Here is a 57,671-nt window from a genome sequence, read left to right on the forward strand (position 1 = left end):
GAGCAACAGGAGCAACAGGAGCAACAGGACCAGCCGGAGCAACAGGAGCAACAGGACCTGCCGGAGCAACAGGAGCAACGGGACCTGCTGGAGCAACAGGAGCGACTGGAACTCCTGGAGCTGGTGCTATAATTCCATTTGCATCAGGTACTCCAGTTGAACTGACTAGTGTTTTAGGTGGAGCACTTAATACTGGAGCTCTCATTGGGTTTGGAAGTTCTTTTGAAGGTGTTTCTTTAGGTGGAGGAACAATTACTCTAAGTCCTGGTATCGGGGGCGTTCTTGACTTCGCATTTGTGGCTCCTCGTGCCGGTACTGTATCATCAATATCTGCATTCTTTAGTACGACAGTGGCAGCAATTATAGGTACACCTGTTACTGTTATGGCAGAATTATATACGGCACCTGCAGCTAGCAATACCTTTTCCCCATCAGGCGCTTTTGTACTTTTATCCCCAGCTTTAGGACCAATAATTAACCTTTTAGATGTTTCTACTGGTACTGCTGCAACGGCACTCCCGGTTGCTACAGGGGATAAATTATTAATGGTTTTCTCTATAAATACAGCAGTTTCTGTTCTCACTGCTCTTGTAGGTTTTGCAAGCGCGGGTATTGTAATCGATTAATCTTATTTTGTTAAGAATCTTCGAATTCAAGACATCGGTTACCTTTTAACAAAATCGAATATAAAATTATCATCTCCCATAACAATTTATTAAAAAAACGGGAAGGATTATTTAAGTAAATCCTTTTTTATTATCACTGGCTTGTCTTCTTTTCCATTAATATTTTAGTAAGAATTTTTATTCTTTCTAATAGGTTTTGTATTGTTACAAAACTAAATTATATAATATGAAGAACCATTAGTTGGCTGAAAAAACAATTATTAATAATAGTCCAGCCAATCTACAGATCTCACTCTTTATTCGGCAAAGAGATAATCCAGTGAATCAGGATGGGACAAGCTCATTTACTCTTAATCCTGATAAACTCAAACGATTACCCATGGGGATACTGAAATCATCTTCCTAAATGGTATATTATTGTTTACTATTTTCGAAGGGGACCTCTATAGCAGTTTGTAACCGTAAGCGGAAGTGAGCCGGATGATCTACTCAATACTAACAATGTTATAACTATCTCGAAAGAACTAACCGACTACGTCATATCTGGCAGCGACACCTCGCTTTAAGTGCAGCTAATAATGGAGCAACTATTTCAGATCACAGATTATTATGATTTAGAGGGATTACAAGAAGCAGGATCCATTTAAGGGATTCCTGCTTTTTTGTCGTTATTAGATGAAGTTAATCTTAATTATTATAGATCCGAGCTAAAAAAGAAAGAAACTAATCAAAAGCTTGAATAGTAGGGGGCAAAGCCATGGATTAAATGGAGTTTCCATGTTCTGTTGTACAAATTTGAAACATGGAAATTTTTTCTCTTTCAATATAACTTTAAAGGACGATTATGGTTGGCATAATCGTCCTCTTTTATGCTTTCCTTATTTAAGCGCCTTGCTAACCTTTAGCTTCTTTCCTTTAATCGTTGCATTCTCCATCGCCTGTAAGACGAGTGAGCCCTTGCCATTAAGAATATCTACATAGGTCATTTGATCCTGGATGGTGATAATGCCAATATCATCGGCTGTGACTCCTGGGATTTTTGCGATCGTTCCAACAAAGTCAACCGCGCGCATCTTCTTCTTTTTTCCACCGTTGAAATGGAGTTTCGTGATGCCTTGGTTAATCCGGGCCGTTTTATTATTTCTCACGACACGTCTGCCGCTGATTTTTTCCTCGAAGGCTTCTTTTGCTCTAGCCACTTCAGCCGGTTTTGGAGCCTCCATTTTAGGAATCTCAAAGCCAATATATCTTTCAATTGCTCGGACAAATTTTCCTTCATACGGTGTGGCGAACGTAATCGCTTTTCCTTCATTACCCGCACGACCGGTTCTTCCTGTTCGGTGGACATAGCTTTCTTTTTCCATAGGGACGTCATAATTGATGACCAGTGTTACATTATCAATATCAATTCCTCGTGCGGCAACATCCGTTGCGATGAGGTAGCGAAAATTCCCCATTTTGAAGCCATCCATAACCGCAAATCGATCTTGCTGTTCCAAGCCACCATGGAGTCGTTCACAAGAATAATTGGAGCTTTCCAATTCCGAATACACGGTATCGACATGTTCTTTTGTTCGGCAAAAAATAAGACAGCTGTCTGGATTTTCAACGACCGTCACATCTTTGAGAAGCGATAGCTTGTCTTCTTCTTTTCCTTCAATTAACAGATGCTCAATCGTATCTGTCGTGACTCCAGTAGAGGCAATCTCGACATTCACAGGATTGTTCATATATTTATGGCATAGGTTTTCAACATCCTTTGGTAAGGTAGCCGAGAATACCATCGTGACTCTGTCTGAAGGAAGTTCTTTTATAATGGCTTCCACTTCGTCGATAAAACCCATATTCAGCATCTCATCCGCTTCATCAATAATAAGATACTTTATTTCGTCTAGAACGAGGGTTTCTCTGTCGATATGGTCCATAACACGTCCCGGAGTACCTACCACGACATGCGTTTTTTGCTGCAATTCTTCTTTTTGTTTCGAAAAGGGTTCTTTTCCATAAACGGCCATCGCCTTAATCCGCTTAAATCGGCCGATATTCGTTACATCTTCGCGAACCTGAACAGCAAGCTCTCTTGTTGGAGTAAGAATTAAGGCCTGAGGCTTTCTTTCTTCCCACTCCATCATGTCACAAATAGGAATCGCAAAGGAGGCAGTCTTGCCGCTGCCTGTTTGCGACTTCACGACCAAGTCCTGATTATTCAACGCTAATGGAATGACTTCCGTTTGAACGTCGGTAGGAGTGTCGTATTTTAAAATAGCAAGTGCTCTTGTGATTTCTTCACTTAAATTATAATCCGTAAAACTTTTTTCGCTCATGTATTAACCTCGTTTATTTGTATTATCCGGCTTATCTATAGGATTTCTCGCAAAGAAATATCGTATGCATAATCTGAATATGCTCCATTATACTTGATATATTGTAAAAAACGAACAGTGACTAGCACTGTTCGCACCATTAATTCAAAAAGAAGAAGCAGAAACCATGAAAATGATTTCTGCTTCTTCTGTAAAAGTGGCGTAATGGGGGAGACGTTAGTGACAATATATAGTAACTTCTAATATTAGGTTATTAATGGCAGTTGAAAGGCTATCGACTAATCTACTTAATACTAGAAGCTCCTACTAATGATTCTGGTGTCATACCGGATACTAAAAGGCTGATTTTTGCGTAACCGATATTTTTGATTTCAGAAAAAGTTTGTTTCAATACTTGGGAATTTTGGTCATCTTTTAATTTTTGTAATTCCTTTTTATACAAGCGCAGAACAGATCCGTACACAAAATTAGGGGTATTTTGACCAGGATCCTCATCCATAATTAAACATCCCATGTATTGATATTTAAATTGGAATGCTCGGGTAAGATTCACAACATCCAATAGTTTTTTAAAAAGATTTGGATAGTCTTTTTGAAATTTCTCAAGGGCTTCGTTGGCTGCTTTTAATTCATCAATACTAGATAATGTTATCATCATAAATTCTTCCTCCTCTTAATTGTCCCAAGGTTTTTCTAGTGAAATAAACTCAGCTAATTCTTTACTTTTTTGTCTTTTTAATTTACGAATTTCTGCTCTTTCTTTGCCTGTTGTGTAGAGGAATTCTTCTTCCTCGGTTTCAGGGATAATACTTGGAACTTCAACAGGCCGCTTATTTTCATCTAAAGCTACAAAAGTCAAAAATGCCGTAGCTGCAATGCGGCGCTCGCCATTCATCATATCTTCAGCGATAACTTTACAAAAAACTTCCATAGAAGTTCTACCTGTATATGTTACAAATGATTCGACACAGACTGAATCAGTTTGATGGATAGGGCATAAGAAGTCGATATGGTCAGTAGATGCAGTTACGCATTCTTTAACTCGGGAATGCCTGCGGGCTGATAACGTTGCTGCATCATCCAGTTTTTTCATCAAAACGCCGCCAAACAATGTATTGTAATTATTTAAATCACATGATAATACTTGAGCTGTATTAATAATGCGGCTTTCTTTCGCTTTTTTTGCTTTCATTAAGTTGCGCTTCCTTTCATGATTGGATTCTAGCTATTTAATACTATATCCACGTGTTAAAAGGTGTTTTCTTGCCTGAAACAAGTGTACGCCGCATTGTGGAGTTAGTAAAATGGTTATATTTTATCTATAGCATAGCTTTTATCTATGTAAATGCTTTCAATTATGCATTATATAAATAGTGGATTTTTAGATAATAAAAGACGGTTCCATTAATATGAACCGTCTGACTAGTATAGGGCATATAATATTAATCTAGAAATCCCTTTGTGAGCTGTTCTTTAGTGAACTTCAGCCATTCTTTTGCAGCATAGGAGAAGTATTGATCTTTGCTCCAAATAATGGCTAGGTTCCAACTGATGGACGGGTTTACTACTTTAACTGACTTTATATTTTTATTTAGATTATTGCAAATACTCTCCGGCAAAAGGGAAATTCCAAGTTTGAACGAAACCATTTCTTCAATAAAAGACTGCTGTGAACTTTCAGATATAATGTGTGGATTAAAGCCCACATTGTTACAAGAATGAATAATTCGATCGTTTAAGACAAAGTCCTTATTAAACAAAATAAAGGATTCGTTAGCCAATTCAGCTAACTGGACTTCCTCTCTTTCTGCTAGTGGGTGTGATGGGTGAAGGATGAGCTTTAGGTCTTCTTCCATAAAAGAGAAATGGTTGAAGAGTTCGTTCTTAGTCGGAAGAACAATGATTCCAACATCCAGAAGATTTTTGCCCACATCTTCTTCTATTTTCTTTGAACCATCTTCTACTAATTGAAAAGTAATCCCAGGGTACTTTTCGTGGAAGCTGCCAACAATTTTGAGGAAATCGTGCGCATTAAATATGGGAGGTAATCCAATACGAATATGCCCCTTTTTTAATCCTGTAAGGTTGTCCAATTCCGTTTCTAAATTTTTAAATGCTTTGTCAATTAACTTTGCTTGTTCCAATATGATTAGACCTGCATCGGTCAAGGCTAATTGCTTACGGGAACGATCAAAAAGAGCAACGCCCAACTCCGACTCAAGGTTTTTAATCATTTTACTAATGGTTGGTTGGGTAATAAATAAATGATCAGCTGCTCGGGAAAAACTGTTGAAATTCGACACTTCAATAAAATATTGTAAATGTTTGATATCCAATATGTACACCTGCTTGTAATTGATTTTTAGGATGGATATATCTATAAAGTTTCTTGAAATAGATTATATTATCACAAAGCCACCATCTTTTATAACAGACAAAAATTAGTAACGCAAATTGCATTTTTGAAAAAAATATCATGAAATGTGACATTTGTCATACCCTGTACATGACACCTGCTACTAACATGGACAAATTCCTTCGTTTATACTTTGGTTAATAACGAAATGAAGGAAGGGAATTCAAATAAAATGACCTTACAAAATACGAAAACTTTAAAAAAACAAGTTGCTCCCTTTGAAAAATCAACGACAAAAGAAAGTGTATGGCAGATCATTAACACGGTCGTACCATTTATTGGCTTGTGGTACCTTGCCTATTTAAGCCTATCCGTTTCCTATTGGTTAGCATTAGTTCCAATTGTGGTAGCCGCAGGATTTTTAACGAGGATTTTCATCATCTTTCATGATTGTACCCATCATTCATTCTTTAAAAGCCGCCGGGCTAACAGAATCGTTGGAACTGCGATGGGTGTGTTAACGGTTTTCCCGTTTGATCAATGGGGACATGAGCATTCTGTCCATCATGCGACAAGTGGTAACTTGGATAAACGCGGAACAGGTGATATTTGGACACTTACAGTAGATGAATATTTAGCAGCACCACTTAGACTTCGTCTAGCCTACCGTTTTTACCGTAATCCATTGGTCATGCTTGGATTAGGTCCGATTTATGTGTTCCTTCTTAAAAATCGATTTAACCGCAAAGGTGCAAAACAGAAGGAACGTAACAACACTTATTTAACGAATGTTCTAATCGTTGCTTTGATTGCCTTGCTTTGTTGGGCAATCGGATGGCAGGCGTTTCTACTAGTACAAGGTTCAATTTTTATGATTTCCGGAGCTGCTGGTATTTGGTTGTTTTACGTACAGCACACTTTTGAAGATTCTTATTTTGAAGAGGACAAAGAGTGGGAATATGTAAAAGCGGCAGTAGAGGGTAGCTCTTTCTATAAGCTTCCAAAAGTTTTGCAATGGCTTACTGGGAATATTGGTTTCCACCATGTTCATCATTTAAGCCCACGGGTGCCTAACTATAAATTGGAGGAAGCACATAATAATACGCCTCCGTTACAAAACGTACCAACCATTTCTCTTGCTACAAGCTTAAAGTCAATACGTTTCCGTTTGTGGGATGAGGAAAGAAAGAATTTTGTGAGCTTTAGAGAAGTCAAAGCTTTAGCTAAAAAGAGGTTTTCCGTACAAGTTAAACCTGAAATCTAACTAGATCAATAAAGGCTTGCTCCCCTTAATTTAAGGGGAGTTGTTACTTACATAACACTGACAGATAAGGAGGGAACTTATATGATTCGAATTGTTATTGCTGAGGATCAGGAAATGCTGCTAGGGGCGATTGGTTCTCTCCTCAATTTGGAAGAGGATATGGAAGTAGTCGGGCAGGCGAGCAATGGGGAAGAGGCCCTTGCACTAGTGCACCGGTTGCAGCCGGATGTTTGTATCATGGATATTGAGATGCCTGAAATGAGCGGTCTTGAGGCAGCTGAGTCTTTAAAGGCATTTGGTTGTAAGGTTATAATCCTAACAACCTTTGCCAGGAGTGGGTATTATGGGAGGGCCTTACAAGCGGATGTAAGCGGCTATTTATTGAAGGATAGCCCGAGTGAGGAATTAGCAGGATCGATTCGCAGCATCATCAATGGACAGCGAATATACTGCCCCGAACTAATCGATGAAGACTCAAACCAAAACGAACAGAACATCGAAGAGTTCCAACCGCTAGCCGAGAGAAAGACAAAAATTAGCACAGTCAGAAATTACCTGACAACCATCCTAGATAGAATAAAATTACCAACAGGTTAAAAAATAAGGTGTCAGGCACCATGTGAAATCTTCACATGGTGCCTGACACCATTTTTTTGTTTTAAATTTCAATAATAATAGGGAGGATCATTGGCTTTCTCTTTGTTTGGGTGAATACATATTGTCCGACTGATTTTTTTATGTTTTGTTTGATTACATTCCATTGCCGGATATTCTCACTTTGCAGGTCATTTATGGTTTTCTTAGCAAGGCGGTTAATCTCTTTTAGAAGTTCATCCGAATTTCTTGCGTACACGAAACCACGTGTAATGGTATCAGGTCCGGATATAATCCTTCGGTCACCTTTATTAATGGTTATTACAATTACGAGCATGCCATCCTCAGAAAGCTGTTTACGGTCTCGTAGCACAATGTCCCCGACATCGCCAACGCCCATCCCGTCCACATAGGTATCTCCTGCTGGAATCGACCGAGTCTGACGGGCCACCTGGTTTTCAACATCGACGACATCACCATTTTTGATAATGAAGGTATTTCCCTTCTCAACTCCAACGGACTCGGCTAACAACCGGTGGTGATGCAGCATTCGATATTCACCGTGAATCGGAATGAAATAGGTCGGCTTCATTAAGGTAAGCATCAGTTTTAAATCTTCCTGATAGCCATGACCGGACACATGCATACCCGTTGAACTTCCGGATCCATAGATAACTTTGGCGCCCAGTTGAAATAAATTGTCAATGATCCGAGAAACGTCCTTTTCATTTCCCGGTATTGGAGATGCTGCTAAAATAACCGTGTCTCCAGGATAAACGGATACATCGCGGAAATTTCCGCTAGCGAGACGAGCAAGGGCAGCCATTTGCTCCCCTTGACTACCCGTACAAAGGATGACCACCTTTTCAGGAGAAAGTCGATCAACTTCGCGTGGTTCAATGATCATCCCATCAGGAATGGTTAAATAACCACGCTCAATCGCAACTGAGACCACATTTACCATACTCCGGCCAAGGAGCGCGATCTTTCGATTGGCCTTTATCGCCGCGGCAACCACTTGTTGAACACGATTCACATTCGATGCAAAAGTGGAGATAAAGATTTTCCCGTCAGCTTTCATAAAGGCCTCATCCAAATTGTCACCAATCATTTGCTCAGACGGTGTTAGTCCCTTACGCTCAGCATTGGTACTTTCAGATAATAAAACTAACACACCTTGCTGACCAATATCGGCCATTTTATGAATATCTGAATGTTGATTATTCACAGGTGTTAAGTCAAATTTGAAGTCACCGGTATGAACGACATTACCTTCAGGTGTATGAAAGACAATACCGAGACAATCAGGAATACTATGGCTTACCCTGAAAAAGGATACAGTGGTTTCTCCAAACTCAAGTTTTGAATTAGAATCAATCGTCATGAGCTTCGTGTTTCCGTGAAGTCGATGCTCGTCAATTTTTAATTCAATTAGCCCAAGTGTAAAATGGGTAGCGTAGATAGGGATATTCAATTTTCTTAAGATATAAGGAATACCGCCAATATGATCTTCGTGCCCATGGGTCACAATTAGAGCACGGATCTTCTCCTGATTTTCTTCCAAGTAAGTAATATCGGGGATAATCAAATCAATTCCTAACAAACTTTCATCTGGAAATTTACCGCCGCAGTCAACTATAAAGATATCTTCAGCGTATTGAACCACATACATATTTTTACCGATTTCATTTATGCCGCCTAAAGAGAAAATGGATAATGTACTATCATTCGTTCGCAAAGTAAAATCCTCCTTAACCCAAGTAAATAAGAATAGTATGCCCCTTTGGATTTACTTTATCGGAAGGAGAGAGGTAAAACTTTTGTCGACCACCAAAAAAAACTGCCACAAACCCTGTTTTATTGAGGTTTGTGGCAGCTTGTTTTTATCGGTGGATTAATTATATTAATACTTTAACATTGCTCGCTGGTAGAACACCTTGTAGTGCTCTTTGCTCTTCGGTGGTTAATGGGAGCAATGGCAGGCGAAGACCTCCAACGTTCACTCCATTCATATTCAATGCGGCTTTTACCGGTGCTGGGTTTGGTGCTGCAAATAATGCTTTCATAATCGGGAGAAGACGGCGATGGGCACTAGCTGCATTTTGGACATTCCCATTTTTAAAATGATTAATCATTTCTTGTATTTCATTACCAATGACATGGGAAGCAACGGAAACCACTCCAGCTCCACCAATGGCTAAAACCGGCAATGCTAAGCCATCATCACCACTATAAAGGGTAAAATCACTTGGTGCTTGGCTAATAATTTCAGCCATAGCATCTAAGTTACCGCTTGCTTCTTTTAAGGCGACAATATTTGGAATCTGTGAAAGTCGAACAATGGTCTCTACCGACAGGTTGACCACACTTCGGCCGGGGATATTATAAAGCATAATCGGTAATGGTGTAGATTCAGCAATCGCTTTGAAGTGCTGATACATGCCCTCTTGGGATGGTTTGTTGTAATAAGGAGCAACAAGCATAATCCCATCGACGCCTGTTTCTTCAGCCAGCTTTGTTAGGCTGATGGAAGCTCTCGTGTTATTGGAGCCAGTTCCAGCGATAACCGGAACTCTTCCATTGACAGCCTCGACAACAAATTTAAATAAAGCGACTTTTTCTTCCGTTGTTAATGTAGGAGATTCTCCGGTTGTACCAGCAACTACGATTCCATCGGTACCATTTTCAATTAAATAATCAACAAGTGTTCTAGTCGCGTTAAAATCTATTTCACCATTTTGATCAAATGGTGTAACCATAGCGGTTAAAACTTGGCCAAAATTCATCATTTCTCACCCTTTAATTAAAATTTTTTTTAAAATTTAGAGGTGGGTAAGGCCATTCATAATTTAACGCAAAAAAGCAACAACGAGGGTTCGCTGTTGCAGTAGAAACATAAAAAAAATAAGTTCCCGTGCGTAAGATAGCCCTCCATATAGTTTCCTATATGACAGTTCTGTATTTTTTCAATAGCAGAACCAGCTTCAAGACCAATGAGATTCATTGAAGCTTCGGCAAATTCCCCTTTTCACAATCATCATTGGACCTCATTATCCTCCTATTGTGTACTCATGGTCTTTGCGCCTCTATCCTCACTTCAAAAAACGTGAAGTAAGAAAATATTTAATTGATAGTAAATATATCAGAATATTCCCTTTGGTTCAAGGGCAATTGGAACTTTATTTTAAAATTCATACTATATTTCTGCCGTTTCTAAACTCAGTTTATCCTTTTCAACTTCTAAGGCAGATACAATATAAGCAAACCCGTTCATAACAAAATAAATAACATTAGATTGGACCCGTTCCTTTTCTCCCAAATAAGTATTTATGATAATACTGAAGGAAAAAAAGACAACAAATGATAATGCAATTTTATTAAAAATTATCATGTCTACCGACCCCTTTAATTAGGATTCTTATGCTTATCATATTTGCTATAAACCGGTTTTATGCGTGCCTTCGTTTGGCCGGTTACCTGAAGTCAATTAGGGTCGGGGGTTGGTCCAGTCATAATCGTCCTTCCTGAACGTTCTTTCTTGCCGTGTAAAAAATAGTAAAGAATTGAGGTTGCCAGAGCGACAATACCTAAGATGACATACAGGTTGCTAAAGCCGGTTAATGGAATAATAAATCCAAGGATATATGGACCGAATCCAAGTCCTGCATCAAGAAAGATAAAGAAAGTCGATGTCGCCAAACCCATCCGATGGGGAGGCGTTACTTTAACGGCCACTGCCTGGGTGCTTGACTGCATGTTACCGAAACCAAGGCCAATTAGAACACCTGCTAGCAATAAAGTAATGCTGATACTAGCTGAACTTAACAGAAACAAGCCGACTGCTAAGAGGACAAAGCCCGGATACATAATAAAGTTTGCACCCTTCAGGTCCATTAAGCGGCCTGTGATCGGGCGTGATATCAATACTGCGATAGAATAGACTAGGAAGAAGAAACTCGCCGTACTAACTAAGTCAATTTCGATCGCATAGAAGTTAATAAAAGATAGAACGCTGGAATAACAAAAAGCTACTACCAGTGTAATGACAGCGATGGGCAGTGCCTTTGGCTCAATATAGTTGGAAAGCTTAAACCCTTTTACTTCAGCTGTTTTTACAGATACAACTAACGGAGGCACATCAACAAAGAATGCTGTGATTAAACTAATTACCCCTAAAGCAAGGGAGAATATAAAAATCATTTGGAAATCTGTATGTTGGGTCATATAGAGTCCGATGAATGGCCCGATAGCAGTAGCGAGTGTCGCACTCATGCTGAAGTAGCCGATCCCTTCCGCTTTTCGAGCAGCCGGGATAATCTGGGCCACAATCGTACCTGTAGCAGTCCCCACCATTCCCCCTGCAATCCCGTGGAGTAAGCGGGTAATAAGCAGGAAGGTAATCCCGAAGTTCACAAAATACAAAAGAAGCGTCAAAATAAATAAAATTATACCAATGAATAACGTTTTCTTTCGGCCAATTGACTCAATAAACCGGCCAATCACCAACCGGCCAATTAAAGACCCGACAATAAATATTCCTGTTACAAGCCCTGCTTGACTTGTAGAAGCACCAAATTCATCGACTGCATAAACACCGATGATTACGATTAATAAATAAAAGACTAAAGTTACGAAAAAATTGACCGTGGAAACAATGGTGAAATCCTTTGTCCACAGTTTAGCTCTAGGTTGAGTCACTTATTAAAACCCCTTATTTAATAATATTTTTACGAATTTCCCCCATAATGCGGATGGCCTCGAGCTGTTCATGCTCTGAGATGCCTTTTAAAATGTCCGTTTCATACTGATCAATCGTCACACGGACTTCCGTATATACTTTTCTCCCAAGCTCTGTCAGCTGTGTTCTCTTTTCACGTTTATCATTGCTCGGAACCTGCTCGACATAGCCCAATTCTTCCAAGCGGTTCATGGTCCGGGTGACAGTGGGCTTCTCTACATATAAATAATGAGAGAGTTCCACTAGCGTTGCTGAGCCATTATTGAATAAGTAGTAAAAAATCGACCATTGCGCTCTATGGAGATGATGCTCGGCGAGATGGATATTAAGTTTATTCTCGAACGGCCGGTACAACATCAGTAATTGGTGGAAAAATTTTTGAGAAGTATTTATTTGAAACACCCCTTGTTAAATGGTTAGTTAGAGTAATAATTACCCTGGGTAACTATTATAGTATAACAGAAATGATAATAAAATGTCTAATGTTAGAGGTGGGGTGATACTAATCAAACGTTTGATTGGGACGGGATGAGGCATTGGTGTATATGGATTTTTGGGGTAAAGACTTTTTCTGGATAATATAATCAAACGATTGATTAAAAGGGCCTGAGTCCTTGGTGTATAAGGTTTTTATGAGGTGGGTAATTTTTTATGAAAAAAAACTAATCAAACGTTTAATTAAAAAGAGTAGAAAATTTACCTGAAAAAATTAATCAAACGTTTGATTAAATGTGGATGAAGCCTTGGTATTGCTCTATTTTTCCCTATTAGTTATTTCGATACAAATACAGACCAAATCCTAAGGTATCTCTGCCCCATGTCAAATAGGTCCGGCGCCATGTGCGAATTCGCTGCAGCATCGCTTCACAATCGGGGTCATCTGGATTTTCAAGACAATAATTCTCGACTGACATCGAATAAAGCCATTCGTAATCATCCCAGTCATCTTCATTAGCAACATAAGACCAAAGTGGGATTAAACCTAATTCTTCACCAGCCTTAACGGTATCCGCATGGCTTTTACATTCCGACTCGTCTGCACCGCCAAGCGCCTCTAAATATTCAGGACTGGGAGTCTGCTTCCAATAGCCTTCACCTATTAAAATGTGGCCATTTTTCTTTACAAGACGTTTTAGTGTTTTTAGTGTAGGCTCCAGTCCGCCCAAGGCATGGGTAGATCCGATACAAATCCCAAAATCATACCCGTCTGGATCACATCTCTCAACCGCCGTGCGAGCATCTTCCACGATAAACTCAATACTGCCTTCAGGAATTCTAGTGCTTGCATTCCGCTTCCCTTCCTCAATGGACCCGTCATACAATTCTATTGCAGTGGAGGTAACCTGGTAGTTTTCCACCAACCGAATTAACAATTCGCATTTACCAGCCCCTATATCAATCACCTTATCTGATGCTTTAGGCGATACAATTCCGAGCATCTTCATAATTTTTGCCTTGCTGATTGGATTACTAAATGCATGATTACGATGGGCAATAGCTGAAAATTTGTTTCTATCCATAGATAATGTCTCCTTTTCTACTACAAGTGGATGTGGATTCTACCTAACGCTTTCCTATTTCATTTATTATCTTTATCCCTTGAATGTCAACATATTAATGTAATCTTTTTGTTATTGAAGACATCGAACCCTTTGAAGTTTATTTTCAACTATATTAAACCAAGCACTCGATTGGGAAGTAATTGTGCCCTTGAGTGCGGAAAAATAAGGTCAGCGGTAACAATTAGGGAGTAATCGTGCCCTTGAGTGCGGAAAAATAAGGTCAGCGGTAACAATTAGGGAGTAATTGTGCCCTTGAGTTCGGAAAAATAGGGTCAGCGGTAACAATTAGGGAGTAATTGTGCTCCTGAGCGCGGAAAATTAGAAATAAGGTAACGATTATTTGCATTACCCTTCACTATCTTATTTAATAAAAGCGAGTCATAAAAATTTTAATAAGAATGAGGTAATTCATTTGAAAGCACTTATGTTTAAAACATTTGGCGGCCCGGAAGTCCTCGAATATGGTGATATTGCGGAACCTGTGATTGGTCCGGACGAAATACTGCTAAGCATGAAAGCAATTGGTCTGAATTTTGCCGATATATATAGAAGAAAAGGAAACTATCATCTAGCCGGAGAGCCACCCTATATCTTAGGGTATGAAGGGGCCGGAATCGTAGCAAAGACGGGATCCAATGTCCATGGTATCAGCATTGGTGACCGGATGGCATTTGCCGATGTACCTTATGCAAATGCCGAGCAAGTAGCCGTTCCAGTTGAAAAAGCTATACCAGTGCCAGACACCATTTCATTTGCAGATGCGGCATCCGTATTGCTTCAAGGATTAACGGCTCATTATTTAACGAAGGATAGCTATGCGGTGAAAAAGAATGATACCGTGTTGGTGCATGCTGCAGCAGGCGGTGTGGGGCAGCTTCTTGTTCAAATTGTAAAATTACTTGGAGGCACGGCAATTGGCTTAACTTCTTCCTTTGAAAAAAGAGCTGCTGCAGTAAAGGCGGGTGCGGACCAAGTCTTTTTATATAAGGATAATTGGAAGGAACAAGTGCTCGAGGAGACGAATGGCAAGGGCGTAGATGTGGTCTACGAATCAGTAGGTTCTACTCTTCAAGATAGCTTTGAGGTTACTCGCACCGGTGGAACGGTCGTATTTTACGGAATGGCAGGGGGCGACCCAGCATTGGTTGACCCGAGAATGTTAATGGATACATCAAAAACCCTCACAGGCGGGGACCTATGGAATGTGCTGACGTCCCGAGAAGAACGAATAGCTCGTTCAAATGAGCTGTTTCGGTGGATGGAGGCAGGAAAATTAGTAGTTTCAGAACCAACAGTCTTCCCGTTGCAGGATGGCCAAGAAGCACACCGCTATCTAGAAGGCCGTAAGAGCATGGGGAAAATTTTATTAATTCCATAAAGAGAAGGTGTTGTTCTTGTGCACCAAACTGGCTTTCGCAATCGGAACTGGCGTCAAAAGGAGCACTATGATGCCCGTCAACCGTGAAAAAGGACGGTAATGGTAACCATAAGGAGTACAATGATTTCCTTTACCTGCAATTTCTAATGTAATTTAATCAGAAGCACCTCAAACGAGAGCCTCTACAATTGTGGGAAAGCTGTAATCTTTTGAGGTACCCACATAGGAAAAGACGAATATAAAAACAACTATAAAAGCAGTGTGTTTCTCAGATGAATCACACTGTTTTTTGCGCGTTATATAGGAAGATTATGTTAAATTTTTAAGTTTTAAAATTCCTTTTCGGTCTTTCAAAGCTGTAAGAATCTAAGCCTTTCATGATTGAGGGATATCCTGCTTTATTGTTTTTTCTTTTTCCAATAAACAGTATTGTATGACTTGTGTGTGTCACATTTGGGCCTCCACTCATATACTAAGTTTGAAAAAAGATTAGTTGTATGACATATGTGCACTTTCAAAATATTGTTAAAAGGGGTAGAAAAAATGAATCACAAATGGATATTAGCGATTGATGCCGGCGCATACGAGGTGAAAGGAAGAACAAGGGACGATGTGTTTAAGTTTAGGTCAACCATTGGACCTTACCGCCATCTTCATTTGGTGAATGCAGATAGCAGCCAAATGGAAGCCGGCGACTACATCGTCGAGTACGGGGACGAGAAGCTGTTTGTGGGGAATATCGCATGGCGGGAATGTCATGCAATAAGAGAGCCGAGAGATATTTCAAAGGCGCACGAAGAAACAAAGATCAGGGTACTGGTGGCAGTTCATCAGTATGGTAAAACGGAAGGGAACTGTGTAGTGATTGGGCAGCCGATCCGTGGAATGGTGAATAAAGACAGGGAAAGTATGGAGACCATGCTGAAAGGGGAACACACGATCACGGTAAACAATGTTAGGAAGACGTTTAACATCGAGGAAGTAAAAGTCGCTCCTGAAGGGTCTGGGGCATACTTCAGCATGGAAGACAGGCCGGAGGACATTGCGAACATCATCGACGCTGGAAGTGGTACCTTCAACTATCTAAGAGTGGAAGATGGCTACTTTATTGACAGGAAAAGCGGGACCCTTGCTTTCGGTGCTGAAACAGACATGGAAATGACAGAAAAACAAATGGCAGTAGCCATCCTGGCGGAACTTCGGGGAAAGTGGAACTTATACGAACCGACCTATCTTTGCGGAGGAATTGCTGAATATCTTCTGCCATATATTAAGGAGCATTTTAGTAATATCAAGCTAATCAGACCCGTCCTCTACCGGACAAACGGACACAAAGCATACAGTCCGCAATATGCCAATGCTTTCGGATTTTATTCTATGGGGAAAGTGGTCTTTGTTGATGAATGAACTGAATCGAAAGATCAAGTCCGTCCCTTTCAACCTCGATGACCCTTATGAAAGAGAGCTTCTAGAACATTGTAACCAGTACATTCACTTTGCGACATATATCAAACGCCTGATCCAACGAGATATGGAACAGGGTGTCGGATACATTCGTAAAGAATATGAAAAGGTAGAAATGAAACTAGAAAAATCTATCGACAAGTCGAAGTTGAAAAGCTTCGGTCTCTAACTCCTATATGGGGTCTTTTTTTTTGGATGCTATACTTAGGGGTTCCATACCTTTTACCTTTTCTACATTTTCCTCAAAGTAATTTGAATCCATTTTAAGGTGTCAGGCACCAGAGTAGATTATCTATTTTTTAAGGTGTCAGGCACCACAATGGATTATCAATTTAAGAAAAAAAGTTTTTCTTGCAAAAGCGCTTTCACTGGGTTTATAATATGAATAAATCGATTTACTAAACCGATTTACTAAAACGGTTTATTGGAAATACTTTTTAAAAAGGAGTCTTCGTTATGCAAAATGTAATTGTCCCGATAAATGCTTTTGATAGATTTGAAGTGTTGAAGAAGGGGCAAACTTCATTCATTAGACTCATTGCCGAGTCCGGTGCTTTTGGAATTGAGATTCGCCGTGAATTATTGTCGGAGCAGGATCCGCCACTGGATAGTATGAGAAAAGAAATTGAACAATATCAACTTTTTACCGTGTACTCGGCTCCGATTGAGCTATGGAAAAGGGATCACGGTTTAAATGAAAAGGAATTAAACGAGATCTTTCATGAGGGAATAGCACTTGGAGCTAAATGGATAAAAGTATCACTAGGGCATTTTCATAAAGGTCAATCAAGTGTCAGGGAGCTCGATGCTTTTTTGAACCAGCACCAAGGAATTCAATTGCTAGTTGAAAATGACCAGACTCTTCATGGCGGAAATATCAATCAATTAACGTCCTTTTTTGAAAGCGCCTCCGAGCAGGACGCACCAGTAAAAATGACATTTGACGCAGGGAACTGGTATTATTCCGGTCAGGATGTGGACGAAGCATTAAGTAAGCTGTCACCCTATGTCCATTATCTGCATTTGAAACAGGTAGAAGATGATCATGGCGAGTTCATCACGGTGCCTCTTCAAAAAGATGGGAGTCAAAGTTGGGAGAAGGTTATGAAAAGTTTGCCATCTGAAATCGTAAAGGCGCTTGAGTTTCCTATCGAGCCAAAGGAGAAAACAAAAGAGTTTATTCAGATGATAACAGAAAGTGAGGCTTTATCATGCAACAGTTAGATGTGATTACATTTGGAGAAGCGATGGCAATGTTTATGGCTAATCATCCGGGTTCCTTACACGAAGTTGACCAATTTACCCGGGAGCTTGCCGGTGCAGAAACCAATGTGGCAATTGGGCTTGCCAGGCTGGGCCTTCGCTCGGGTTGGGCAAGTAAAGTCGGAAATGATGCCTTTGGAAAATTTATTATCGAAAGGCTCAAAAATGAAAACGTTGACATTGACCATGTGTTGATCGACAAAAATTATCCGACTGGATTTCAATTGAAGTCAATGGTAGTAGAAGGCGACCCAGAGGTCCAATATTTCCGCAAGGGTTCGGCAGCGAGCCATCTAACTAGCGAAGATTTTAATGAAGAGTATTTTCAAGCGGCAAGGCACTTGCATATGACAGGGATACCTTTAGCCCTCTCTGAAAGTGCAAGAGCCTTTGCAAGACACGCTCTATCATTTATGAAAAAGAATGGGAAAAAGATTTCCTTTGACCCGAATTTAAGGCCGACTCTTTGGAAATCACAAGAAGAAATGGTGAAGGAAATTAATGAAGCGGCGTTCCTAGCTGATTACGTGTTACCGGGAATCGCTGAGGGTGAAATCTTAACCGGTTTCAAGGAGCCGCGTGAAATCGCTTCCTTTTACTTGGAAAGGGGTGTAGAGCTTGTCGTCATTAAGCTTGGTGCAGAGGGAGCATTTTATAAAACAGCAACAGAAGAAGGAACCGTTCGCGGTTTCCATGTCGAAAAGGTTGTTGATACCGTTGGTGCGGGCGATGGCTTTGCAGTAGGGGTAATCAGTGGAATACTCGAAGGTCTCCACGTTCATGATGCGATTTCTAGGGGAAATGCAATTGGTTCGTTAGCAGTTCAATCACCCGGTGATAACGATGGCTATCCAACCAAAGAAGAGTTAGCAAAATATATAGAAAAAAACTTACAGGGAGTGAAATAACATGAAACAAACGATTGCCAAACAACGATGGTTACGTCTGATTCCGATTGCTTTTATCACTTACAGTCTTGCCTACCTTGACCGTGCTAACTATGGATTCGGTGCAGCTTCAGGATTAGCGGAGGACCTTCACATTACAGCAGGTACTTCTTCCTTACTTGGGTCGCTATTCTTCTTAGGTTATTTCTTTTTCCAAGTGCCTGGTGCTGCTTTTGCCGAGAAAAAGAGTGCAAAAGTCCTTATTTTCTGGTCATTGATAGCCTGGGGGTTATTAGCTTCTTTCACAGGTATGATCACCAATATTAAATTATTATTTGTGATTCGCTTTGCCCTTGGGGTAGTGGAAAGTGCGGTAATGCCGTCCATGCTAGTACTTTTAAGTAACTGGTTCACGAAAGCAGAGCGTTCTCGTGCGAATACGTTCTTAATTTTAGGAAATCCTGCAACCGTATTGTGGATGTCCATTGTTTCTGGTTATTTAGTTAACTCTGTGGGCTGGAGATGGATGTTTATTGCCGAAGGTCTTCCTGCCGTGATTTGGGCATTTATTTGGTGGAAAGTTGTCAATGACAAACCAAGAGAGGCAAAATGGTTAACCGAACAAGAAAAGAATGATTTTGAACAACAATTAGCAAAAGAACAAGAAGGCATTAAGCCGGTTAAAAATTACGGTGAAGCTTTTAAATCGAAACCAGTTATTTTGTTAAGTGCTCAATATTTCCTTTGGAGCATTGGTGTATATGGGTTTGTCATGTGGCTTCCTTCTATTATTAAAGCAGCGCCAAATATGGATATTGTAAAAACAGGCTGGTTGTCATCTGTCCCTTATATTTTAGCCATTATTCTTATGTTAGTAGCTTCTTATTTCTCTGATAAAACATTGAACCGAAACGCCTTTGTTTGGCCATTCCTATTAATTGGTTCAGTCGCATTTTATGCCTCTTATGCCATTGGAACGGACCATTTCTGGATTTCATTTGTCTTATTAGTCATTGCCGGTGGTGCGATGTATGCTCCCTATGGTCCATTCTTTGCGATCATTCCTGAAATCCTCCCTCGTAACGTAGCAGGCGGCGCGATGGCCCTTATTAACAGCATGGGTGCGTTAGGATCGTTTGTTGGCTCTTATATCGTAGGATACTTAAATGATTCTACAGGTGGATTCGGTGCTTCTTATATTTTCATGGCAGGATCGCTTTTCCTTTCCGCAATCTTAACTATTTGGGCGGTAAAAGCGGCAAAAAAGGAAAGTAAGAAACCAGCTGATGCAAAGATAAGTGCATAAAAAACTGTCAACAGCTTTGGGATTTCTCCAAGGCTGTTACTAATTTAAATAAAATAGAGAGAAGAGGAGTTTTTAAAATGGGAGTAGAAGAAATTAAAAAACGGGCGGTTGTTGCGGTCATTCGGGGGGCTAATATGGAAACCATCATTCCAATGGCTCATGCCCTTAAAGATGGCGGAGTCACAGCGCTTGAAATTACGATGGAAACCCCAAAAGCATTAGCGATTATTGAAAAAGCGGCCGATGTGTTTGGTGATGAGATTTTTGTAGGGGCCGGAACGGTTTTGGACGCTGAGACTGCCCGTGCAGCCATTTTGTCGGGAGCAAAGTTTGTTTTTTCACCGACTGTACGGAAGGAAACAATCGAGATGACGAAACGGTATGGGGTCATTAGTGTCCCAGGTGCATTTACCGCAACCGAAATTCTAACTGCCTATGAGTATGGTGCCGATGTAATTAAAGTATTCCCTGCAGGAAGTGTAGGGCCTGGTTATTTTAAAAATCTAGCGGGTCCGCTGCCGCATATTCCGTTAATGCCGACAGGCGGGATTGATATGGAAAATGCCAAGGATTATATCCGTGCTGGAGCGGTTGCTGTGGGTGTCGGAAGTTCGTTGGTTGATTCGAAAAAGGCATTAACCGATGAGTATCTAAGGTTGATAACCGAGAATGCAAGGAAGTTAATGGAAGAAGTCCAGTCAGCGCGGTAAGCAGAAGGAGGATGACCATAAGTGGCGAGTACTTGGTTATAAACAAGTGCTTTGTCATTTAGGGGGTCATCCTCCTTTCGTTTACATGTGGGCGACTTTGAATCGATCATTACTGGATAATTAGTAGATTTGCCGCTAAAATGAAGTCAGTGAACCAAGAGGAAAGAGGAAGATAGGCATGGAAAAAGTAACAATGGCCGATGTAGCAAAAGCGGCAGGCGTGTCAAAAAGTACCGTTTCTCAATACTTAAATAAGCGATTTGAATATATGGGGGAAAAAACCAAGCTTAAAATTGAAGCAGCGATTGAAGAACTTGGCTACCAACCCAATTTTATCGCAAGAAGTCTAAAGCAAAAGCGGACCTCTATGGTTGGAATCATTGTTGCCAATATTACGCATTTTTTTTCAACTGAAATCAGCCGTGCCATTGAGGATTTTTGTCATCAACATGATTTGCATGCCATCGTCTGTAACGCGGATGATGATCCCGAAAAAGAGAAGAAATATATTGAAATGTTGAGAGCAAAGCAGGTAGATGGTCTGATCATTTTTCCTACTGGACAAAATAATGATTTATATAAAACCATGGTGCGTCAAGGCTATCCTGTTGTGTTTGTAGATAGAAGAGTCGAGAATCTTGATGTGTTTTCAGTAATTACGGATAATACTCATTCCACTTCCATGGCCGTGAAAAGTTTCATTGAGAGGGGCCATCAAAATATAGCCTTTGCGGTACAGCCACTTACAGTTAGTCCCCGAATAGATAGACTGGAGGGCTATAATAGGGCATTAACGGATGCAGGTATAAAGGTTAATCCAGATTTCATTATAGAAGCTAGTATTACGGAGATGAAAAGCAAATTAGAAAAGCTTTTTTCATTAGAGGTTAAACCAACAGCAATCTTTGCAGCAAATGATCGTGTTTTTCTCGCGGTTGCAGAATTTATTAAGGAAAAGGGAATTAAGCTAGGGAAAGAGCTTGAGTTGATAGTATTTGATAATATTCCATTTGCTCATTTACTAGAGGACCCCATTTCCTTCATTAGTCAGCCGGCATCAGAAATGGGACACAAGGCTGCAGAGCTGTTATTTGAACAGATTAATAAAGAAAACACTTCTCCGGGAGTGTTTGTTTTTCCTAGCAAGTTGGTGTAGAAACGATTCATTAGTGCCTGACACCAAAACTGGTTCGGGCACACTTTGTTCATTGAAAAACGCTTACAAATGAAGTATAATTAATTCATAAACCGATTTAGTAAACCGATTTATCTAAACCCCATGTAAAGGAGTTTGATTATGAAAATACAACTTGCTTTGGATCGGATGGAAATAGCTGAAGCCATCGAATTAACAAGGAAAGTAGAGGATTCCATTGATTGGATTGAGGTGGGTACATCACTAATCAAAGAATTCGGTGTGGCCAGCATAAAAGAGATGAAACAAGCATTTCCAAATAAACAAATAGTAGCTGATATAAAAACGATTGATAATGCCCGTTATGAATTTGAACTGTGTTTTGATGCTGGGGCAGATGTTGCTACCGTCATGGGAGTCTCTCCCCTTGTAACAATTGATACCTGTCTGGAAGTAGCCCATCGTTATCAAAAAAAGGTCATGATTGATCTGTTAAATACGTCTGATCAACAAAAAAGAGAATTACGGAAATACAAGGACGCCATATTTTGCGAGCACGTGAGTAAGGACCAACAAGAAGAATTAGGCAGTCAAAATCATGGCACAAAGCAAAGTGATTTTTCAGAATTTCAGGTAGCGGCAGCTGGTGGGATTACCCTAGATTCGATGGAAGACCTCGTACGGTCTTTAAACCCATCGGTTGTGATTATTGGCTCAGCGATTACGAAAGCGGATAATCCGTCGGCGGCAGCAGCACAGTTTAAACAACTTATTTTACAAACGGAGGGGAAATAAAACATGTTAGTCATTCCTACTATATTAAAAGAGGTAGAAACGGTCCTTAGCCAAGTCGAAGAGGAGCAGCTTCAAGAGTTAGCGATTCAATTGCAAAAAGCAAAGCGGATTTTTGTCATTGGGGAAGGCCGGTCCGGGTTAATGGCAAAATCATTTGCGATGCGTTTAATGCATTTGGGAGCAACGGTCTTTGTTGTAGGAGAAACGATCACTCCGTCCATTGCTGAAGGTGACCTTTTAGTGGCGATTTCAGGTTCAGGTACAACGAAAAATGTGGTTTGGACGGCTGAAAAAACGCATTCACTTGGCTGTTCTGTAATGGCGTTAACCACAAACCCAGAGTCTCCATTAGCTATGGCGGCAACGCAGATTCTTCATGTACCCGCAGCGACAAAATATCGGCGCGAGAATGAGTTAAAAACGATCCAACCGCTTGGATCTTTATTCGATCAATGCGCTCATATACTATTTGATACCTTATGCCTGCTTTTCAGCAAGCTAAACGAAGTAGATCACACCCTAGCTTTCGGCCGACATAGCAATTTAGAATAGGAAAAATGGATGGTGCCTGACACCAATTCGGTCATCCCCGAATTGGTGTCAGGCACTCTTTTTTTGAAAGTGTTTTAAAACCTATTATAACCGCCTAGACTAGAAACCCACGTATGTATTAGAATAACAGGGATGAATGGAGGAAACAAACATATGTCTAATTTGCCAAATTGCCCTAAATGTAATTCCGGATACACGTACGAGGATGGAAGTCTTTTTGTTTGCCCGGAATGTGCTCATGAATGGAATGTAGAATCAGATACAGAGAATGAAGACCAAAATATTGTTAAAGATTCAAATGGAAATGTTTTAACCGATGGGGACTCTATCACAGTCATCAAGGACCTGAAAGTAAAAGGAAGTTCATCAGTCTTGAAAGCAGGTACAAAGGTAAAAAATATCCGTTTAGTTGATGGAGATCATAATATTGGTTGTAAAATTGATGGTTTTGGTGCGATGAGCTTAAAGTCTGAATTTGTTAAGAAGTTATAGTGGCTAATAATGAAAACAGCTAGGTATAAAGCCTAGCTGTTTTCATAGAGAAAAATACATACTGGTCTCGTTTAAAGGTGCAAACCAATCCAAAGGGGGAATTGTGATGGAAAAGGTACTTATATTTGGTGCAAGCGGACTTGTAGGAAGAGCTTTACTCGATGAATTTAAAGATCGATTTGACCTTTACGGAACATATTCTTCTTCGTTAACCAGTCTTCCTAATGAGAAGCAGTTCCAATTGGAAGTTCAGCAAATCGATAAGTTGAAGGAAATTATAAGATCAATTAAGCCAGACATTGTGATTTCTTGCCTAAGAGGAGATTTTGATCCGCAGTTGAAGTTTCATAAAGAATTGGCCCTAGAATTACAACATACTAGCAGCCGGGTGTATTACTTTTCTACGACAAATGTATTTGATGGGGACTTTTCAAGACCTCACACAGAAACAGATCTGCCTATTGCTGAATCAGATTATGGGAAATTCAAAATTGCATGTGAAAATATGCTAAAAGAAGTTTTGGATGATCGGGTGATGATGATCCGAATCCCAGCGATTTGGGGGAAGAATTCCCCAAGATTGAATTTAATTAAGGAAAGCATAAAAAATAATAAAGTGATAGATGTCTATAGCAATTTGGTATGTAACAATCTTTTGGATGTTCAGTTAGCAAAACAACTACAATACATTATTGAACATAAGCTAAAAGGGATCGTTCACTTAGGTACGAAGGATAGCATGGCGCAGGGACAATTTTTTGAACAGGTCATAAGTAAACTTGAAAGTGATCAGAGCATATTACGCTATCAATCATATCAGGATAAAGACGTCACTTATTATTTTCAATTAACTTCAAATCGCGAGGATCTCCCAGTTTCTTTGCAAGGTACGAACAAGGATATTATTGATTACTTGGTTTTATAAAAATGTTAAAGAGCTTGGGTTATTCCAAGCTCTGTTTCCTTACTTGATAGATGACTTTAGAAATTCCCCATTTCCACTTGATAGTTTTTATCGGTAAGAACTTTATGCAGCTGGTCAATATGATCGTGATTTTTTGTTTCGACTGAAATTTCAATTTGGGCATAGCCAGGATAAATATCCTTGCCAATCCGGTGGAGATTAACGGATTGAACGTTGGCGTCTAATTCGGTTATCGAGCTTAATACTCGTTGAAGTTCACCTGGTTTGTCTTTTAAGGTAATCGTAAAATTGGCATATCTTCCAGACTCAACCAAGCCCCGTTCAATTATTCTTGAAATAAAATTCATATCGACGTTTCCGCCGCTTAACACAGCAACCACTTTTTTCTCCTTAATATTCAATTTTTCATAAAGTAAGGAAGCAAGTGAGACGGCGCCCGACCCCTCAACTAAAAGCTTATTCCTCTCCAAAACCATTAGCATGGTCCTGGCAATTTCCATTTCATCGACGCAAAAAACATCATCCACGTATTTTTGAACGATTTCAAAGGGCCTCAACCCTGGTTTTTTAACGGCAATTCCATCAGCCATTGTAGGGGTGGAGTCAACCATTACAGGTTTATTTTCAAACAAGGACTGCTTCATACTTGGGCAGGCAAGGGCTTGAACGCCGTAAACAGAAATATGAGGATTTTTTTCCTTTACTGCCATAGCAACACCAGCAATGAGTCCGCCACCGCCAATTGGGCAAATAACCGCCTCAACATCTGGAAGCTGGTCGAGGATTTCTAATCCGACCGTACCTTGTCCTGTCATGATAGCCTCATCGTCAAAAGCATGAATAAAGGTCGCATCGAGTTCCTCTTTCAGTTTTAATGCATAGGAGAGAGCATCATCGAATGTAGCCCCCTCTAAAATTACTTCAGCCCCATATTGTTTTGTGGCTAGGATTTTACTAAGTGGAGCGCCTTTAGGCATCACAATTTTGCATGGTACACCTAGCATTTGACTCGAATACGCTACTCCTTGAGCATGGTTTCCAGCAGAGGCAGCGATTACTCCCTTTGTCAGTTCTTCCTTTGAGAGCGAATTGAGCTTATTGTAAGAGCCCCTTACTTTAAAGGAGCCTGTTTTTTGAAGATTTTCAAGCTTTAAATAAACTTCATTGTGAGCGAGATGACTAAATGTTTTGGAAAAATCAAGGGGTGTCATATGGACAATTTCCTTCATTTTATCCCGTGCAATGATGATATCATCGATGTTCAAAGTTACTCCTCCTACATACACATGGTCTTTTACTTAGGATGTACCGGGAAAAGTAAACTATGTCCAATTTCACAAAGTGCTTAACGACTACGGTTCATTCTGTTACATCTGTTGACATTGGTTGCATTTTTAATTATTATATGTTTAAATATTTAAACATTTAAACGTTTAAACATAAAAATTAGAAAACACTTAAATAGAAAAAAATATTGGAGGAACATAAGTGATGAAGACGGCATTGATTACAGGGGCAACAAGCGGTTTAGGATATGAGTTTGTAAAACTGTTCGCAAATGATGGTTACAATCTTGTCCTAGTTGCTAGGAACGGAAAAAAACTGGAGGAAATCAAGCGAACTTTTACGAATATAGAAGTTACTGTCATCCCTAAGGATTTGAGTGTCCTTGGTGCTCCTAAAGAGGTATTTGAAAAACTTGAAAATCTAGGAATTGACATAGATGTGCTGGTTAATAATGCCGGTTTCGGACTAATGGGTAAGTTTGATGAACTGGATATCCAAAAAGAATTAAATATGATTCAATTAAACATATCCGCACTGACTGAATTAACTTATTACTGTTTACAAAAAATGAAACAAAGGAACAGCGGCAAAATTTTAAATGTTGCTAGTACTGCGGCATTCCAACCTGGTCCACTAATGGCTGTGTATTATGCAACGAAGGCTTTTGTCCTCTCGTTTTCAGAAGCACTTGTTGAAGAGCTATCCGGCAGCTCCATTACTGTAACAACTCTTTGTCCAGGTGCAACGAAAACTAATTTTGGTTCTGTTGCGAGTGTCGAGGGCACGAAAATGTTCAGCAAGGCAATGGCTTCAGATCTAGTAGCAAAAAGCGGTTATGAAGCATTGATGAGGGGGAAACGTGTAATTATTACGGGAGGATTAAATAAGGCAGGTGCACTTGGAGCTAAATTTATGCCAAGAAACATTGCGGCTAAAATAGCCAAGTATGTCGCAGGGGATAAGTAATTACTAGGTTTTGAAAAAGGAGATAATCTTTTTATGGCACAGCAAGCTATTGATGTATTTAGAGCATGTATACCGTTATTTACCGCACTTAGTGATCCAGCAAGGCAGGATATTATCCTTTTGCTGGCAGAGCATGAGCGGTTAAGTGTTAATGAAATTGCCGAACAGTCTAACCTGTCGCGCCCGGCAATTTCCCATCATTTAAAAATTATGCGCGACAATCATCTTGTGGAAATTGAACAAAAAGGTACACAGCGCTATTATTCACTTTCTTTAAATCAAAGTGTAAAACAATTGAAGCAGCTGATAAATATCGTTGAGAGTGAGTGTATTCTTTAGCTCATTCTTTTCTTTATTTTATCCATGTTGGAGTCCCTACTAAAATTTTCTTTCTATGATAGGGTGAACCGTGCCATAAGTAAATGAGGTTTTTGGGTTGAAATTTTTGGTGATTGCAATTAGAGAATTTGATACCACACTCAGCACATGTGGAATGTGTCTCGCAACTCATTTTAAACCTAATCAGTAATATTGTCTAAGAGCTATTTCTCTAATATCTTTCCAATCGGCTTATAAATCGCATCAATTATTTGAGTCGGGCCGGGCATGTCGGGAAAATGAAGCAACAGGACGGCAATCACCCACCCTGTTACTGCAAGGGTGACAAAGGCCGCCCTTTCTTTTTTCTCCGTTGGTTTCATTTGGGGCCATTCATATAGTGCGATAAGAGTAAAGATAGTTGTTATTCCTAACAATGCTCCCCATTTCATTTTTTCTTCACCTCATCTTCCGGTAATCCTTGCGGGGTTGTAGACAGGCCGGGCCTGCGTACTGTAGCCTTCATATCAAAGGTCACTTCCACCGAAGGAAAGATCTCATCCCAATCCTTTTTGGCCTTTTTCCATTCTTGTGGGTATTTCCGGTGAAATTCCTCAGAGAAGCCCAAAATATCGACCTTCAGCTCTTTCTGTACTTTTTCTAATGTTTGGCTTATGCGATATTTAAGGTCTTTTTCCAAATCCTTTTGAAGCATTTGAGTGAATTTCGGAGTCGTTAGGTCTAAATCGGTTCCGTTAAGGATTATATCATCCTCCGTGATAACTTTTACCTTCATCTTCCATTTTCCGTACTTTATCTCTGGGATCAGCTCAGTGTTCGCACGAAGCAGCCTATAGGACACATTCCCCTTTCCCTCTTTCGACTTAATGGTGACAGTAGCCTGCTTTATCTCGTTTCTAGTCCACAGTACACCCCTTGTCAGCTTATCACTGATTTGGCCAATCATCTTATCCCTCTTAAAAATTGCGGTCTGATTAATATACGAAACCGTCTGCAGCGGTTCTAACCCTTTTGCGGCAGGATCGATAGTGACCATTGGAACGGCCGCTGCCTGCGCGTCCCCGCTTAACATTTGTAATACATCCTTCAAGGTGATGTCCATCAAAACTTTCGATGCCGCTATTTCCCTAAGCACTTCCGAAGAGCTGCTTTCCAAAGGAGGAAGTAAGGCCATTATATCCTTGGCTTTCCCCTTAGCGACAAACACATTGCTCCGCAGGCGAGTTTGGGGAGTTCGTGCCAGGAAATCAAGAGGCTCACGTATGCCTGCTTTGGCCAGTTTCTCCCCAATCACAATCACTTTTGTGTGCCCCCAGAAAACTTCGCGCGGAATTTTTTCCTGTAAGTTCGAGATGGCATCGGCAATTGTCTTTCCTTTTCCACTTCTTATTATGGTTTCGGGGGGACTACCACCGCTACCACCGCCACCACCGCCACCAGCACCCAAAGCTTTGGGAATATATATTTCTGCGGTAAGCTCAATCGTGTTTTCATTCTTTTTGTCAATCCCTACTCCGGTGATTAGCGTTACATCATTGACTTCGGTACGATCCCAGCAGCCGGCTAGAAGCAAGTTGTTCGCAAAAAAGAAGAAAAACAATAGCATCTTTTTCATCCCACGGTCTCCCCTTTTTCCAGCAGCTTTCCTTTGGTGTGAATATGATCATCGCACCAAGAATTTTTATTGGATGACCTTTTCCTTGGATAAAATAGATTCAGACGATCGATCATTACTCATCTCCTCGTATTGGATCAGGTTTCTGCTCTGGAGCTTGGCGGTACTTATTATAATCACCCGTTAAATGAGGGCGGGTATTCATCATCCACCAAGGGGCCCGTATCAGGACGTCTTTCATATCGCGGAATTTCATCGGGGCCAATGGTTCCAAATAAGGAACACCAAAAGACTTTAATGTGCTTAAGTGGATAAGGATGAAAATGATCCCCAGCATCACGCCCAGCAATCCCAACATACCTGCCAGAAAGATGATGGGAAAGCGTAGCATCCGCAGGGCAATTCCAGCGGTATAACGAGGAACCGTAAAGGAGGCGATCCCTGTTATGGCTACGACCATAACCATCGGGGCCGACACTATACCTGCTTGAACCGCCGCTTGGCCAATGACGAGTGCCCCGACAATGCTTACAGCCGCTCCCACCTGCTTAGGAAGCCTGATTCCTGCCTCCCGCAGTGCTTCGAACGTGAATTCCATGATCAGAGCCTCAACCAGTGCCGGAAAAGGAATTCGCTCGCGAGAGGAAGCAGCGTTCAATAGTAGCGTTGTAGGTACCATCTCATGATGAAAAGTCAGTAGGGCCACATAGAGCGACGGGAGCAGCAAGGAAAGCAGCACGAAAAAATAACGTAGCCAGCGGATCACAGTCCCAATTAAGAAGCGCTGATAATAGTCTTCGCTTGATTGGAGCAATGAAAAGAGCGTTGTCGGTGCGATCAGGGCAAACGGAGTCCCGTCTACCAAAATGACGACCTTTCCTTCCAAAAGGCTTGATGCAGCCACATCCGCCCGCTCGGTATTCAATACTTGTGGGAACGGAGAGAAAGGGTTGTCTTCGATCATTTCCTCGATATATCCGCTTTCCAATACACTGTCGATATTGATTCGCTGAATCCTTTGGGTCATTTCCTCGATCAGGGTTAAATCGGCGATCCCTTCGATATAGGCCAAGACGATTTCGGTCTGACTGTAGCGACCTACTTTCATTGATTTCATCTTTAATTGTGGACTTCTAAGCTTTCTACGTAAGAGCGAGGTATTTACTCCAATCGTTTCCGTAAACCCATCCCGCGGTCCGCGTACAACCGATTCTGCTGATGGTTCTTCAATGGACCGTTTCTCCCATTTTGCCAGTCCTAAAGAAATCCCAAGGGTTTCGTGCTCGAAAAGAAGAACCGGATTGCCGATGGATATGGATTCGATACAATCGGGAAAAGTTTTGATTTCTTTCACCTTCGAGACCGAAAGCTTTCTTTCCAGCAATTCATTTATGCTGCCCGTTTTTTCGGCGGTATCCCGCATAAGGGGGGATAGCACATTGTCATCGATCTCTTCAATATTGGATAGTCCTTCAATATAGACCAAAACCGCCTTTGTTGTTCCGTTAACCAAAAATGTTCGAAAATTGACATCGGAGCAATCGGCGTAAATGGAACGCAGTATTTGTACATTTTCTTGCAAATTTGAAGAAATAGGCTCTTTCTGTTGCTCGGGAACGTGAGAAATTGCTTTTGATATCCCGTCTTTCTTGACCCATTTTCGGGATTTTCGAATCAACATGATATACCTCTTTCCTTTCAAAACAACGACTCTTCATCAATGCATAGGCTGAAATTTTCTACTCTACCAATGATAACTTATCTTTGTCTATTTCTCAGACTTGAGGGTAAAGTTCACTATCTCTTTTATGATTCTGCTTTTTTTGCAAATATCTGATACCGCCAATCTTATAGATTACTTTGTAGGTAATCTAGCTTAGTGCCCAGGTAGATAGCGATGTTTCTGATCGAATACTTGTCCATACTGAATACATTTTTAGTATGGTCGTATGGACAAGTATTATTAATCAGGATTAAAAAATATCAAAGTATTGGAGGACAAGATCGGACTTAATAATGTGTGTTGGTCTTGTCGGAAGACACTTTCAGACGAAGAAAAAGTGTTCTTCTTATTCGATGAATGTTTTCCGGACTTTTGAACAACCTCTTATATATGAACTGTTGGGGAAGGACAAGTAAATGAGGTGAAAGAAGAGTGTTAGAGAAAGGGAAGATTTCACCGCTTCAAATGGCAATTATTATGTATCCAATGGTTGTAGCAACTGGAGATCTACTATTACCCAGGATAGTAGCCATACACGCAGGACGCGATTTGTGGATTTCAACGATGATCGGTTCAGTTACCGGTTTTATTCTCGTATATATTACATTTAAGTTACACGAGCGATACCTTGGGGAAACAATCATCCAATATAGTGAAAAAATTGTTGGCAGATTATGCGGGAAAATCTTCGGTTTCTTTTTTATCTTCATATGTATATATGGCGATGGTATTATAACAAGACAATACGCTGAATTTGTCGTAGGTAGCTTTATGCCAAAAACCCCACTGATGGTTGTGATAGCCAGTATGATTTTTGCTTGTGCTCTTGCCGTACGAGGCGGCATAGAAGGAATCGCAAGAATTGCACAGCTATTCATCCCTATCATATTAATACTTTGGGTGATAATAATTCTCCTACTTCTTCCCGATATGGAAATCAAGAATATTTTTCCCATAATGGAAAATGGAATGAAACCTGTCTTTAGAGGAGCAATTCCTCTATTTGGTTGGTTTGACAACGTTGTGATTCTCGCTATGCTTCTCCCGTTTTTATCTAATTCAGATAAAGGAATGAAATGGGGAGTCATTTCTTTATGTATTGTCTTACTGACCTTGTTAGCTCTCAATATCACTACCCTGTTCATATTTGGAGGGATCACAGCCACTTTTACTTATCCGGTCATGTCTGCTGTTCGGTACATTAGTATAGCCGATTTTTTAGAACATATAGAGTCCATTGTTATGGCTATATGGGTTGCCGGGGCATTTATTAAAATATCCATCTTTTATTATATAATCGTAATCGGTACTTCCCAATGGTTAGGTCTTAGTAACTATCGCCCAATTGTCTTTCCGATGGGCATTTACATTATAATATGTAGTATTTGGGTAGCTCCAAATCTTCAAGTATTTTCTCATTTTTTAGGGACAACATATATCCCCTTTAATATAACCATGGCATTTGTCTTTCCGTTATTATTATTCATCATTGCTTTTACTCGAAAAAGAGAGGTTTCAACATGATACAATCCCTGTTAGCAGGTAGCAGCAAATAAACTTTTAAATCTTATCCAAAAACGTTCGCTCACTTTCAGTGAATGTTTCCCGGACTTTTTGAACAATCTCTTATAGACGAAACCGTTGTTTTACGATCAACTCATCACGCAAGGCGAAATTTTTCTTGTTGTCCGAATTTAGCTTTTCAGAAAATGTGGTATATGGGACAAAGCCGATGTTCAATTGCCTGATAACACTAAGGTATGTGCAGTTTCAAAGACCGGATTCCACGAGCGAAAATGATCATCTTAGAGTTGTGTATGTACTACTTTTACCATAAATTTACAAATTTACACTTTTCATCGAAGCCTGACTCGTCCTTGATCGTATCCAGCTAAATGACATTAATAAAGCATTCGACAGCTTCCATGACTGCAATTGCATCAACGTTGGCAGAACAGTGGTTGAGTTTTCATCACAAGAACAAAAGGAACTAGCAGATACGTCTGACAGTCTATTAACTATATAAAATAAGAAAACAGACCGTCTCATGGCCAGACGGTCTGTTCTTTTATTCATCCTTTTTTAATGCATCTCGTTCTGCCATTAATTTTACAATAATTTCTTCTATAAAAATAAAGAATACAGTTCGAGTTTTTTCATAAGGTAACAATTTTCCATTTTGAGCAGATTTGGTTAAGTAAAATATATTATCTACTTGTAAAGTTTGAGAATTGTCATATTCCTCCAAAATCAACAATATTTCAGCCCCTTTAGACTTTGCTCCGTTGAAAAGGTTTTCAAAAGAGGCGAATTTGCCGGTTACGGAAAAAACAATTAAAAGCGTGTCCTCATCCACTAAATGCTTCGCATGATCTTCTCCCTGGCTCACTAAAATATGTTTTCCAGAAACAAGAGCAAGCTTATAAGCAAAGTATTCTACACAAATAAAGGATGGACCCAATCCAAATAGCACAATTCTGTTGTACTTCTTATAAAGAGTTAAAAACTCATCCACTAATGTAGGGTCAAAATTATCTATAAAGTGTTTTAATCGTTCAAGCTCACTTGAAGTTTTTTTGTCTTCCTGAATGATTGGCTGACCGCCAAAAAATTGTTTATATTGTTTAAAACTTTCAAACCCAAGTTTTCTTACAAGTTTGGATACTTTTGAAGAAGACACATTACAATACTCAGCGGCCTCTAATATTTTTAAATGATCCTTTTCTTTAATAATTTCAGAAAGTTTATTATGAACCGAAAGCTCCAGCTCATTTAATTTATTTAAATTAATATTTATGGTCTTTCCCTCTCTTCTCATTTTAGTGCTTAATGAAAGTATACCATAGTGGAAAATTTTCCACAATATAATTTTTTTTTAAAAAAAATAGAAAATTTTCTTAAGAATCCGTTTACATTTGGAGGTATTTATAGTAAATTAACGTTGTAAATAATAAAAAACATCTAAGAGGAGGGTTAACATGACTACTCATAAAACCGATATAAAAGATTTCTCAATGAATTTTTTTAGCTTAAAAGGAAAAGTAGCCATTATCACTGGAGGAAATTCAGGATTGGGGCAAGGCTTTGCCTTAGCACTGGCAAAAGCAGGGGCAGACATTTTTGCAGTCAGCATCGCTGATGACAATGGTGAAACGAAAAACATGATTGAAGCAGAAGGCGTCCGGTACCATTTGATGATTGCAGACGTTACTCAAGAGGATGCTTGTAAAAAAATTGCAGAAGAATGTATCAATACATTTGGAAAAATAGATATCCTCATGAACAACGCAGGCATTTGTATCAATGAACCAGATGTGACGAAGTTTACTCGACTTCAATGGGATAAAATGGTCTCAATCAATTTAACTGCAGCGTTTGAATTATCTCATGAAGTGGCGAAATATATGATTCCACAAAAAAGCGGGAAGATCATTAATACCTGTTCCTTGTTTTCCTACCTTGGAGGTCAATGGTCACCTGCATATGCGGCAACGAAACACGGTTTAGCAGGCTTCACAAAAGCATATTGTGATGAATTAGCTCAATTCAATATTCAAGTAAACGGTATTGCACCTGGCTATTTTGCTACTGCCGTTACTGTAGAGACTAGAGCGAATCCTGAAGCCAATCAACGAATTTTAGATCATATTCCTGCCAATAGATGGGGTAATATCTCAGATTTAATGGGTACAGTTGTATATCTAGCTTCAAACGCTTCCAATTATGTAAATGGAACTCTCGTGAATGTTGATGGCGGATACTTAGTACGATAACAAAATATAGAAATCGATAAAAGGAGAAATGCTGCGATGACGAATGAACAATTATTAAAAGAAGAAACTACGAAGATTAAAGAACAATTGTTAAAAGAATTAGAGGTAATTATTTCAATCGAACAAATAATTACCGATCATGAAGCATTATATGATGCATCTTCTGACCGATATAAAAAATATGCAAAAGCTAAAAAGGTCCTTGACGTTCCAATGCCAATGGCGATAGTATATCCACACTCTACAGAAGAAGTACAGGCACTTCTGCAGTTCTGTAATGAACACAAGATCAATGTGATTCCTCGTAGTGGAAAAACAGCTACAGAAGGCGGTCTGGAAAACTGGAAAGAAATCGCTATGGTTATCGATGGGTCAAGAATGAATAATATCATTAAAATCGATCCATATAACATGCAAGCAACTGTCCAAGCAGGTGTAAAACTACAAACATTGGAAGATGAGCTGCGTAAAATTGGTTACACAACTGGTCACTCTCCACAGTCTAAACCAGTTGCACAATTTGGTGGATTATTGGCAACAAGAAGTATTGGACAATTCTCCACTTTATACGGTGCGATTGAAGATATGGTTGTTGGATTAGAATGTGTATTTCCAAACGGTTACATTTCTCGAATCAAAAATGTTCCAAGAAGAGCTGGAGGACCGGATATTCGACACATTGTTATCGGCAATGAAGGAACATTATGTTATATCACAGAAGTTACGGTGAAAATTTTTAAATACTATCCTAAAAACAATGTGTTCCATGGTTATTTATTAAAAGATGTTGATACGGGTATTAAAGTTTTAAGAGAAGTGATTACAAACGGCTTTAGACCATCTGTGGCACGTGTTTATTCTGAAGAAGACGCAAGACAACATTTCTCTCATTTCTATAAAGACAAATGTGTGTTGATTTTTATGACAGAAGGGCCAGCTGGTATTGTTAAGGCAACGAATGAAGGAATTGAAGAAGCGGTTGCTAAATTCCAAGATGGAATCGTTGAAAAAGTTGAAGACCAATTAATCGAAAATTGGTTTAATAATTTGAATTGGACGCAGGGACACATTGATCGTGAATTCCAAACAATGGTTGATCATCATAAGCATGATGGTTTTACAACGGAAGTATCAGCTGACTGGGAAAACATTACAAAGATTTATCACAATGTAATGAAAAGAGTTATGGAAGAGTTTGACAGAATTGAAGATATAACCATGCTTGGTGGACACTCATCCCATAGTTATCTAAATGGAACCAATATGTACTTTGTTTATAACTACAATATTAATTGTGCACCAGAGGATGAAATGAGAATTTATCATCATCCAATCCATTCCATTATTATTGAAGAAACATTGAAACTTGGCGGTTCCATGTGCCATCACCATGGTATTGGAAAATATCGTACCGAGTGGACAGAAGAAGAGCATGGATCTGCTTACTATATGTTAGAAAAATTAAAAGAAGCTTTTGACCCTAATGGAATCATGAATTTTGGTACAATCTTCCCTCAAGAAGAGGGCAAAAAATATATAAAAGGTTAATAAAAGGTGATTATATGAGCGGGTATGTAATGGGGATTGATAATGGCTCGCAAAGTACAAAAGTAGCCATTTATGATGTTGAAGGTAATGAAGTTGCTTTCGGATCTTTTCAATTAAAAGAAACTCTATCACCTGAGCCAGGGGTTGTCATCCATCCCGAAGATGATTTATGGGACAGTGTGTACGGAGCTATTAAAAATTGTCTAGCCCATTTTACTGGCAATCCTAAAGACATTGCTGGAATTGGACTTTGTACCATTAGATGTTGTCGTGTTTTATTAAAGGAAGAGGGCCATCTAGCTTATCCTGTGATAAGCTGGATGGATTCCAGACTTAACGAACCATATGTACATTCTGATGATCAAGTAAAGTATGTGACGACTACCTCTGGTTATCTAGGCTTTCGGTTGACAGGGGAATTTAAAGACACTGCTTCCAATTATGAAGTTCACTGGCCATTGGACCGTGAAACGTTGGATTGGTCGAAAGACGAGGAAGTATTTGAGGCAAATGGATTGCAAAGAGACATGGTATTTGATCTTGTAAAACCAGGCGAAAAGCTGGGAATGCTGAGACAAGAATTGGTCGAGGAGTTTGGTTTCCATCATGATATACCAGTAGTAGCGACAGCTAACGATAAAGCTGTAGAGGCGCTGGGTTCCGGAATTAAGGACGAAGGTACCATCATGATCTCACTTGGAACATTCATTTCGTCCATGCTGTTACGAAATGAATTTAAGGAAAATGCCCTTAATTTCTTTCCAACGCTTGCATGTATTCCATTTAAATATGTTTATGAATCAAATGGAATAAGACGTGGTATGTGGACCGTGAGTTGGTTTAAAAAGCTGATTGGTGAAGAACTCGTTACAGAAGCAAGAAAACTAGGTGTATTGGAAGAGGAATACTTGAATATGAAAGCACAAGATGTTCCAGTCGGCAGTGACGGTCTGATTACCATTTTAGACTGGTTATCGACACCATCTATACCATATCGAAAAGGTGTCATGATTGGTTTTGATCAGCGCCATACAAAATACCATATATACCGTTCAATTTTGGAAGCGATTGCTTTTAATATTAAAAACAATATTGATGATATGTTAGAGGAAATAGACGTACAGTTAAATGATTTAGTCGTAATAGGCGGGGGCTCCAAAAGTGATGTGATAATGCAAATTATTGCGGATCTTTTTGGACTGCCAGTTCACAGACGTGCAGGCAGCAGTAGTGCGTGTTTAGGAGCTGCTATATGTGTCTGCCAACATCTATCGATTTACAAAGATTTTTATGAGGCTGCAAGTAAAATGGTTAAAACTCAACAAACGTTTATACCGAACCAAAAAAATCATGTACTCTACAATACCATTAACGATACTGTCGTTAAAAAGGTGAGAGTTCATACCGATGAAATTTTAAAACTATCTTATCCCATTTTTAGTTAAGAAAAGAGTGATTTTGTGGCAGAGAAAAATTATAAAAGGTATTTTCAATTTTTCCTCATTGTTTTAGCAGCAGGATCGATATTTCCACTTATCTATTTAAAAACAAATTATCAAGAAACGATTTTGGAAGTATACGGAATAACTCTTAAACAATTAAATGGCATTTTTTCCGTTTTAGGTGTGGCTTATCTTGTGGGATACTCTCCAAGTGGCTGGCTTGCTGATCGATTTTCCGCAAAAAAACTTTTATTCATTTCACTTTTGGTTTGTGGACTTACCGGACTATGGTTTGCTCAAGTTCCGAGCTATTCAATGGTTTTGGTGATATTTGGTATTTGGGGATTTTTTTCAGTATTCACCTTTTGGGCAGCTCATTTAAAACTTGTAAAGTTAATTTCTAAAAAGGAAGAAGAAGGAAGATTTTTTGGTGCTTTAGATGGTGGCCGTGGATTAGTAGAGGCCATATTAGCAAGTATCGCATTATTTATTTTTACAAACGTTTTGGGAGACAGTACAGAATTGGTTCATAAGAAAGAAGCGTTACAATTTGTGGTTTACATGTACTCTGCTGCGCTTATTTTGGTATCCGTACTCATTTTATTTTTTGTTAAAGAAGACAAATCTTCTATTAAAAAAGAATCTTCTTCTAAAGCGGCAGAAACCAGTAAAAAAATTAATGTGAACGATTTCAAACAACTATTCAGTAATAAGTTCATATGGCTTCTAGGCGGCATCATATTTATGTCTTATATTGTGACCTGGGCCGTATATTATCAGGGTGGATTTTTACAAACGAACATCAAAATTGATGCCGCAACTGTAGGTGAAGTGACTGTATTAATGCTTTGGATGCGGCCGATTGGCGGGTTGTTAGGCGGATTTTTAGGTGATAAATTTGGGAAAAGCAGTATCCTCATGATCGCCTTAGGGTTAGCTGCCACTTTTTTAATTGCTATATCAATCTTACCAATTACGATGCCTCTCATTTACTTTAAAATCCAAGTCGTCATGATAGGTTTAATGATTTATACCATTAGAGGTCTTTACTGGTCGTTACTTGGAGATTGTAAGGTAGATGAAAAGATACTCGGTCTAACGATTGGAGTTGTATCCTTTATAGGCTATACACCTGATATTTTAATGCCTATCGTCAATATTGTATTGTTTAAAACATACGGACCTAACGGTGGATATAATGGATACTTCATCTTCTGTGCCTGCGCGGCTATCCTCGCTATCTTCATGACGTTAATCTTTAGAAAGTCAGTAAAGAAGGAAGCTAGAAAATCAATTAAACCAGATGAACTCATTGCAAAAAATGCATAATAGATTATTGTGATAAGGGTGCTCAAAGATCGTGACATCAAACGATTTTTGAGTCACCCTTTTCTATTAGCGGGGAGCAACTTGATCTAATCAAACGTTTGATTAGTCTTTTCAAATAAAAAAGTTGGATATTTTTTTAATTAAAATAATTTGAATATTAGTATAATAGGTGGAGATATTGTAATCATGCTATTTAAAAAGTTGGAGGTCAGATGAAGTTTTTACTTTTTATCCGTGGAATACTACATTCTATTTCTAAAAGTATCACCAAAAAATATCTTATCTGGTTTTCTATTATTCTTATTATCCCGATACTCATCATCTTTCAAATCATTATTGGTTACGCAAATTGGCTTATTGAAGAAGATATTTTAAAAAAGAATATGCTAAGTACCGATGCGTTGGCAGAACGTATTAATTCTGAATTATCGGATGTCGTCTTACAGCTGCAGTTAATTGCAGGAAATGATGAAGAATCCGAAATAAGCAACTCCAAAATGTACAATCGTGCAGAACGTATCATTTCTAGAAGTGCTATTGTACAATCCATTTATTTTATCGATAAAAGCCATCAGGTCCTTTTTGAAGCTCCCTTTTCACCAAATCTTAAATCACAATATTATTTTTATCCCGAATTTAATAAGACACGTGTTAGCAATAACTATGTGGTTTCCAATATGGTTAAAAATTTTCATGGAAAGAAAGTTGTAATCGTCTCGGTTCCAGTTATTGATGGGAAAAAGGGGTTAAAAGGTGTATTGGTGGCAGAAATCAGTAGAGAATATCTTTCCTCTATTATCAAAGGCATAAGTACCACACGAAGTGGATTTAGCTTTATTCTAGACAAAAATGGATATGTTATCTCCTCAACAAATGTACGAGATATAGGGAAGAATTTTTCAGTTCATCCTGCTGCATTAAGATTATCAAAGGGCCTTTCAGGGTTTATTAGGGAAGATATATCAGGAGAAACAAGTATCCTTTCTTATAAAGCACTTTGGGATCAATGGGGACTAGTGTTAGGGGTTCCTGAAAAGGTGGCTTTCCAGCCTATATTTAAACTTTCTATTGCCTTAACGTTAAGCTTTATAGGAATACTTACCTTATCTATCTTTTTAATTGTTTTAGGTACGAAAAAACTTCTTACTCCGATTGTCCGGTTAACTCAATTAGCTAGTCATTTCGATGAAAAACAGTCGATAGAAGAATTGAAGAGGGTAAAAGTTGACTCTCAGGATGAATTGGGAATATTGATGAAAAAGATGATTGATTTAGGGATTAGCAACATTGAGAAAAAGAAGATACTCGAGGAAAAGGAAAGGTATTTATATGACGTCATTGAAGGCATTCCATATGCCATACTCACTCTAGATAATGATGGCATCATTACTCATCCTAATATTAATTTTGAACGACTAACAGGCATTTCTCGTGAGGAACTTAAGGGAAAACATACGTCTTCATTACCGCTTAAATACGGGCAAGCTGATTTTCTATCATTAAATAGTTTACATATAGACAATCCCATTGAAGAAATGGAAACCTACATTATTGATGCCGATCGTCGAAAAAGGATTGTTAAAGTGGTTACTTCTAAATTTTATAATGAAAGAAAGGAGAGTATTGGTTATATTTCAGTTCTCCAGGATATTTCACAACTAAAGTTATTCGAGGAACAGATTAGACAAAGTGAAAAACTTGCCTCCATTGGACAAGTTACAACTGGTATTGCTCATGAATTGAAAAATCCGCTTGCAATACTGTTAAGTTCTGCTGAATTGTTAAAAAAGGTATTACACGAACCTGCAAATGATGAACTGGTCGATATGCTGTCAAACGATATATATGATGAAGTAAAACGTATGAGTGGGATTGTAAGTGAATTTTTATCCTTTACAAGAATGAAAAATGAAGAAGAAAAATGGACAGAAATGAACCAATTAGTTGATAAAGTTCTTCATCTACTTCGAATTAAATTGAATGAAGCAAAAGTAGATGTATTAAAAGAATACCAAGTTAATAGTAGAAAAATCAAAGTTAAGCCCGAAAAACTAATGCAAGTGTTTCTTAATTTAATTTTAAATAGTATTGAAGCAATGCCTACAGGGGGAATATTGCAAATACATATTTATGAAAAAAACTCGGAAGGCCAGGAGTGGCTGGTTGTGGAAATTAAAGATTGCGGTCAGGGAATTTCTAAACATGATCTTGATTGGCTATTTAATCCTTTCTTTTCGACCAAGCCAAATGGCTCTGGGCTTGGATTAACAATAGCCAAGGATATCGTTAATGAACATAACGGGGAGATGGAGATCCAAAGTACGATTCATGCAGGAACATCTATTCAATGCAAGTTTCCAATCACTACAAAAATAGGAATATAGGGGGGACTAATTATGAGCTATTCTGTATTAGTTGTAGATGATGAAGTGAAATTATGTAGGAATATAAGCTTGTGGCTTAAAAGTGAAGGCTTTATCGCTCATCAAGCCCATACAGGACAAGATGCCATCGATTTGCTTAAGAGGGAGCCGATCGATGTTATGATTCTGGATTATATGTTATCAGATATGACTGGACAAGATGTCTTAAAGAAAGTAAAGGAAGGGTCTCCAAATATATCTGTTATTATGTTGACAGCTTATGGGAATGTGGAGAGCGCTGTAAACTCTATGAAATTAGGGGCTACAGACTATCTGAATAAACCAGTTGAATTGGCTATTTTAAAGGAGATTGTCGCAAAGATTTGCGAAAACAAGCAAGTAAAACAAGAAAATCAGTTGTTAAAATATCAAGCTAGACAAAACTGGTCCCAGGAAGAACTGATTTATGAAAATAAGAAAATGAAATCTATCTTCTATTTCCTTGAAAAAGTAGTAGATACTGATGCAAGTATTCTACTTCTTGGTGAGAGTGGTGTGGGAAAAACAGCAATGGCGAAGTGGATTCATAAGAGAGGCAAAAGAAGTGAGAAGCCGTTTGTATCCATCAATTGTGCTGCAATACCTGAGAATCTGTTAGAAAGTGAATTATTTGGATATCAAAAAGGAGCATTTACAGGTGCAACCGAAACAAGAGTGGGTAAATTTGAATCGGCAGATAAGGGTACGATATTTCTAGATGAAATAGGAGAAATTTCTTTAGCGATGCAAGCTAAGCTTCTCCATGTTATTGAGGAGAAAAGCTTTATGAGACTGGGGAGTAATACTTACCGTAAAGTTGATGTACGGATTATTTCAGCCACCAATAAGGATATCAAACAGTTGGTTAATGAAGGGAAGTTTCGCAAAGATCTATATTATCGATTAAACTTAGTCGAGGTTGAAATCCCCCCTTTACGAGAACGAAAGGAAGATATTCCGATTATCATTAAACAATCTATTGAAACGTTAAATTTGAAATATACTAAAGATGTAAGTATTTCCGAAGATATGATCCAATTACTTTCCTCGTATGAATGGACTGGGAACATCCGTGAGATGTTGAATGTCTTAGAACGGTTACATATATTGAAAATGAATGGAAAAATTGAAGAATCGGACTTAAACCGAGAGTTATTTTATTTCAGTGAAAACCTGGATCAAAAAGATGACCCCCTGTTTAGCCTGTCAGAGGTCAATTTAAAAAAAGCTTTAGAAAATGTGGAAGAGCAATTAATTAAGAAAGCGTTGGAAGCAACGAAAGGAAACCGTTCTAAGGCTGCGGATATGCTTGGAATCGCTAGGCATACACTTGTTTATAAAATCAAGAAAATACAAATGGGGACAGAGAAGTGAGGGCAGGTATCTCCATGAGCAGAACGGTTATATTCATGGTCCTTGTCCAGCTCATTTTTATTCTGGCTTCGTGTGAAAAGGAGGAGAAAGAAATAACACGTAGTTCACCGGAATCCTCAGCCAAGCCAGAAATAACCATTGGCTCTAAATCTCCAACCGAGCAGCGGATGCTTATGAAAATGACATCTTTACTATTAAGTGAAAATGGATTTTCTGTCAATGAGATTAGCTTTAGAGGCAGCTTAAACATTCGTGCTGCCCTCGAAGAAGGAATCATCGATCAATATTGGGAGTACCCTAATACGGCAAGGGTGTTTTATCATCATCATCCACCGATATATGATTCAAAATTAGCTCTTCAAAGTGTTTCTAAAGAGGATGAAAAAAAGGGTGTGAAATGGCTTAAAAGTCTAGACCTAAATAGTACGTGGGCAATTCTTATAAAAAGTGAACTGGCAAAGCAAAACAGAATAAAGAAGATTAGTGATTTTGTCCAATATGCTAACAAACACGATATTAAATTGGCCACTAATGAGGAATTTTTGGTTCGAAAAGATGGTTTGGAACATGTACAACAAATCTATCATTTTGCAATCGATAAAAAAAATATTATTTCCGTCGAGTCTATGCTCCTGCCCCAAGCAGTAAAAGACTCCAGAGTAGATGCTGCCGTTGGGGTCGCACCGGATAGCCATATAAAAGAATACAATTTAACTATATTGGAAGATGATAAGCATGTTTTTCCCCCATATAATCCTACGCCGGTGGTAGATAATGAAACATTAGAACGTTATCCGAAAATATCAAAGCTGCTCAATCGCCTAGTTGAAAAGATAAATGAGAAGAATTTTATGGAAATGATAGATCAAGTCGAAATGGAACATAAAGATGTTTCGGTTGTAGCACAGGAATTTTTGATTGACACTGGATTGATAAAGAGTAAATAAGAAGGAATTGAAAAGAAAGAGCATCTTTTTAGATGTTCTTTTTTTTGAGACTTTATAAGTTACTGTACAAAAATTCTCTACCAAATTAGAGAATTTTTGTACAGTTTCGCCCTGAAAGGATTGGCAAAACTGCTAATATTCAACCTTTTTATCCCGCTATTACGGTTGGCATGGTTCTTGCAATATTACTTAGTAAATCAATTCATCAAAAGAGGGGGTAAAGATGTGATCCGTTTTGAAAATGTAAACAAAGTGTATGGGGATGTACAAACGCTATTCAATCTTAGTTTTGAGGTTCAAAAAGGAGAGTTAGTAGCTCTTATTGGACCAAGTGGATGTGGGAAAACAACTACGTTGCGGATGATTAATCGCCTTATTGATCCTAATTCTGGAAAGATATTGATTGATGGTCAGGATATTTCTAAAACAGACCCGGTCGAACTACGGCGAAATATTGGCTATGTCATTCAACAAGTTGGTTTGTTGCCACACATGACCATCGGAAAAAATATCGGATTAGTTCCAAAATTAAAGGGAAAGAAGTTAGAGGAATACTCCAATAGAATTGACGAATTGCTGCACATGGTTGGATTGGAGCCTAAGATTTTTCGGAATCGGTACCCATCCGAATTAAGTGGTGGCCAGCAACAACGTGTAGGGGTTATAAGAGCATTGGCTGCAGAGCCTCCTATTATTTTAATGGATGAACCATTTAGTGCATTGGATCCAATTTCTCGTGAACAACTACAAGAAGAACTAGTTCGATTGCAGAAGGAGATCAATAAAACAATCGTTTTTGTAACCCATGACATTGATGAGGCTTTAAAGATTTCTGATCGAATTGTCATCATGAACGAAGGAAGAATTGTTCAATTCGATACTTCAACAGCAATCATTAAAAAGCCAGCCAATTCTTTTGTTAAAGGGTTTATTGGAGAAAAGCGATTAAATGCAGGAATGTCCCTTTTTGCAAAATTGTAATTCTGATCGTTTTGCAAAGCTTGACCGGCTGATTTGTTTTTAACAAAGAGACAGGGTTTGTTCGTAATGAAAGCGCTTTAAATTAAAGGAGGTATTCATGTGACTCAACAATCAAATCTATTCACTAGTTTATTAGAAATCTATACGGATCGCTGGGATATGATTTTAGTGAGTATAGGGCAACACATCTACATCTCACTCCTCTCGATCATCATTGCCCTATTCATCTCTATTCCTTTGGGAATTTACCTCAGTAGAAATAAGAAATTGGCTGATAGCATCATAGGGGTTGCAGGTGTATTTCAAACGATACCTAGTATTGCCTTATTCGGTTTTCTAATGCCGTTTGTAGGGATTGGAGTGAAACCTACAGTGATAGCCTTGGTTCTCTATGCATTAGCCCCCATCATCCGAAATGTATATACGGGAATTGTGGAAGTGAATCAATCTGTCGTCGATGCAGGTCGTGGCATGGGGATGACTAGCTGGCAAATTTTATGGATTATTGAGATTCCACTTGCTCTTCCGGTTATTATGGCCGGAATCCGAACTGCAACTGTATGGACCATTGGTATTACTACGATTGCGGCATTTATTGGAGCTGGAGGATTAGGGGAAATCATATTCCGTGGTGTAGCTTTGATGCGTCCTGAATTAGTGTTAGCGGGAGCTATTCCGGCAGCATTTTTAGCAATCCTAACAGAATTCTTATTAAAGAAACTGGAAAGAAAAGTTACTCCTTTTAACCAGAAGAGCCATACGAAGAAAGTGAAACAGAATGATTCCAATAAAAAAGACAAAGTTGCATAAACAAAAATTATATAAAAGGAGAATATAAGATGAAGAAAATTTGGTTGATGATTATTTCAATATTTATCGTGCTTTTAGCTGCATGCTCGAGTAACTCATCACAAACCTCTGGTGGTTCAAAAGAAAAACTCGATTTAGTGGTAGCAAGCAAAAACTTCACAGAGCAGTATCTGCTTGCCCAAATTATGGGTCAACTACTTCAGAATAAAACGGATCACAACATTACCATTAAAGAAGGAGGCTTTGCAACCTCCGCTGTACTAAATCAAGGCTTAAAAGATGGGGATTTACAAGTAGTAGCTGATTATACAGGAACAGGGTATATGAATGTACTGAAAAACACATTACAACCAAATGATACGCCTGAATCAGTTTATGAGAAGACGAAAAAAGGGTATGAAAAAGAATTAGGACTTACTTGGCTAAAGCCTTTCGGATTCAACAATACGTTTACTTTAGTTATGAAAGAAGATATGGCAAAAAAGCTAAACATCAAAACATACTCAGATTTGGTCCCCCATGCAGATAAACTTGTTATTGGGATGGACCCAGCTTTCTATGATCGTGTAGACGGATATAAACCATTAGCAAAAATGTACGGATTTAAGTTTAAAGATCATAAAGAGATGGATATGGCATTAGGCTTTTCCGCAGCTGCTGAAGGAAATATTGATGTTTATATAACGTATATTACAGCTGGAAACATACCTGCCCTTCATTTAGTTCCTTTAAAAGATGATAAAGGGTATTTCCCTCCATATTTTGCTGCTCCAATTGTTTCGAAAGATCTTGTGAAGAAACACCCAGAAATAGCTGACGTCCTAAACCAACTTTCAGGGAAGCTTGATGATAAAACGATGGCGGAATTGAATGCCAAAGTAGATGAGGATAAGAAAAATACGACTGATGTAGCCAAGGAATTCCTAGAAAAAAACGGTTTGATTAACAAATAAATTAAGGTGAGGAGCACATAAAAATGAAGATTACTTCCATTGAAATTAAACAGTATTTAAAACCACTGGAGCCGCCATTCAAAGCGGCATGGGACCCTCAGCCAAGGAAGAACTTTGCTTCAACTGTCGTTTACGTTCATACAGATGAAGGCATCACAGGAGTTGGCTCGGGCGATTTGTTAATGGGATTAGAAGGTCATGAGAATTTATTTATTGGGCAAGATCCGTTTGCTATTGAACGACATGCACAGGTTATAGACAATATCAACTTCCATTATGGCCGCTGCTGGCCACTTGATTTAGCCCTTTGGGATTTAATGGGGAAAGCGACAGGGCAGCCTGTGTATAAATTACTAGGTGGCAAATCGAATAAAATTCTTGCTTACGCATCAACTGGTGAAATCGTAACTCCTGAAGAACGAGCTGAGCGTGCACTACGATTTGTGGATCAAGGATTTAAGGCGATGAAAATTCGTTTTCATCACGAAGATGTAAAGGATGATATAAAAGTCGTTGAAGCTGTAAGAAAAGCCGTTGGCGATAAACTTGAGATTATGGTCGATGCTAACCAGGGATGGAAGATGCCATGGGACGTTGAACGTACATGGGATTTGAAAATGGCGTTCCAAGTAGCGAAAGAGCTGGAACAGTTAAATGTTTTCTGGCTTGAGGAGCCCCTCCCATCACACCAATTTGAATTAATGGCAAAATTGCGTGACATGACTGGAATCCGTATTGCAGGTGGAGAAATGAATCGTAACTGGTACGATTTTAGAGAAATGAATAAAGTGAATGCTCTTGACGTATACCAACCAGATGTTGCCCTGTCAGGGGGAATTACACAAGTGAAGAAAATTGCTGAGCTTGTACAGGGAAGCGGCGCATGGTTTAGTCCGCATACCTGGTCAAACGGAATCGGGTTACTTGCAAACCTGCATCTTGCAGCAGCCGTTAGTCATTGTCCGTACTTGGAGTTCCCGTATGACCCGCCGGCATGGTCCACCGACCGTCGTGACTATATCCAAAAAGAACACTTAATGATCGATTCTGAGGGCTATTTAGTTGCTCCTGAAAAACCTGGTCTAGGTATTGAATTAGATGAAGATGCATTGAAAAAATATGAAATTAAACATTTTTATGTTGGTGAAAGTTCGACCGTCATCGTTTAATAGGTGAATAATCGAGAAACAAAGAATCTTCCAGTGAATACAGGTTAAATCTGAATTTGCAGGGAGATTCTTATCTTATAACAGAAAATATCGGGTGGAAAATATGTTATTGACAATATGCACAATCTTTTTACTGCAGATTTGTTATGTCTCGTTATTAACCATTCGCATGATCCTGACAGTAAAGGGCTACCGATATGTTGCTGCGGTTGTAAGTTGTATCGATATAATGATTTATGTGATTGGACTTAAGCTTGTCCTTGATAACCTGGATAAACCCATAAACCTTTTAGTTTATTGTTTAAGTTATGGAATCGGTATACTTATAGGAATAAAAATCGAAGAATGGCTGGCACTTGGATTCGTCACTGTTCAGGTTACTACAAATGGAAATAATGCAGATATGGCTGCAGGGCTTCGTCAAAAAGGCTACGGTGTAACAGGCTGGCTGGCTGAGGGGTTGGAAGGTGAGAGGTTCATACTTACCATTATAATCGCCAGAAAGCTGCAATCCCGGTTATATCAAGATATATTATTAGCAGACCCGAAAGCTTTTATTGTCAGTTACGAACCAAAGTACTTCAGGGGTGGTTTTTTAAAAAGCAACCGCTACAGGATAAGCTGAATTCTTGTCTACTCTTAGAATACGAGAATTATAAACATAAAAAGAAGCCAGGCTTTTGAGCTTGGCTTCTTTTTATCTCTTGATTCATTTCGTTAATAAACCTTTTACTTAACGAAAGACCTTTTATTTCTTATTTTTAGTATGACTTGCTTCACTAAGCGATAGTGACTTCGTTTCTGGAGCCCACGCGTAGGATACGACAGCTCCGATAACAAGTACGCCGGTGATTAAAAGCATGGTAGATTGTACCCCTATATTGGCAATCCCTATTGGAAGCAAGAATGTACCAATCGCCGAACCAAATCGACTTACAGCCGTTGCAAGTCCGACACCAGAAGAACGAATTTCGGTCGGGAAACTTTCAGCAGGAAACACACCAACTAGATTACTAACAGCCGACATAATCAGAGTAAAGACCGCAAAAGAAAGAATCATCGGTACTTTGGCACCGCTAGGTAAAAAGCTAAGAAGAGCGAGTGTAATGATCAATACGATAAAAGAATTGATCAAAAATCCTCTCCGAGAAAATTTAATCGTGAACCAAATACCTAAAAGGGCACCAACGATAAGAAGTCCATTTAATAGTAAATCTGTTCCAAACCCTTCGCTTAGTCCGATTGCTTTCAAAATATCAGGCAGGAACGTGTAAATAGTGAAATAAGGGATAACGAGGCAAACAAAGAATATACAATTGAATGCAGTACGTTTTCTTAATTCCTTACTAAATAATGTGGCAAAACTGTTTTTTACTTGCATTGGTGCTTCATCATCAAGAATGATATTTGGACCGACATGTTTTTGGACAATGGCAAGAGCCTCTTCTTTTCGCCCTTTATTAATGAGCCATCTAGGTGACTCAGGTGTACCCATTCGGGCGAATAATATAATGACAGCTGGAATGGCTGATGAGGCCAACATCCAGCGCCAAGCATCAGGAGAAGAATCAGTGAATAATATTCCAATCAAGTTTGCTGCTACATAACCAAACGTCCAGATGACGCTAAATGACCCTAATAATACTCCGCGATGTTTACGAGGCGAAAATTCAGCTAGCATCGTATGTCCAACGCTGTAATCGCCGCCAAGCCCGATACCAATCAAAATTCTGCATAAGGCAAGCTCTAAAGGGCTGGTAACAAAAAACTGTAAAACAGATGCAGCCGTTATGACGATAAAACTGAATACAAATATCTTCTGCCTGCCTACATAATCAGATACCCATCCTAAAACGAGGCTGCCAAGGAAAAGACCAATGAGAGCAGAACTTCCAATCAGCCCGACCCAGAAAGGGGATAAATGCATTTGAGGTGTCAGTAATGAAAGGGCAAATCCGATAATTCCTAAAATATATCCGTCAGTGAAATGAGCACCGAATGTCAGACCCGCAATTTTGATATGAAATTTGTTTAAGGGAGCGTCATCTAACTTAATTGTATTTCTATTATTGGTACTTACCATCTTTAAATTTTCCAAAGTAAAACCTCCTCCATAATTTGTTCCGTCTTAAGGATACTTATAGCCTAATCTACATGTATGAAACTGCTTATAGAGGAAAGCGATTTCATTTTGGGTGACACAAGGATTGTTCTTATTGTGAACTTATTGTCCATTATGTGAATGTTGTTTAATTATCATCTATTATTTTAGTTATTGTCAAACTATTTTTTAAATTTGTTGTAGAATCGATTACACACAAAAAAAAGAGGATAGCATCGTAAAATGGTATCCTGTTTTTTTTATCCAAATGTTTTTTTAGATTAGTCTAACTGTTCTTCGATCTTTTTTGCTGCTTCCAGCATTCGATTACGTAATGCCAAAGTGGCTTCCTCTGGCAGGCGGAAACTTGGGCCGCCGACCGTAACAAATGCGACTAAATTCTTCTTCTTATCGAAGATAGGAGCTGAAATCGCATTTTCACTTTCATCTAGTTCGCCAATCGCTGTTCCCACCTTTTGAACACGGATATTAAGCAGTTCCTTACGCAGTTCTTCGGGATCTGTAATTGTATACTTGGAATACGATTTAAGCGGCTGCTCTAAAAAAATATCCAACTCCTTCTCGGACAGCAAGCTTAACCATATTTTTCCGTTAGATGTGCAATGTAAAGGTGAAATCGTATTGGAATAGTCTCTTAATCTTACACTATGATCGGTGTCTATTTGATCAATCGTGAGTGTTCCGTCATACTTCGGAACACTAAGCAGGACAGTTTCACCGATTTCTCCTTTTAATTCTTCCAATGTCCGGTAGGCCCTTCGTTTGAGTGACCCATATGGATCACCAGTTTGCGTACTCAAAATATGAATGGCATATCCGAGTTGATACCCCTTTGATACAGGGTCTTTTTCAACAAATCCTTGATTTTCGAGACTTCCGATCAAACGCCAAGCTGTGGTACGGTTCAAATCCGCTTGTTTGGCCAGATCGCCCACCGAAATGGGTGTCGCACTTTCCCCAATCAGCTTTAGGAGCATCAACGCACGGTCAACGGCTTGTACAGAAGAATTATCTTTATTTATCGATTGTTTTGATGTGATTTGATTATTATTTTCCATGTTTTTATTATAACGTAATCAAATCATTAAATGTCAATTCACCCTTTCTGAAAAAATTTTGAAAATTGTATTGATTCCTATTTTTTTCGATCGTATAATAACCATATGTTCTTTATGTGAACTTGATGTTCGTAATACGAACATTATGATGAACATGGTCTTCATGGAATAGAGGCTATGGAGATTATGTCGCATTTTGCCTTAAAAAGTATGGTGGGAGGGATTTCAATTAGCCAGGAAAACAAGTTAGGAACACGGACAGAAGCTGACCACTTCGGCAAAATTAATATTCCTCAATCCGCATTATACGGAATCCAAACCATGAGAACGGTACAAAATCTTTCTTTTTCGGGCCAGCCATTAAAAAATTATCCCGAATATATAGTGTCTTTAGCAAGAGTGAAAAAAGCGGCAGCATTGGCGAATCTGGAAGCCAATGTTTTCGATGATTCTATTGGAATCGCTATTTTAAAGGCTTGTGATCAATTAATACAAGGGAATTACCAGGACCAGTTCATTGTCGATATTCTGCATGGCGGCGGCGGCATTGGTACCAATATGAATGTGAATGAAGTATTAGCCAATTTAGCGAATCAAAATTTGGGAGGTTCTACAGGCACATACATGCCTGTTCATCCTGTAGACCATGTAAATGCTTCCCAATCCACTTCGGATGTATGCCATACAGCTATCCGTCTGGCGATTGTCCGTTGTTTTGATCGATTGGACCGACATTTGATCAAGATGCAAGATGCCCTTGAGAAAAAATCACAAGAGTTTATGGGTGTTACGACAATCTCCAGGACCTGTTTACAGGATGCAATGAGGGTACAGCTTGGTGAAGTTTTCAGTGGATATGCATCTTTATTGAAAAGGCGTCACCGTTCATTAAAAGAAGCAATCCTTTCGTTACAGACCGTTAACCTTGGTGGGACGGTTATTGGAAATGGCGTTGGGGCACCTGAAAAATATAAAGCAGTGATCATGAAGAAGCTCCGTGAAGTATCGAATATGAATGTGACCTTACGTGATAATTTATTTGATGCTGCACAAAACATCGATGACTTAGCACATGTGTCAAATCAATTGAGCTTATTAGCAACATCACTCATCAAAGTGGCGAAGGATTTAAGATTACTTTCATCAGGGCCCGAAGCCGGGTTTTCTGAAATTACATTGCCATCCGTTCAGGCAGGTTCTTCTTTTTTTCCAGGAAAAGTGAATCCGGTTATCCCTGAAACAATGATACAAAGCTGTTTTCAAGTCCTTGGGTGTGACCGGGCAGTTCAAGCTGCATTGGAACATGGTGAACTTGACTTAAATGTATTTGAAGGTTTAGCAGGTGCCAATATCTTAAATGGATTACACATGCTGACGAACTCTGCTCATTCCTTTACAGAACAATGCTTAAAGGATATAGCGCCGAATGAAGAAAGATGTGAATCACTATCAAACACCTTGATTCCGATTGTCGTGGAATTGAAGGAGCGATTGGGTTATTCGGCCGTTTCAAAATTAATGAAAGAACATGATCGTGAATCTATCAAAAACTTACTAGAATAATGGAGGTATGGATCGTGACCCTAGAAACCAAGCATTTTGAAGGCATTAAACAGCCCAAATTACAGTGGGCTCATGAATGGCTTAATACAACGAAAAGTCTCTATATCAATGGCGAATGGATAAGCAATTCTGGAGATAAAGTAATCGATTCTATCAATCCAGCGAATGGAGAAGTTATCGGGAATTTCCATTGTGCGGAAGAGCTGGATGTAGATGCGGCTATCCAAGCAGCAAGGATTGCTTTTACACAGGGTCCATGGAAAGAGATGAGCCGCAAGGATAGAGGAAAGGCTTTAAGGAAAATTAGCGCACTTATCCATGAACATCATGCGGAGCTTTCCACATTAGAAGCTCTTGATAACGGAAAATTATATAAAGAAGCGTACAACGATGATGTGCAAGAAGCAGCAGACTTATTCGAATATTACGCAGGCTGGACAGATAAATATTACGGCGAAAACAATCCAGTAGAAGGCAATTTCTTAAGTGTCACAACAAGGGACCCGATCGGTGTATGTGGCCAAATTGTGCCATTTAACTTTCCGATTCAGATGGCTGTTTTAAAACTCGCACCTGCATTAGCGATGGGGAACACGGTCATTTTAAAGCCAGCTGATAAAACTTCTTTTTCCGCTATTCGATTATTCGAAATCATTGACGAAGCTGGAGTATTGCCAAAGGGTGTTATTAACCTAGTCCTTGGTGATGGTACGGTTGGCTCTTATATTAGTCGTCATATGGACATTGATAAGCTATCATTCACAGGCAGTACACATGTCGGAAAACAATTAATCCGAGACTCAGCTGATAGCAATTTAAAACCAGTCACATTAGAACTGGGCGGTAAGTCACCGAACATTATTTTTAGCGATTTCTCAAATTTAGATGCCGCAATTGAGCGTTCTTTTTACGGATTATTTACCCATAAGGGTGAAAAATGTTCAGCACCGACCCGGTTATTTGCGCAACGTGAAATCTATGATGAAGTGGTCGAGAAAATAGCGGAGTACGCGAAAAATTATAAGTGCGGTGATCCGTTTGATCCTGCCAGTGATCAAGGGGCACAGGTATCCAAGCAGCATATGGAATCCATCTTAAATTACATTGAGAGCGGTAAAAATCAAGGTGCACGCATCGTCGCCGGTGGAAAACGGGACACAACGGGTGACAATGCGAAAGGCTATTTTGTCGAACCGACTATTTTTGCCGATGTGGATAATAACATGAAAATTGCACAGGAAGAGATTTTTGGGCCTGTTCTATGCATCATCCCATTTGATACAGAAGAAGAAGTAATCAAGATGGCCAACGATACGATTTATGGTCTTGGAGCAGGGCTTTGGACCGGTGATACTTCCCGTGCTCATCGGGTAGCCAATCAGCTTGAGGCGGGTATGGTCTTCGTCAATCGATATGGATGCTATGATTTTGCCAGTCCATTTGGAGGATTAAAGCAAAGCGGCTGGGGCAAAGAGTATGCGATTCATTCATTACAAGCATTTACAAAATCAAAAGCCATTTGGTTTGCATATTAAAAAATTACTAAAAAGAGGGAAAAGAGGGAAATGACAATGAACATGAACGCAGCAGTAATGACTGAAATCGGCGAACCTTTATCGATTCAACAAGTAGAACTTAGTGAACCAAAAGCGAATGAAGTGCTAGTGAAAATTAAAGCAACAGGTGTATGCCACAGTGATTTAAACTCTTTAAATGATCCGACTACACCGACACCAACGATTCTTGGCCATGAGGGAGCGGGAATTGTCGAAGCCGTTGGGGCAAATGTGACGAACGTCAAAATAGGCGATAAAGTTGCTTTAAGCTGGGTTCCATATTGCGGGACATGTGAGTTTTGTGTGACCGGGGAGGTTCACTTATGCGAATCTGCATTTGGTCCAATGTTTGAAGGAACGCTGTTAGATGGTACTACCAGATTGAGTCAAAATGGAGAAAAAGTCTATCACAATTCTTTATTATCCACTTTTGCAGAGTATGCCGTTGTTCCGGAAATGTCCTGTATAAAGCTGCCAGATGAAATGCCTTTGGCACAAGCGTCCTTGATTGGATGCGGAGTAGCAACAGGCTATGGGGCAGCAGTGAATGCGGCAGGTGTTACACCTGGCTCTACCGTAGCGATCTTCGGCATTGGCGGAGTGGGCGTAAATGCGATTCAAGGAGCGCGAATCGCTGGTGCTTCTAAAATTATTGCTTGTGACGTAAAACCTGCTAATTTGGAAATTGCCAAACAGTTTGGCGCAACTCATACAATCAATTCAGCTGAAGTGGATGTAGAAGCAGCACTAAAAGAACTGACAAATGGTGTTGGTGTTCATTATGCGATTGATTGTTCAGGTCATACAGTTGCCACTGAAAGTGCATGGAAGAGTACTAGAAAAGGTGGAACTGTCGTCGTCGTGGGCGCATTTAATCCTGAAAAAACGTTAAATATTCCAGCTGGAGGATTCCATCGAGTTGGAAAAGTATTGAAAGGAAGCTTTTACGGTAATGCGAAGCCATTCCGTGATTTCCCCATCATTGCTCAAATGTATTTAGATGGAAAGTTCAAATTAGACGAGCTCGTGTTAGATAGGATTGCATTAGAAGATATTAATCAAGCATTTGATTCTTTCCATGATTGCAATTGTGTAAATGTAGGAAGAGCAGTTATCGAATTTAACGATTAATTATTATAAAAAGCCACTCAAATGGAGGGTGTTAAAATTGAGGATTGTCAATTTAAACACCCTTTTTTTGGTGTAGCTATTACAGAAATTTTCAAAAGAGAAGTTCATGCAAGAGCGAAGTCAATTTTATTTGTTGCTCAGTTAATAGGGTCGGCTCTCACTTTATACTTTACTGGTTTAAAAGTAGATACTTGGGGCTGGCGCGTTATGTTTTATAATATTGGAGGCGTTGGTCTTGTTGTAACTCTATTATTAGCTAAATATTACAAACCGCCCAAAGTGATACAAACAGTACAAGATTGTAATAACATTCCCAAAATACTAATGAAGGGGATTTTAATGTAAAATCAAAAGACATTATGGTAACCATAACATTATTTTATTGATATTCAGCACTATACTAATATGCACCAGTCCAAAAAATTTGATAGTATGGAGAGCAACTATTATGGAATTAAGACATCTGAAAACGTTCAAATTCGTAGCAGAGTACTTAAATTTTACAAATGCTGCGCAAAAGTTAAACTTCTCTCAACCTGCTGTAACTGCACAAATTCAGACGCTTGAACAAGAATTGAAACAGGAGCTATTTATACGAAAAGGAAAGAAGACCTTTTTGACGCCTGAAGGTGAAATCCTTAAAATATACACGGATCAGCTTTTTTCCATAGTAGAGGAGATTGAATCATCATTCGCCGAACTTTCAAATTCGTCTGGCATTGTAACGATTGCCGCTAGTGAAAGCTATTGTACGAATTATTTTCCTTATGTCATTTCTGAGTACCTGAAGCTATATCCTCATGTACAGATTAAGTTATTTTCCTGTAAAAGGGATGAAATTATAAAAGGGATAGAATCAAACAAATACGATATAGGGATTATTTCGGGCGAGCTATATAAAAATGGAATTACAAACATCGTGATTGCAGAGGACGACATGGTTCTAGTGGTTTCTAAAGATTTATATGCTAGATACCCGGAAGACCAATTACTGACGAAATTTCCTTTAATTAAATATCAAGCTGACGGATATTTTGAAACGATGATGAGTAAATATTTGAGGCAAACGAATCTCTCATCACAAAACGTAATAGAATTTGGAAGTTTAGATGGTATCAAAAAGGCCGTATTGAATAAAATCGGGGTAGGGTTGGGATTCAGTGGCTGCATAAAAAAAGAAATTAGCAATGGTGATTTAGTCCCGATCCTAGTTACTGAGAACAAGGTAAAAGTAAAAACCTCTATCATTACGTTGAAGGAAAAAGAAAACGTAGTAACAATTCAATCTTTTATTAATGTAATCCAAAAAATTTGGAATAGCATTTCTACTATGGAGTAACAAAGCCGAACGATATTCTTTTAGTAGTGATATTACACCGTTATTAGTGGGGAGGTAACGTTATGACAGGTGGAACAGGTTCTGGTGCAATAACTTAAGAGCAATTGCAATGAATCTCTAACTCTTGGACATACGGATAATATTACTCTAAAAAAGAGGCATGGTCAGGGTTGAAAATTCAGAATTTTAAGAAAAATACGGTTGATCCTATTAAGCAAGATCTTCCAACAGATGTTGATAGAGAAATCACAACTTCTGTTGAGAGTATTCCTTATTTTAAGATTGACAAGTTACATAAGGAAGGCATTACCGGAGAAGGCGTAAAAGTAGCTGTTCTTGATACTGGGATTGACTATAATCACCCTGATTTAAAGGATGCATACAAAGGTGGTTAGGGCCGTTAATTTCGGCAGTCACATCAAGATAGAATTCTTACTGGAGAGTTATTTGAATGGAGAGTAAAGGGATGGATACTTTATTAAAACAGGTAACAAAAGAGATAGAGGAAAAGAGAAATGAATTATTTGATATTAATAAGCGGTATGGATTTCTGCATTCCAAAACCATTCAATGTAGTCAAGAGTTAGACAATTTATTAAATCAGTTATTCAAAATAAGGCATGATGGGGTGTGGTATTAAGCCATACTATATACAAAATTTGTCTGTTAATACCTATAACATGGTCTACTGCAGCAATCAGTGAACTCCATGTAGGCTAAAATTATCCGACTATCAAAAAAACAAAGAATAGTCAAAATTTAGATAAAATATATCATTAAGTATTAACTTAATTTGTTCTAATATTAAATTAGCTGGAAATTTGCAACATAACACATATTTTGATTATTAAGGGAGGTTTATGGGGTTTCATGAAATTATTAATAAGAGAGAGGGAAAGTGTATGAAGAAAAGGGGAAATTTAAAAGTTTATAAAAAAACAATTAGTTGTTTTTTATCATTATTAATGTTTACACAAGTATTTGCTTTTAATATTTCTTTTCTAGGTAAAAATGTTGTTTCTACAGCTTAAGTTAAACTAAAGATTAATTAAAAGCAATTGAGAAGAAATCGATTAAACCTAGAGGAGGTAAATCATGTCACTGTCAAAGATAATTAAAAACTTAGCAATTGTGGTAGCTTCTGCACAGATGATTAGCATTACAATTCCAGCATTTTCAGGAACTGCAGATGCTGCAGATGCTGCAGCTTATGATGGAATAATAGCATCAAATCAAATGAAAGTTGAGGTAGACAAGAATTTTCCAAGAGTAATAAAGTATGAGTTAAACAGCAAAGTATTAAATGGCTCAGAAGATGTATTAAACACAATAAGAATTAACGGAACAGACTATGTACCGAAAGTAACCTACACAGAAGCAGCAGATAATAAAGCTGACTATGTTCTAACCGTTGATGAGTTAAATGTAGTAATATTTCTATCCATAACAGTAAAAGAGAATACACTTGATTTTGAAGTAACAAAAGTGGAGGGAAATGGTACAAAGAGAATACACACCATTGAAATTCCAAACCATAGCTTGGCATCGGTAAGAAGTACAGAAGCGGGCGCAGAATTTGCCGGTTCCAGAATGGAAAACGCTGTTTATAAAAAAGGTGATGTGTATCAACCTGTATCAGGTACTCCTACGGTAGATAGTACACCAAAAAACTATATGTACGCGTTCATTAACAATGATGAATTGGCAGCAAGTGTTTGGTCCAATGCATTTGGTGATACAAATAAAGATGCAGACAATGACAACCACCGTATTGTTAAGCAGACTACAGAGAAAACGGGTTATTCTCGAACAGCTTTGTGGAGTGCTTCATGGGTATATCGTGGAAATGAAATGCCTGATGATATAACGGAGC

The 57,671-nt window shown here is 38.9% G+C and carries 54 protein-coding genes, 1 pseudogene and 1 riboswitch (1 of these 56 running past the window's edge); of the genes and pseudogenes, 38 read left to right on the plus strand and 17 right to left on the minus strand.

The genetic code is table 11. The features are described 5' to 3' along the window. Positions 1-626: exosporium glycoprotein BclB-related protein (locus tag COE25_RS16870; protein ID WP_142354481.1), on the plus strand; the 626-nt coding region annotated here is incomplete at its 5' end. 878 nt (positions 627-1,504) lie between these two features. On the opposite strand, the gene COE25_RS16875 is transcribed toward COE25_RS16870, so the two are convergent. The 4 genes from COE25_RS16875 to cidR all read right to left on the minus strand — a co-directional run bounded on the left by COE25_RS16875 (position 1,505) and on the right by cidR (position 5,286). Continuing rightward, positions 1,505-2,950, minus strand: a complete 1,446-nt coding sequence (locus tag COE25_RS16875; protein ID WP_098933411.1) for a DEAD/DEAH box helicase — start codon at positions 2,948-2,950, stop codon at positions 1,505-1,507. A gap of 283 nt (positions 2,951-3,233) precedes the next feature. Continuing rightward, positions 3,234-3,608, minus strand: coding sequence for a hypothetical protein (locus tag COE25_RS16880; protein ID WP_257208862.1), 375 nt, complete (start codon positions 3,606-3,608; stop codon positions 3,234-3,236). 15 nt (positions 3,609-3,623) lie between these two features. Next, entirely contained in the window at positions 3,624-4,142 is a 519-nt protein-coding gene (locus tag COE25_RS16885) for an acyl-CoA thioesterase (protein ID WP_088085268.1), read from the minus strand. A gap of 250 nt (positions 4,143-4,392) precedes the next feature. Continuing rightward, positions 4,393-5,286, minus strand: coding sequence for a cidABC operon transcriptional activator CidR (cidR, locus tag COE25_RS16890; RefSeq protein ID WP_098933412.1), 894 nt, complete (start codon positions 5,284-5,286; stop codon positions 4,393-4,395). A gap of 252 nt (positions 5,287-5,538) precedes the next feature. Here cidR and desA point away from each other — a divergent pair, with 252 nt between their 5' ends. Together desA and COE25_RS16900 are read left to right on the plus strand one after the other, a co-directional pair. Further along, the gene (desA, locus tag COE25_RS16895; RefSeq protein ID WP_098933523.1) at positions 5,539-6,570 is read left to right on the plus strand and encodes a Delta(5) desaturase DesA; all 1,032 of its coding nucleotides are present in this window, start codon (positions 5,539-5,541) and stop codon (positions 6,568-6,570) included. Between the two features lie 81 nt (positions 6,571-6,651). Beyond that, complete coding sequence (locus tag COE25_RS16900; protein WP_088085271.1) at positions 6,652-7,167, plus strand: response regulator; 516 nt, start codon at positions 6,652-6,654, stop codon at positions 7,165-7,167. A gap of 61 nt (positions 7,168-7,228) precedes the next feature. On the opposite strand, the gene COE25_RS16905 is transcribed toward COE25_RS16900, so the two are convergent. From COE25_RS16905 to COE25_RS16930, 6 genes are all read right to left on the minus strand, one after another. Continuing rightward, entirely contained in the window at positions 7,229-8,836 is a 1,608-nt protein-coding gene (locus COE25_RS16905; protein WP_373408520.1) for a ribonuclease J, read from the minus strand. Between the two features lie 226 nt (positions 8,837-9,062). Beyond that, a complete protein-coding gene (dapA, locus tag COE25_RS16910) occupies positions 9,063-9,950 on the minus strand; it encodes a 4-hydroxy-tetrahydrodipicolinate synthase (protein WP_098933413.1) in 888 nt (295 codons plus the stop codon). A 130-nt stretch (positions 9,951-10,080) separates the two neighbouring features. Next, a riboswitch (Lysine riboswitch) is annotated at positions 10,081-10,261 on the minus strand. 99 nt (positions 10,262-10,360) lie between these two features. Continuing rightward, the gene (locus tag COE25_RS16915) at positions 10,361-10,555 is read right to left on the minus strand and encodes a hypothetical protein (RefSeq protein ID WP_088085274.1); all 195 of its coding nucleotides are present in this window, start codon (positions 10,553-10,555) and stop codon (positions 10,361-10,363) included. A 92-nt stretch (positions 10,556-10,647) separates the two neighbouring features. Continuing rightward, positions 10,648-11,862, minus strand: coding sequence for an MFS transporter (locus COE25_RS16920; protein WP_098933414.1), 1,215 nt, complete (start codon positions 11,860-11,862; stop codon positions 10,648-10,650). Between the two features lie 13 nt (positions 11,863-11,875). After that, complete coding sequence (locus COE25_RS16925; RefSeq protein WP_088090280.1) at positions 11,876-12,295, minus strand: MarR family winged helix-turn-helix transcriptional regulator; 420 nt, start codon at positions 12,293-12,295, stop codon at positions 11,876-11,878. A 374-nt stretch (positions 12,296-12,669) separates the two neighbouring features. Beyond that, positions 12,670-13,422: an SAM-dependent methyltransferase gene (locus COE25_RS16930; RefSeq protein ID WP_098933415.1), complete on the minus strand. Its 753-nt coding sequence runs from the start codon at positions 13,420-13,422 to the stop codon at positions 12,670-12,672. A gap of 454 nt (positions 13,423-13,876) precedes the next feature. Between COE25_RS16930 and COE25_RS16935 the strand changes: the two genes are divergently transcribed. The 12 genes from COE25_RS16935 (at position 13,877) to COE25_RS16990 (ending at position 24,371) form a co-directional block, all read left to right on the plus strand. Continuing rightward, positions 13,877-14,842: a quinone oxidoreductase family protein gene (locus tag COE25_RS16935; protein WP_098933416.1), complete on the plus strand. Its 966-nt coding sequence runs from the start codon at positions 13,877-13,879 to the stop codon at positions 14,840-14,842. A 543-nt stretch (positions 14,843-15,385) separates the two neighbouring features. Further along, positions 15,386-16,249: a ParM/StbA family protein gene (locus COE25_RS16940; RefSeq protein ID WP_088085278.1), complete on the plus strand. Its 864-nt coding sequence runs from the start codon at positions 15,386-15,388 to the stop codon at positions 16,247-16,249. Beyond that, positions 16,242-16,475: a hypothetical protein gene (locus tag COE25_RS16945; RefSeq protein ID WP_098933417.1), complete on the plus strand. Its 234-nt coding sequence runs from the start codon at positions 16,242-16,244 to the stop codon at positions 16,473-16,475. Before COE25_RS16940 ends, COE25_RS16945 begins: the two co-directional genes overlap by 8 nt. 287 nt (positions 16,476-16,762) lie before the next feature. Then, complete coding sequence (locus COE25_RS16950; protein ID WP_098933418.1) at positions 16,763-17,530, plus strand: sugar phosphate isomerase/epimerase family protein; 768 nt, start codon at positions 16,763-16,765, stop codon at positions 17,528-17,530. Beyond that, on the plus strand, positions 17,518-18,477 hold the full coding sequence (locus COE25_RS16955; protein WP_098933419.1) for a sugar kinase: 960 nt from the start codon (positions 17,518-17,520) through the stop codon (positions 18,475-18,477). Before COE25_RS16950 ends, COE25_RS16955 begins: the two co-directional genes overlap by 13 nt. A gap of 1 nt (position 18,478) precedes the next feature. After that, on the plus strand, positions 18,479-19,762 hold the full coding sequence (locus tag COE25_RS16960; protein ID WP_098933420.1) for an MFS transporter: 1,284 nt from the start codon (positions 18,479-18,481) through the stop codon (positions 19,760-19,762). A 77-nt stretch (positions 19,763-19,839) separates the two neighbouring features. Then, positions 19,840-20,472: a bifunctional 4-hydroxy-2-oxoglutarate aldolase/2-dehydro-3-deoxy-phosphogluconate aldolase gene (locus COE25_RS16965; RefSeq protein ID WP_088085283.1), complete on the plus strand. Its 633-nt coding sequence runs from the start codon at positions 19,840-19,842 to the stop codon at positions 20,470-20,472. Positions 20,473-20,650: 178 nt separating this feature from the next. Continuing rightward, positions 20,651-21,628, plus strand: coding sequence for a LacI family DNA-binding transcriptional regulator (locus tag COE25_RS16970; RefSeq protein ID WP_098933421.1), 978 nt, complete (start codon positions 20,651-20,653; stop codon positions 21,626-21,628). A gap of 141 nt (positions 21,629-21,769) precedes the next feature. Continuing rightward, the gene (gene hxlA / locus COE25_RS16975; protein ID WP_098933422.1) at positions 21,770-22,402 is read left to right on the plus strand and encodes a 3-hexulose-6-phosphate synthase; all 633 of its coding nucleotides are present in this window, start codon (positions 21,770-21,772) and stop codon (positions 22,400-22,402) included. 3 nt (positions 22,403-22,405) lie between these two features. Then, complete coding sequence (gene hxlB, locus COE25_RS16980; RefSeq protein WP_098933423.1) at positions 22,406-22,954, plus strand: 6-phospho-3-hexuloisomerase; 549 nt, start codon at positions 22,406-22,408, stop codon at positions 22,952-22,954. Positions 22,955-23,107: 153 nt separating this feature from the next. Further along, positions 23,108-23,446: a zinc ribbon domain-containing protein YjdM gene (locus COE25_RS16985; protein WP_098933424.1), complete on the plus strand. Its 339-nt coding sequence runs from the start codon at positions 23,108-23,110 to the stop codon at positions 23,444-23,446. 106 nt (positions 23,447-23,552) lie between these two features. After that, positions 23,553-24,371 carry a sugar nucleotide-binding protein gene (locus COE25_RS16990; protein WP_098933425.1) on the plus strand — a complete coding sequence of 273 codons (819 nt, stop codon included), beginning with the start codon at positions 23,553-23,555 and terminating at the stop codon, positions 24,369-24,371. Between the two features lie 56 nt (positions 24,372-24,427). Here the strand turns inward: COE25_RS16990 and ilvA are convergent, their stop codons facing one another. Further along, positions 24,428-25,600 carry a threonine ammonia-lyase gene (gene ilvA / locus COE25_RS16995; protein ID WP_098933524.1) on the minus strand — a complete coding sequence of 391 codons (1,173 nt, stop codon included), beginning with the start codon at positions 25,598-25,600 and terminating at the stop codon, positions 24,428-24,430. Positions 25,601-25,862: 262 nt separating this feature from the next. Here ilvA and COE25_RS17000 point away from each other — a divergent pair, with 262 nt between their 5' ends. Next, on the plus strand, positions 25,863-26,624 hold the full coding sequence (locus COE25_RS17000; RefSeq protein ID WP_098933525.1) for an SDR family NAD(P)-dependent oxidoreductase: 762 nt from the start codon (positions 25,863-25,865) through the stop codon (positions 26,622-26,624). 33 nt (positions 26,625-26,657) lie between these two features. Beyond that, positions 26,658-26,963 (plus strand): ArsR/SmtB family transcription factor, encoded by a 306-nt coding sequence (locus COE25_RS17005; RefSeq protein WP_088085289.1) that lies wholly within the window; start codon positions 26,658-26,660, stop codon positions 26,961-26,963. Positions 26,964-27,166: 203 nt separating this feature from the next. Here the strand turns inward: COE25_RS17005 and COE25_RS17010 are convergent, their stop codons facing one another. From COE25_RS17010 to COE25_RS17020, 3 genes are all read right to left on the minus strand, one after another. Then, positions 27,167-27,394 (minus strand): hypothetical protein, encoded by a 228-nt coding sequence (locus tag COE25_RS17010; RefSeq protein WP_088091069.1) that lies wholly within the window; start codon positions 27,392-27,394, stop codon positions 27,167-27,169. Beyond that, positions 27,391-28,578 (minus strand): Ger(x)C family spore germination protein, encoded by a 1,188-nt coding sequence (locus COE25_RS17015; protein WP_098933426.1) that lies wholly within the window; start codon positions 28,576-28,578, stop codon positions 27,391-27,393. The genes COE25_RS17010 and COE25_RS17015 overlap by 4 nt, the downstream gene beginning before the upstream one ends. Positions 28,579-28,693: 115 nt before the next feature. Beyond that, complete coding sequence (locus COE25_RS17020; RefSeq protein ID WP_180247522.1) at positions 28,694-30,259, minus strand: spore germination protein; 1,566 nt, start codon at positions 30,257-30,259, stop codon at positions 28,694-28,696. A gap of 474 nt (positions 30,260-30,733) precedes the next feature. Between COE25_RS17020 and COE25_RS17025 the strand changes: the two genes are divergently transcribed. Beyond that, on the plus strand, positions 30,734-31,825 hold the full coding sequence (locus COE25_RS17025) for a GerAB/ArcD/ProY family transporter (RefSeq protein WP_098933427.1): 1,092 nt from the start codon (positions 30,734-30,736) through the stop codon (positions 31,823-31,825). A gap of 544 nt (positions 31,826-32,369) precedes the next feature. Here COE25_RS17025 and COE25_RS17030 read toward each other — a convergent pair. Further along, positions 32,370-33,119 carry a MurR/RpiR family transcriptional regulator gene (locus tag COE25_RS17030; protein WP_088085290.1) on the minus strand — a complete coding sequence of 250 codons (750 nt, stop codon included), beginning with the start codon at positions 33,117-33,119 and terminating at the stop codon, positions 32,370-32,372. A gap of 160 nt (positions 33,120-33,279) precedes the next feature. Here COE25_RS17030 and COE25_RS17035 point away from each other — a divergent pair, with 160 nt between their 5' ends. The 12 genes and pseudogenes from COE25_RS17035 to COE25_RS17090 all read left to right on the plus strand — a co-directional run bounded on the left by COE25_RS17035 (position 33,280) and on the right by COE25_RS17090 (position 47,654). Continuing rightward, positions 33,280-34,074, plus strand: a complete 795-nt coding sequence (locus tag COE25_RS17035; protein WP_098933428.1) for an SDR family oxidoreductase — start codon at positions 33,280-33,282, stop codon at positions 34,072-34,074. 36 nt (positions 34,075-34,110) lie between these two features. Beyond that, complete coding sequence (locus tag COE25_RS17040) at positions 34,111-35,622, plus strand: FAD-binding oxidoreductase (RefSeq protein WP_098933429.1); 1,512 nt, start codon at positions 34,111-34,113, stop codon at positions 35,620-35,622. A 14-nt stretch (positions 35,623-35,636) separates the two neighbouring features. Then, complete coding sequence (locus COE25_RS17045) at positions 35,637-37,067, plus strand: FGGY-family carbohydrate kinase (RefSeq protein WP_098933430.1); 1,431 nt, start codon at positions 35,637-35,639, stop codon at positions 37,065-37,067. Positions 37,068-37,082: 15 nt separating this feature from the next. After that, a complete protein-coding gene (locus COE25_RS17050) occupies positions 37,083-38,393 on the plus strand; it encodes an MFS transporter (RefSeq protein WP_098933431.1) in 1,311 nt (436 codons plus the stop codon). Between the two features lie 212 nt (positions 38,394-38,605). Beyond that, positions 38,606-40,777 carry a sensor histidine kinase gene (locus COE25_RS17055; RefSeq protein ID WP_098933432.1) on the plus strand — a complete coding sequence of 724 codons (2,172 nt, stop codon included), beginning with the start codon at positions 38,606-38,608 and terminating at the stop codon, positions 40,775-40,777. Positions 40,778-40,789: 12 nt separating this feature from the next. Continuing rightward, positions 40,790-42,169, plus strand: a complete 1,380-nt coding sequence (locus COE25_RS17060; RefSeq protein WP_098933433.1) for a sigma-54-dependent transcriptional regulator — start codon at positions 40,790-40,792, stop codon at positions 42,167-42,169. Positions 42,170-42,183: 14 nt separating this feature from the next. Continuing rightward, a complete protein-coding gene (locus tag COE25_RS17065) occupies positions 42,184-43,116 on the plus strand; it encodes an ABC transporter substrate-binding protein (protein WP_142354482.1) in 933 nt (310 codons plus the stop codon). A gap of 225 nt (positions 43,117-43,341) precedes the next feature. Continuing rightward, positions 43,342-44,064 (plus strand): annotated as a pseudogene (locus tag COE25_RS17070) (ABC transporter ATP-binding protein); the annotation flags it as partial. 192 nt (positions 44,065-44,256) lie between these two features. Beyond that, complete coding sequence (locus COE25_RS17075) at positions 44,257-44,907, plus strand: ABC transporter permease (RefSeq protein WP_098933527.1); 651 nt, start codon at positions 44,257-44,259, stop codon at positions 44,905-44,907. A gap of 29 nt (positions 44,908-44,936) precedes the next feature. Further along, positions 44,937-45,860, plus strand: a complete 924-nt coding sequence (locus COE25_RS17080) for an ABC transporter substrate-binding protein (protein WP_098933436.1) — start codon at positions 44,937-44,939, stop codon at positions 45,858-45,860. 23 nt (positions 45,861-45,883) lie between these two features. Next, complete coding sequence (locus tag COE25_RS17085) at positions 45,884-47,029, plus strand: mandelate racemase/muconate lactonizing enzyme family protein (protein WP_098933437.1); 1,146 nt, start codon at positions 45,884-45,886, stop codon at positions 47,027-47,029. A gap of 103 nt (positions 47,030-47,132) precedes the next feature. Further along, positions 47,133-47,654 carry a DUF2179 domain-containing protein gene (locus COE25_RS17090; RefSeq protein ID WP_098933438.1) on the plus strand — a complete coding sequence of 174 codons (522 nt, stop codon included), beginning with the start codon at positions 47,133-47,135 and terminating at the stop codon, positions 47,652-47,654. Between the two features lie 123 nt (positions 47,655-47,777). Here the strand turns inward: COE25_RS17090 and COE25_RS17095 are convergent, their stop codons facing one another. Then, positions 47,778-49,127, minus strand: a complete 1,350-nt coding sequence (locus COE25_RS17095) for an MFS transporter (RefSeq protein ID WP_257208863.1) — start codon at positions 49,125-49,127, stop codon at positions 47,778-47,780. A 284-nt stretch (positions 49,128-49,411) separates the two neighbouring features. Further along, the gene (locus COE25_RS17100) at positions 49,412-50,209 is read right to left on the minus strand and encodes an IclR family transcriptional regulator (protein ID WP_098933439.1); all 798 of its coding nucleotides are present in this window, start codon (positions 50,207-50,209) and stop codon (positions 49,412-49,414) included. Between the two features lie 177 nt (positions 50,210-50,386). Here COE25_RS17100 and COE25_RS17105 point away from each other — a divergent pair, with 177 nt between their 5' ends. From COE25_RS17105 to COE25_RS17140, 8 genes are all read left to right on the plus strand, one after another. Continuing rightward, positions 50,387-51,772, plus strand: a complete 1,386-nt coding sequence (locus COE25_RS17105; protein ID WP_257208864.1) for a lyase family protein — start codon at positions 50,387-50,389, stop codon at positions 51,770-51,772. Positions 51,773-51,786: 14 nt separating this feature from the next. After that, complete coding sequence (locus COE25_RS17110) at positions 51,787-53,307, plus strand: aldehyde dehydrogenase family protein (protein WP_257208865.1); 1,521 nt, start codon at positions 51,787-51,789, stop codon at positions 53,305-53,307. 36 nt (positions 53,308-53,343) lie between these two features. Continuing rightward, the gene (locus tag COE25_RS17115; protein WP_098933440.1) at positions 53,344-54,459 is read left to right on the plus strand and encodes a Zn-dependent alcohol dehydrogenase; all 1,116 of its coding nucleotides are present in this window, start codon (positions 53,344-53,346) and stop codon (positions 54,457-54,459) included. A gap of 21 nt (positions 54,460-54,480) precedes the next feature. Then, a complete protein-coding gene (locus tag COE25_RS17120) occupies positions 54,481-54,804 on the plus strand; it encodes an MFS transporter (protein ID WP_098933441.1) in 324 nt (107 codons plus the stop codon). A gap of 103 nt (positions 54,805-54,907) precedes the next feature. Continuing rightward, the gene (locus COE25_RS17125; protein WP_098933442.1) at positions 54,908-55,798 is read left to right on the plus strand and encodes a LysR family transcriptional regulator; all 891 of its coding nucleotides are present in this window, start codon (positions 54,908-54,910) and stop codon (positions 55,796-55,798) included. A gap of 170 nt (positions 55,799-55,968) precedes the next feature. Then, a complete protein-coding gene (locus COE25_RS17130) occupies positions 55,969-56,193 on the plus strand; it encodes a S8 family serine peptidase (RefSeq protein ID WP_098933443.1) in 225 nt (74 codons plus the stop codon). Between the two features lie 56 nt (positions 56,194-56,249). Then, positions 56,250-56,438 carry an aspartyl-phosphate phosphatase Spo0E family protein gene (locus COE25_RS17135; protein WP_088091058.1) on the plus strand — a complete coding sequence of 63 codons (189 nt, stop codon included), beginning with the start codon at positions 56,250-56,252 and terminating at the stop codon, positions 56,436-56,438. A 455-nt stretch (positions 56,439-56,893) separates the two neighbouring features. Continuing rightward, positions 56,894-57,671 carry the 5' portion of an endo-alpha-N-acetylgalactosaminidase family protein gene (locus tag COE25_RS17140; RefSeq protein ID WP_256358552.1) on the plus strand. The gene runs 3,395 nt beyond the window's last position, so only the first 778 of its 4,173 coding nucleotides appear in the window; it begins with the start codon at positions 56,894-56,896; the stop codon falls past the right edge of the window.

This window comes from Bacillus sp. AFS031507, from assembly GCF_002584635.1.
GTDB lineage: Bacteria > Bacillota > Bacilli > Bacillales > Cytobacillaceae > Neobacillus.

Excerpts from the sequence above, each read along its gene's own strand:
- COE25_RS16875 (WP_098933411.1), bottom strand. The coding sequence starts at position 2,950 with ATGAGCGAAAAAAGTTTTACGGATTATAATTTAAGTGAAGAAATCACA.
- COE25_RS16880 (WP_257208862.1), bottom strand. The coding sequence starts at position 3,608 with ATGATGATAACATTATCTAGTATTGATGAATTAAAAGCAGCCAACGAA.
- COE25_RS16885 (WP_088085268.1), bottom strand. The coding sequence starts at position 4,142 with ATGAAAGCAAAAAAAGCGAAAGAAAGCCGCATTATTAATACAGCTCAA.
- desA (WP_098933523.1), top strand. The coding sequence starts at position 5,539 with ATGACCTTACAAAATACGAAAACTTTAAAAAAACAAGTTGCTCCCTTT.
- COE25_RS16900 (WP_088085271.1), top strand. The coding sequence starts at position 6,652 with ATGATTCGAATTGTTATTGCTGAGGATCAGGAAATGCTGCTAGGGGCG.
- COE25_RS16905 (WP_373408520.1), bottom strand. The coding sequence starts at position 8,836 with ATGTATGTGGTTCAATACGCTGAAGATATCTTTATAGTTGACTGCGGC.
- dapA (WP_098933413.1), bottom strand. The coding sequence starts at position 9,950 with ATGAATTTTGGCCAAGTTTTAACCGCTATGGTTACACCATTTGATCAA.
- COE25_RS16915 (WP_088085274.1), bottom strand. The coding sequence starts at position 10,555 with ATGATAATTTTTAATAAAATTGCATTATCATTTGTTGTCTTTTTTTCC.
- COE25_RS16930 (WP_098933415.1), bottom strand. The coding sequence starts at position 13,422 with ATGGATAGAAACAAATTTTCAGCTATTGCCCATCGTAATCATGCATTT.
- COE25_RS16940 (WP_088085278.1), top strand. The coding sequence starts at position 15,386 with ATGAATCACAAATGGATATTAGCGATTGATGCCGGCGCATACGAGGTG.
- COE25_RS16945 (WP_098933417.1), top strand. The coding sequence starts at position 16,242 with ATGAATGAACTGAATCGAAAGATCAAGTCCGTCCCTTTCAACCTCGAT.
- COE25_RS16950 (WP_098933418.1), top strand. The coding sequence starts at position 16,763 with ATGCAAAATGTAATTGTCCCGATAAATGCTTTTGATAGATTTGAAGTG.
- COE25_RS16955 (WP_098933419.1), top strand. The coding sequence starts at position 17,518 with ATGCAACAGTTAGATGTGATTACATTTGGAGAAGCGATGGCAATGTTT.
- COE25_RS16960 (WP_098933420.1), top strand. The coding sequence starts at position 18,479 with ATGAAACAAACGATTGCCAAACAACGATGGTTACGTCTGATTCCGATT.
- COE25_RS16965 (WP_088085283.1), top strand. The coding sequence starts at position 19,840 with ATGGGAGTAGAAGAAATTAAAAAACGGGCGGTTGTTGCGGTCATTCGG.
- COE25_RS16970 (WP_098933421.1), top strand. The coding sequence starts at position 20,651 with ATGGAAAAAGTAACAATGGCCGATGTAGCAAAAGCGGCAGGCGTGTCA.
- hxlA (WP_098933422.1), top strand. The coding sequence starts at position 21,770 with ATGAAAATACAACTTGCTTTGGATCGGATGGAAATAGCTGAAGCCATC.
- hxlB (WP_098933423.1), top strand. The coding sequence starts at position 22,406 with ATGTTAGTCATTCCTACTATATTAAAAGAGGTAGAAACGGTCCTTAGC.
- COE25_RS16985 (WP_098933424.1), top strand. The coding sequence starts at position 23,108 with ATGTCTAATTTGCCAAATTGCCCTAAATGTAATTCCGGATACACGTAC.
- COE25_RS16990 (WP_098933425.1), top strand. The coding sequence starts at position 23,553 with ATGGAAAAGGTACTTATATTTGGTGCAAGCGGACTTGTAGGAAGAGCT.
- ilvA (WP_098933524.1), bottom strand. The coding sequence starts at position 25,600 with ATGAAGGAAATTGTCCATATGACACCCCTTGATTTTTCCAAAACATTT.
- COE25_RS17000 (WP_098933525.1), top strand. The coding sequence starts at position 25,863 with ATGAAGACGGCATTGATTACAGGGGCAACAAGCGGTTTAGGATATGAG.
- COE25_RS17005 (WP_088085289.1), top strand. The coding sequence starts at position 26,658 with ATGGCACAGCAAGCTATTGATGTATTTAGAGCATGTATACCGTTATTT.
- COE25_RS17010 (WP_088091069.1), bottom strand. The coding sequence starts at position 27,394 with ATGAAATGGGGAGCATTGTTAGGAATAACAACTATCTTTACTCTTATC.
- COE25_RS17015 (WP_098933426.1), bottom strand. The coding sequence starts at position 28,578 with ATGAAAAAGATGCTATTGTTTTTCTTCTTTTTTGCGAACAACTTGCTT.
- COE25_RS17020 (WP_180247522.1), bottom strand. The coding sequence starts at position 30,259 with ATGTTGATTCGAAAATCCCGAAAATGGGTCAAGAAAGACGGGATATCA.
- COE25_RS17030 (WP_088085290.1), bottom strand. The coding sequence starts at position 33,119 with ATGAGAAGAGAGGGAAAGACCATAAATATTAATTTAAATAAATTAAAT.
- COE25_RS17035 (WP_098933428.1), top strand. The coding sequence starts at position 33,280 with ATGACTACTCATAAAACCGATATAAAAGATTTCTCAATGAATTTTTTT.
- COE25_RS17040 (WP_098933429.1), top strand. The coding sequence starts at position 34,111 with ATGACGAATGAACAATTATTAAAAGAAGAAACTACGAAGATTAAAGAA.
- COE25_RS17045 (WP_098933430.1), top strand. The coding sequence starts at position 35,637 with ATGAGCGGGTATGTAATGGGGATTGATAATGGCTCGCAAAGTACAAAA.
- COE25_RS17055 (WP_098933432.1), top strand. The coding sequence starts at position 38,606 with ATGAAGTTTTTACTTTTTATCCGTGGAATACTACATTCTATTTCTAAA.
- COE25_RS17060 (WP_098933433.1), top strand. The coding sequence starts at position 40,790 with ATGAGCTATTCTGTATTAGTTGTAGATGATGAAGTGAAATTATGTAGG.
- COE25_RS17065 (WP_142354482.1), top strand. The coding sequence starts at position 42,184 with ATGAGCAGAACGGTTATATTCATGGTCCTTGTCCAGCTCATTTTTATT.
- COE25_RS17075 (WP_098933527.1), top strand. The coding sequence starts at position 44,257 with ATGATTTTAGTGAGTATAGGGCAACACATCTACATCTCACTCCTCTCG.
- COE25_RS17080 (WP_098933436.1), top strand. The coding sequence starts at position 44,937 with ATGAAGAAAATTTGGTTGATGATTATTTCAATATTTATCGTGCTTTTA.
- COE25_RS17085 (WP_098933437.1), top strand. The coding sequence starts at position 45,884 with ATGAAGATTACTTCCATTGAAATTAAACAGTATTTAAAACCACTGGAG.
- COE25_RS17090 (WP_098933438.1), top strand. The coding sequence starts at position 47,133 with ATGTTATTGACAATATGCACAATCTTTTTACTGCAGATTTGTTATGTC.
- COE25_RS17100 (WP_098933439.1), bottom strand. The coding sequence starts at position 50,209 with ATGGAAAATAATAATCAAATCACATCAAAACAATCGATAAATAAAGAT.
- COE25_RS17105 (WP_257208864.1), top strand. The coding sequence starts at position 50,387 with ATGGAGATTATGTCGCATTTTGCCTTAAAAAGTATGGTGGGAGGGATT.
- COE25_RS17115 (WP_098933440.1), top strand. The coding sequence starts at position 53,344 with ATGAACATGAACGCAGCAGTAATGACTGAAATCGGCGAACCTTTATCG.
- COE25_RS17120 (WP_098933441.1), top strand. The coding sequence starts at position 54,481 with ATGGAGGGTGTTAAAATTGAGGATTGTCAATTTAAACACCCTTTTTTT.
- COE25_RS17125 (WP_098933442.1), top strand. The coding sequence starts at position 54,908 with ATGGAATTAAGACATCTGAAAACGTTCAAATTCGTAGCAGAGTACTTA.
- COE25_RS17135 (WP_088091058.1), top strand. The coding sequence starts at position 56,250 with ATGGAGAGTAAAGGGATGGATACTTTATTAAAACAGGTAACAAAAGAG.